At 69.8% G+C, this 53293-nt stretch carries 57 protein-coding genes and 2 pseudogenes (1 of these 59 cut by a window edge); 26 read left to right on the forward strand and 33 right to left on the reverse strand.

Annotated elements, in window-relative coordinates; translation table 11 throughout:
* Positions 1-709: 709 nt before the first annotated feature.
* The 3 genes from WDW90_RS18750 to WDW90_RS18760 form a co-directional block, all read right to left on the reverse strand.
* The gene (locus WDW90_RS18750) at positions 710-1075 is read right to left on the reverse strand and encodes a c-type cytochrome (RefSeq protein ID WP_431311071.1); all 366 of its coding nucleotides are present in this window, start codon (positions 1073-1075) and stop codon (positions 710-712) included.
* Positions 1076-1361: 286 nt separating this feature from the next.
* Positions 1362-2381, reverse strand: coding sequence for a dicarboxylate transporter/tellurite-resistance protein TehA (tehA, locus tag WDW90_RS18755; RefSeq protein ID WP_488803311.1), 1020 nt, complete (start codon positions 2379-2381; stop codon positions 1362-1364).
* A gap of 1 nt (position 2382) precedes the next feature.
* On the reverse strand, positions 2383-3774 hold the full coding sequence (locus WDW90_RS18760) for an aminotransferase-like domain-containing protein (RefSeq protein WP_336488954.1): 1392 nt from the start codon (positions 3772-3774) through the stop codon (positions 2383-2385).
* A gap of 194 nt (positions 3775-3968) precedes the next feature.
* On the opposite strand from WDW90_RS18760, the pseudogene WDW90_RS18765 reads away from it, so the two are divergent.
* A pseudogene (locus WDW90_RS18765) lies at positions 3969-4372 on the forward strand (DUF983 domain-containing protein).
* An 86-nt stretch (positions 4373-4458) separates the two neighbouring features.
* Here the strand turns inward: WDW90_RS18765 and WDW90_RS18770 are convergent.
* Positions 4459-5034, reverse strand: coding sequence for a DsbA family oxidoreductase (locus WDW90_RS18770; protein ID WP_336489013.1), 576 nt, complete (start codon positions 5032-5034; stop codon positions 4459-4461).
* An 18-nt stretch (positions 5035-5052) separates the two neighbouring features.
* Between WDW90_RS18770 and WDW90_RS18775 the strand changes: the two genes are divergently transcribed.
* The 4 genes and pseudogenes from WDW90_RS18775 to WDW90_RS18790 all read left to right on the forward strand — a co-directional run bounded on the left by WDW90_RS18775 (position 5053) and on the right by WDW90_RS18790 (position 7189).
* Complete coding sequence (locus WDW90_RS18775; protein WP_336488955.1) at positions 5053-5913, forward strand: chromate resistance protein ChrB domain-containing protein; 861 nt, start codon at positions 5053-5055, stop codon at positions 5911-5913.
* Between the two features lie 2 nt (positions 5914-5915).
* Positions 5916-6468 (forward strand): annotated as a pseudogene (locus WDW90_RS18780) (chromate transporter); the annotation flags it as partial.
* A 19-nt stretch (positions 6469-6487) separates the two neighbouring features.
* A complete protein-coding gene (locus WDW90_RS18785) occupies positions 6488-6844 on the forward strand; it encodes a hypothetical protein (protein ID WP_336488956.1) in 357 nt (118 codons plus the stop codon).
* Between the two features lie 30 nt (positions 6845-6874).
* Complete coding sequence (locus tag WDW90_RS18790) at positions 6875-7189, forward strand: DUF1259 domain-containing protein (RefSeq protein WP_431311072.1); 315 nt, start codon at positions 6875-6877, stop codon at positions 7187-7189.
* Positions 7190-7473: 284 nt separating this feature from the next.
* Here WDW90_RS18790 and WDW90_RS18795 read toward each other — a convergent pair whose 3' ends face one another.
* Complete coding sequence (locus WDW90_RS18795) at positions 7474-11214, reverse strand: vitamin B12-dependent ribonucleotide reductase (protein ID WP_336488957.1); 3741 nt, start codon at positions 11212-11214, stop codon at positions 7474-7476.
* A 535-nt stretch (positions 11215-11749) separates the two neighbouring features.
* Here WDW90_RS18795 and WDW90_RS18800 point away from each other — a divergent pair.
* Both WDW90_RS18800 and WDW90_RS18805 read left to right on the forward strand, forming a co-directional pair.
* Positions 11750-12166 (forward strand): NADH:ubiquinone oxidoreductase subunit NDUFA12, encoded by a 417-nt coding sequence (locus WDW90_RS18800; RefSeq protein WP_336488958.1) that lies wholly within the window; start codon positions 11750-11752, stop codon positions 12164-12166.
* A 109-nt stretch (positions 12167-12275) separates the two neighbouring features.
* The gene (locus WDW90_RS18805) at positions 12276-12935 is read left to right on the forward strand and encodes a DUF2155 domain-containing protein (RefSeq protein WP_336488959.1); all 660 of its coding nucleotides are present in this window, start codon (positions 12276-12278) and stop codon (positions 12933-12935) included.
* Positions 12936-12959: 24 nt separating this feature from the next.
* On the opposite strand, the gene aat is transcribed toward WDW90_RS18805, so the two are convergent.
* The 7 genes from aat to WDW90_RS18840 all read right to left on the reverse strand — a co-directional run bounded on the left by aat (position 12960) and on the right by WDW90_RS18840 (position 17830).
* Entirely contained in the window at positions 12960-13625 is a 666-nt protein-coding gene (aat, locus tag WDW90_RS18810; protein ID WP_336488960.1) for a leucyl/phenylalanyl-tRNA--protein transferase, read from the reverse strand.
* Positions 13626-13729: 104 nt separating this feature from the next.
* The gene (locus tag WDW90_RS18815; RefSeq protein WP_336488961.1) at positions 13730-13984 is read right to left on the reverse strand and encodes a hypothetical protein; all 255 of its coding nucleotides are present in this window, start codon (positions 13982-13984) and stop codon (positions 13730-13732) included.
* A 378-nt stretch (positions 13985-14362) separates the two neighbouring features.
* Complete coding sequence (locus WDW90_RS18820) at positions 14363-14524, reverse strand: hypothetical protein (RefSeq protein WP_336488962.1); 162 nt, start codon at positions 14522-14524, stop codon at positions 14363-14365.
* 82 nt (positions 14525-14606) lie between these two features.
* Positions 14607-15959 carry an acetyl-CoA carboxylase biotin carboxylase subunit gene (gene accC / locus WDW90_RS18825; protein ID WP_336488963.1) on the reverse strand — a complete coding sequence of 451 codons (1353 nt, stop codon included), beginning with the start codon at positions 15957-15959 and terminating at the stop codon, positions 14607-14609.
* Between the two features lie 10 nt (positions 15960-15969).
* Positions 15970-16446, reverse strand: a complete 477-nt coding sequence (gene accB / locus WDW90_RS18830; RefSeq protein WP_336488964.1) for an acetyl-CoA carboxylase biotin carboxyl carrier protein — start codon at positions 16444-16446, stop codon at positions 15970-15972.
* A 5-nt stretch (positions 16447-16451) separates the two neighbouring features.
* The gene (gene aroQ / locus WDW90_RS18835; RefSeq protein ID WP_336488965.1) at positions 16452-16916 is read right to left on the reverse strand and encodes a type II 3-dehydroquinate dehydratase; all 465 of its coding nucleotides are present in this window, start codon (positions 16914-16916) and stop codon (positions 16452-16454) included.
* Positions 16917-17041: 125 nt separating this feature from the next.
* The gene (locus tag WDW90_RS18840; RefSeq protein ID WP_336488966.1) at positions 17042-17830 is read right to left on the reverse strand and encodes a DsbA family protein; all 789 of its coding nucleotides are present in this window, start codon (positions 17828-17830) and stop codon (positions 17042-17044) included.
* Between the two features lie 224 nt (positions 17831-18054).
* Between WDW90_RS18840 and WDW90_RS18845 the strand changes: the two genes are divergently transcribed.
* Positions 18055-19215: a pyridoxal phosphate-dependent aminotransferase gene (locus WDW90_RS18845; protein ID WP_336488967.1), complete on the forward strand. Its 1161-nt coding sequence runs from the start codon at positions 18055-18057 to the stop codon at positions 19213-19215.
* 10 nt (positions 19216-19225) lie between these two features.
* On the opposite strand, the gene WDW90_RS18850 is transcribed toward WDW90_RS18845, so the two are convergent.
* From WDW90_RS18850 to WDW90_RS18860, 3 genes are all read right to left on the reverse strand, one after another.
* Positions 19226-20482, reverse strand: a complete 1257-nt coding sequence (locus WDW90_RS18850) for a methyl-accepting chemotaxis protein (RefSeq protein WP_336488968.1) — start codon at positions 20480-20482, stop codon at positions 19226-19228.
* A gap of 264 nt (positions 20483-20746) precedes the next feature.
* Positions 20747-23614 (reverse strand): Rne/Rng family ribonuclease, encoded by a 2868-nt coding sequence (locus WDW90_RS18855; protein WP_336488969.1) that lies wholly within the window; start codon positions 23612-23614, stop codon positions 20747-20749.
* A 694-nt stretch (positions 23615-24308) separates the two neighbouring features.
* Positions 24309-24575 (reverse strand): hypothetical protein, encoded by a 267-nt coding sequence (locus WDW90_RS18860; protein ID WP_336488970.1) that lies wholly within the window; start codon positions 24573-24575, stop codon positions 24309-24311.
* A 402-nt stretch (positions 24576-24977) separates the two neighbouring features.
* Here WDW90_RS18860 and WDW90_RS18865 point away from each other — a divergent pair, with 402 nt between their 5' ends.
* The 5 genes from WDW90_RS18865 (at position 24978) to WDW90_RS18885 (ending at position 28633) form a co-directional block, all read left to right on the forward strand.
* A complete protein-coding gene (locus WDW90_RS18865) occupies positions 24978-25121 on the forward strand; it encodes a hypothetical protein (protein ID WP_336488972.1) in 144 nt (47 codons plus the stop codon).
* A 119-nt stretch (positions 25122-25240) separates the two neighbouring features.
* The gene (locus tag WDW90_RS18870) at positions 25241-25537 is read left to right on the forward strand and encodes a hypothetical protein (protein ID WP_336488974.1); all 297 of its coding nucleotides are present in this window, start codon (positions 25241-25243) and stop codon (positions 25535-25537) included.
* 406 nt (positions 25538-25943) lie between these two features.
* Positions 25944-27194, forward strand: a complete 1251-nt coding sequence (locus WDW90_RS18875) for a Zn-dependent hydrolase (RefSeq protein WP_336488975.1) — start codon at positions 25944-25946, stop codon at positions 27192-27194.
* A 143-nt stretch (positions 27195-27337) separates the two neighbouring features.
* Positions 27338-27970 (forward strand): LysE family translocator, encoded by a 633-nt coding sequence (locus WDW90_RS18880; RefSeq protein WP_336488976.1) that lies wholly within the window; start codon positions 27338-27340, stop codon positions 27968-27970.
* Positions 27971-28102: 132 nt separating this feature from the next.
* On the forward strand, positions 28103-28633 hold the full coding sequence (locus tag WDW90_RS18885; protein WP_336488978.1) for a DUF2243 domain-containing protein: 531 nt from the start codon (positions 28103-28105) through the stop codon (positions 28631-28633).
* Between the two features lie 67 nt (positions 28634-28700).
* On the opposite strand, the gene WDW90_RS18890 is transcribed toward WDW90_RS18885, so the two are convergent.
* The 10 genes from WDW90_RS18890 to WDW90_RS18935 all read right to left on the reverse strand — a co-directional run bounded on the left by WDW90_RS18890 (position 28701) and on the right by WDW90_RS18935 (position 38245).
* The gene (locus tag WDW90_RS18890; RefSeq protein WP_336489015.1) at positions 28701-29879 is read right to left on the reverse strand and encodes a TAXI family TRAP transporter solute-binding subunit; all 1179 of its coding nucleotides are present in this window, start codon (positions 29877-29879) and stop codon (positions 28701-28703) included.
* Positions 29880-29944: 65 nt separating this feature from the next.
* A complete protein-coding gene (locus WDW90_RS18895; protein ID WP_336488979.1) occupies positions 29945-31153 on the reverse strand; it encodes an SEL1-like repeat protein in 1209 nt (402 codons plus the stop codon).
* A gap of 193 nt (positions 31154-31346) precedes the next feature.
* Entirely contained in the window at positions 31347-31802 is a 456-nt protein-coding gene (locus tag WDW90_RS18900) for an MEKHLA domain-containing protein (RefSeq protein ID WP_336489016.1), read from the reverse strand.
* A gap of 2 nt (positions 31803-31804) precedes the next feature.
* On the reverse strand, positions 31805-32782 hold the full coding sequence (locus tag WDW90_RS18905) for a phosphoribosylaminoimidazolesuccinocarboxamide synthase (RefSeq protein ID WP_336488980.1): 978 nt from the start codon (positions 32780-32782) through the stop codon (positions 31805-31807).
* 80 nt (positions 32783-32862) lie between these two features.
* Complete coding sequence (locus WDW90_RS18910) at positions 32863-33207, reverse strand: cytochrome C oxidase subunit IV family protein (protein WP_336489017.1); 345 nt, start codon at positions 33205-33207, stop codon at positions 32863-32865.
* 47 nt (positions 33208-33254) lie between these two features.
* The gene (locus WDW90_RS18915; protein WP_336488981.1) at positions 33255-33977 is read right to left on the reverse strand and encodes a heme-copper oxidase subunit III family protein; all 723 of its coding nucleotides are present in this window, start codon (positions 33975-33977) and stop codon (positions 33255-33257) included.
* Positions 33978-33992: 15 nt separating this feature from the next.
* Positions 33993-34691, reverse strand: coding sequence for a cytochrome c oxidase subunit 3 (locus tag WDW90_RS18920; RefSeq protein ID WP_336488982.1), 699 nt, complete (start codon positions 34689-34691; stop codon positions 33993-33995).
* Positions 34688-36478 carry a cytochrome c oxidase subunit I gene (ctaD, locus tag WDW90_RS18925; protein WP_336488983.1) on the reverse strand — a complete coding sequence of 597 codons (1791 nt, stop codon included), beginning with the start codon at positions 36476-36478 and terminating at the stop codon, positions 34688-34690. Before ctaD ends, WDW90_RS18920 begins: the two co-directional genes overlap by 4 nt.
* A gap of 13 nt (positions 36479-36491) precedes the next feature.
* Positions 36492-37325 (reverse strand): cytochrome c oxidase subunit II, encoded by an 834-nt coding sequence (locus WDW90_RS18930; RefSeq protein WP_336488984.1) that lies wholly within the window; start codon positions 37323-37325, stop codon positions 36492-36494.
* 128 nt (positions 37326-37453) lie between these two features.
* Positions 37454-38245, reverse strand: coding sequence for a DUF2189 domain-containing protein (locus tag WDW90_RS18935; protein WP_336488985.1), 792 nt, complete (start codon positions 38243-38245; stop codon positions 37454-37456).
* Positions 38246-38562: 317 nt separating this feature from the next.
* Here WDW90_RS18935 and WDW90_RS18940 point away from each other — a divergent pair, with 317 nt between their 5' ends.
* On the forward strand, positions 38563-38883 hold the full coding sequence (locus WDW90_RS18940; protein WP_336488986.1) for a GYD domain-containing protein: 321 nt from the start codon (positions 38563-38565) through the stop codon (positions 38881-38883).
* A 28-nt stretch (positions 38884-38911) separates the two neighbouring features.
* Here WDW90_RS18940 and WDW90_RS18945 read toward each other — a convergent pair whose 3' ends face one another.
* From WDW90_RS18945 to WDW90_RS18955, 3 genes are all read right to left on the reverse strand, one after another.
* Positions 38912-39088, reverse strand: coding sequence for a hypothetical protein (locus WDW90_RS18945; protein ID WP_336488987.1), 177 nt, complete (start codon positions 39086-39088; stop codon positions 38912-38914).
* 165 nt (positions 39089-39253) lie between these two features.
* On the reverse strand, positions 39254-39496 hold the full coding sequence (locus tag WDW90_RS18950; protein ID WP_336488988.1) for a hypothetical protein: 243 nt from the start codon (positions 39494-39496) through the stop codon (positions 39254-39256).
* Positions 39497-40114: 618 nt separating this feature from the next.
* Positions 40115-41038 carry a LysR family transcriptional regulator gene (locus tag WDW90_RS18955; protein WP_336488989.1) on the reverse strand — a complete coding sequence of 308 codons (924 nt, stop codon included), beginning with the start codon at positions 41036-41038 and terminating at the stop codon, positions 40115-40117.
* 157 nt (positions 41039-41195) lie between these two features.
* Here WDW90_RS18955 and leuC point away from each other — a divergent pair, with 157 nt between their 5' ends.
* The 3 genes from leuC to WDW90_RS18970 are packed head-to-tail and all read left to right on the forward strand — an operon-like array spanning position 41196 to position 44174.
* Positions 41196-42626 carry a 3-isopropylmalate dehydratase large subunit gene (leuC, locus tag WDW90_RS18960; protein ID WP_336489018.1) on the forward strand — a complete coding sequence of 477 codons (1431 nt, stop codon included), beginning with the start codon at positions 41196-41198 and terminating at the stop codon, positions 42624-42626.
* A gap of 2 nt (positions 42627-42628) precedes the next feature.
* Entirely contained in the window at positions 42629-43237 is a 609-nt protein-coding gene (gene leuD / locus WDW90_RS18965) for a 3-isopropylmalate dehydratase small subunit (RefSeq protein ID WP_336488990.1), read from the forward strand.
* Between the two features lie 13 nt (positions 43238-43250).
* A complete protein-coding gene (locus WDW90_RS18970) occupies positions 43251-44174 on the forward strand; it encodes an alpha/beta hydrolase (RefSeq protein WP_336488991.1) in 924 nt (307 codons plus the stop codon).
* 43 nt (positions 44175-44217) lie between these two features.
* On the opposite strand, the gene WDW90_RS18975 is transcribed toward WDW90_RS18970, so the two are convergent.
* The 3 genes from WDW90_RS18975 to WDW90_RS18985 form a co-directional block, all read right to left on the reverse strand.
* Positions 44218-44541, reverse strand: coding sequence for a hypothetical protein (locus WDW90_RS18975; protein WP_336488992.1), 324 nt, complete (start codon positions 44539-44541; stop codon positions 44218-44220).
* Positions 44542-44671: 130 nt separating this feature from the next.
* Positions 44672-45229 (reverse strand): c-type cytochrome, encoded by a 558-nt coding sequence (locus tag WDW90_RS18980; RefSeq protein ID WP_336488994.1) that lies wholly within the window; start codon positions 45227-45229, stop codon positions 44672-44674.
* A gap of 75 nt (positions 45230-45304) precedes the next feature.
* Positions 45305-46570, reverse strand: a complete 1266-nt coding sequence (locus tag WDW90_RS18985) for a PQQ-dependent sugar dehydrogenase (protein WP_431311073.1) — start codon at positions 46568-46570, stop codon at positions 45305-45307.
* Positions 46571-46845: 275 nt separating this feature from the next.
* On the opposite strand from WDW90_RS18985, the gene WDW90_RS18990 reads away from it, so the two are divergent.
* The 3 genes from WDW90_RS18990 to WDW90_RS19000 all read left to right on the forward strand — a co-directional run bounded on the left by WDW90_RS18990 (position 46846) and on the right by WDW90_RS19000 (position 48343).
* Positions 46846-47325 (forward strand): hypothetical protein, encoded by a 480-nt coding sequence (locus WDW90_RS18990; protein WP_336488996.1) that lies wholly within the window; start codon positions 46846-46848, stop codon positions 47323-47325.
* A gap of 189 nt (positions 47326-47514) precedes the next feature.
* Positions 47515-47997 (forward strand): DUF2721 domain-containing protein, encoded by a 483-nt coding sequence (locus WDW90_RS18995; RefSeq protein ID WP_336488997.1) that lies wholly within the window; start codon positions 47515-47517, stop codon positions 47995-47997.
* Positions 47998-48067: 70 nt separating this feature from the next.
* Positions 48068-48343: a hypothetical protein gene (locus WDW90_RS19000; protein WP_336488998.1), complete on the forward strand. Its 276-nt coding sequence runs from the start codon at positions 48068-48070 to the stop codon at positions 48341-48343.
* A 96-nt stretch (positions 48344-48439) separates the two neighbouring features.
* On the opposite strand, the gene WDW90_RS19005 is transcribed toward WDW90_RS19000, so the two are convergent.
* Positions 48440-48769: a helix-turn-helix domain-containing protein gene (locus WDW90_RS19005; protein ID WP_336488999.1), complete on the reverse strand. Its 330-nt coding sequence runs from the start codon at positions 48767-48769 to the stop codon at positions 48440-48442.
* Positions 48770-49197: 428 nt separating this feature from the next.
* Between WDW90_RS19005 and WDW90_RS19010 the strand changes: the two genes are divergently transcribed.
* The 3 genes from WDW90_RS19010 to pqqA all read left to right on the forward strand — a co-directional run bounded on the left by WDW90_RS19010 (position 49198) and on the right by pqqA (position 49970).
* Positions 49198-49443, forward strand: a complete 246-nt coding sequence (locus tag WDW90_RS19010; RefSeq protein ID WP_336489000.1) for a hypothetical protein — start codon at positions 49198-49200, stop codon at positions 49441-49443.
* A gap of 131 nt (positions 49444-49574) precedes the next feature.
* Positions 49575-49727 (forward strand): hypothetical protein, encoded by a 153-nt coding sequence (locus tag WDW90_RS19015; protein WP_336489002.1) that lies wholly within the window; start codon positions 49575-49577, stop codon positions 49725-49727.
* Positions 49728-49880: 153 nt separating this feature from the next.
* Positions 49881-49970: a pyrroloquinoline quinone precursor peptide PqqA gene (gene pqqA, locus WDW90_RS19020; RefSeq protein ID WP_336488052.1), complete on the forward strand. Its 90-nt coding sequence runs from the start codon at positions 49881-49883 to the stop codon at positions 49968-49970.
* Positions 49971-50023: 53 nt separating this feature from the next.
* Here pqqA and WDW90_RS40755 read toward each other — a convergent pair whose 3' ends face one another.
* A complete protein-coding gene (locus WDW90_RS40755) occupies positions 50024-50842 on the reverse strand; it encodes a LysR family transcriptional regulator (RefSeq protein WP_431311074.1) in 819 nt (272 codons plus the stop codon).
* 244 nt (positions 50843-51086) lie between these two features.
* Here WDW90_RS40755 and WDW90_RS19030 point away from each other — a divergent pair, with 244 nt between their 5' ends.
* The 3 genes from WDW90_RS19030 to WDW90_RS19040 form a co-directional block, all read left to right on the forward strand.
* Complete coding sequence (locus tag WDW90_RS19030; RefSeq protein WP_336489004.1) at positions 51087-52400, forward strand: dicarboxylate/amino acid:cation symporter; 1314 nt, start codon at positions 51087-51089, stop codon at positions 52398-52400.
* Between the two features lie 24 nt (positions 52401-52424).
* Entirely contained in the window at positions 52425-52790 is a 366-nt protein-coding gene (locus WDW90_RS19035) for a hypothetical protein (protein WP_336489006.1), read from the forward strand.
* A gap of 117 nt (positions 52791-52907) precedes the next feature.
* Positions 52908-53293, forward strand: the beginning of a protein-coding gene (locus WDW90_RS19040) for an NCS1 family nucleobase:cation symporter-1 (RefSeq protein WP_336489007.1). It continues 1081 nt past the right edge of the window; the window shows 386 of its 1467 coding nt (coding positions 1-386); its start codon is at positions 52908-52910; its stop codon lies beyond the right edge, outside the window.

A 53293-nucleotide genomic window follows, 5' to 3' on the forward strand; every position in this document is an offset into this window, starting at 1 on the left:
GGGGTCGACGTGCGGGTCCTGGTCCGGGTCGGCGGCCGCGTCACGGCCGCGGTCACGGCCTCGCTCGTCGTGCTCATCGCCATCAGCCTCGCGCTGATCCGGCTCCTGGGAGTCGCCTGAGGCGAGCGAGCGAATTGGCCAGGCAAATAGGTACGTCGACCCTGCCATCAGACGCAGTCGCGACCAACCGAGGCAGCGCAGGCGCCTGATGCCAAACACCCTCGGAAAGGCGTCGCTCTCTCGCCTCGATGGTCTGCGGCTCCGTTTCGCGGATATTGACCTGCTATCGCTTCAACAAGCGCCGCCTGCGAATGTCCGCTTCGAAGACGCGGTTTGGACCGGCTGGATGGCGGGCAATGGGCGCAAGGCGGAACGTCCGCTTGCGGGCGGCGAGCCAATCTCCGCAAACCACCCCATCCGGACCTTGGGCGGCACCGACTCAAAAGTCCGCTTGGGGTCGGGAGGTCGTGCGCCGTTGGACGGCTCTGCGCCACTTCCGGACTTTCGGTCAACGCCAACGGAAGGGCCGCTCGTGTCCCGAGAGCTGCCGTTGGTAGGGAATAGTCGGGCCTGGTGGCCGGCACCATCCTAGGGTGGCCCATTAAGCGCGAGAGGGTGCCCTCTGGAAGATGCCTGGCACTCAGCGTTCGCAAGTGAGGGTGCCTTCAGGCGCCGAGGAGCCCTTCTGCTCACGACCTCACTCGGGCCTTCAGCCTTTAGACGCTCCATCTCTTGGCTGCGATGGAAGCACCCTGGCGCCGCCTTCATCGACGGACTGCGTCCGCAGGTAAGCGATGATATCCGCCCGGTCGAGCGCGTCCGGAACCCCGCGGAACCCCATGCTCGTGCCTGGCGCCATCTTCGCCGGGGCGGCCAGCCAGGCGTCCATCCTGTCCGGTGTCCAAACGCCGCCTATCGACCGGAGCGACCCGGTGTAGCCGAAGCGCTTGCTGTTGCTGGCGACAGGCTTGCCAAGCACGTCACAGAAACCCGGACCGTTGCGGTCGCCGGCCCCCATCCTGACCGTGTGACAGGCGGCGCACTGGCCGAACAAGCGGTCAACCCCGTTCGGCATCGGCCACTCGCATGAAGTCGTCGAAGCTCGGGTTTTCACCCAGGGAACGCCGCCGCTCCTGGCCATCATCCGAGCAGCCCGTGAGAAGGAAGGCGAGCGTCAGCAGGGAGAGGCGCCGGCCAGGCGGGTGTTGACGAACGAGCCTCGCTACGTGTTCGGACATGTACGCGTGCACCGTGGCGATTGCGGGCGGTGATTGTAGGGCCAGCCCGGTGTCGATGCTTCGACGCGTCGCGTCCGAGGGGGGATCAACGACCAGACCGTAAATCAGCCGCCACGGAAGCGGTCAGGGATGGCGGACGGGCAACAGCTTGCCGCGCAGCAACAGGCCCGACGTCCTGAGCGCGATCCAGCCGATGATGAGGTTGGCTGCGGCGAACAGCGGTACGGCGAGTGACGCACTCGGTCCTTCCAGTCCACGTTCCGTCAGGCGCAGCGCGGCGAGCGGAAGTGCCGAGACGCCGAACGTGTAAGCCCAGGCCGCCGGCGAGAACGGTTGCTTGCGCAGCCAAGGCACCAGCCGCGCCATGACCAGGGCATGCAGCAGGGCGTAGCCGAAGAGGATCTGGGCCAGCCGGTCGGGAGGCCCGTCCGTGACCGCCAGGTAGGCGACGCAGGCCACCGCGGGCGGAGCCAGGTGCAGTCCGAGCGAGGCGCGCAGCGGCACGGGAAGGGTCTGCAGGATCAGCCTGTGAATGATGACAGATTCCAGCGTCAGCCACGACAGGAGACCGGCGCCGAAGAAGAGTAGACCGAGCTCCTTCATGCCGAAGGCGGCGCAGGTGATGGCCGCCACGAAGCCACCGCCGACCGTTGGCATGTAGAGGATCGGCGTCGTCGCCTCGAAGGCGCGGTCGCCCATCCAGAGACCTCCCACGCCCCAGACGGCGAAGAGGGTCACTCCGACAAGCCCTGCCACGGCCGTCACCCATGCGGCACCCGGCCAGTGCGGTGCGAGGCCGACGCTGGCGATCATGGTGGCCACCGGCGCCAACGAGACGAAAAACGAGGACGTCGGGTCGCGCGCCTCGAAAAGAACCGTGTCCCGGTCGTTCAGCCATCGGGCGGCGTAGAGGGCCAGCCACGCCGCCCAGACCGCTACGCCGATGAGGGAGAGCGCCTCGCCGATCCAGGGAGGCGCCAGCCCGAGGCGCGCGGCGGCGCGCCAGCCGTTGCCGAGGCCGCAAAGCCCCAGGACCATTCCGAAGAAGGTTGCCGGAACCCGTGTTCGTGGCAGCCAGGCGAACGGGCGCCGAGGTCTGGCCGGACGTTCCCGGTTGCCGGATGCGCTCGCCCAGTGAGCCACGTCAGACGACCGTGGAGATCGCGCCGGGAGGATGCGCCAGGAGCGTCGCGAGCAGGCTCAGACCGTAACGCAAGGTCTCGGCGTCGGGAGCCGCACCCAAGGAAACGCGGATGGCCTCCGGCGCCGGCCCCACCGCGAAGGCATCGCTCAGGATGACCGACAGCCCGAGCTGACGTGCATGCGCCCCGAACTCGCCGCGGCGCCAGGGCTTCGGAAGCCGGAGCCAGAGGTGGTGCCCGCAGGAATGCGCGCGGACGTCGAGACCCTGTAAGGTCTCGCGCGCGACCGCCTGCCGGAGACCGTTCTCCTGCCGAATGGCCGCGACGACCGCGTCGAGCTCGCCTTCCGCGGCCCACTGCGAGGCGAGCGCGGCCGTCAGCGGCGAGGCCATCATGTTGATCGCCCGCAGCTCCGCGGCGAGCCGGACCGCCTCGTTGGTCCCCGGGACCGCGACATAGGCGATGCGCAGGCCCGGGCTGACGCACTTGGATAGGGTCGCGATGTGCCAGGTGATGTCCCCGGCAAGAGAAGCGATGGGAGCGGGAGGATCGGGCGGCAGCGCGCCGTAGGCGTCGTCCTCGATTATCGCGACCCCGTGCGAGCGGGCGACCTCGGCGATGCGCTCACGACGCGCCCTCGGCAGCGTCGCCGTCGTGGGATTGTCGAGCGTCGGTACCACGTACAGGGCGCGCGGGCGCTCGGCCTTGCAGCTTTCCACGAACGCATCCGGGTCGAGCCCGTCCTCGTCGAGGGCGACCGGAACGAGGCGAACGCTGCGGCGCTCGGCGGCCATGCGCAGACCGGGATAGGTCAGGGCCGGGACGCAGAGCGCGTCGCCCGGCTTGAGGAGGGCGGCGAGCACGGCGGCGAGCACCACCTGGGCGCCGCCCGCCACGAGGACGCGCTGCACCGGAAGCGGCCCGAGCCGCTGGCCGAGCCACTGCGCCGCCGCCGTCCGGTCAGCCATGTTCCCGGCGCTGTCCTGGTACTGCATCCGGTCGAGGAAGCCCGGCGAACCGGCAAGCCGCGACAGGCCTGCCTCCATACGCTCTGCCAGACGCGCCGCGACCGGTTGGGGCGGCATGTTCATGCTGAAGTCGACGCTTCCGGACGGGTCCGGCCTTCGCACGTCCGCGGCAGGTGCCGCGGAGCCGCGAACGAAGCTGCCCCTGCCGGCGGCGGCATCGATCAAGCCAGTCCTGCGCGCCTCGTTGAAGGCACGCGTGACCGTGGTGAGGTCGACGTTGAGGTGCTTGGCCAGGGCGCGCTGCGGCGGCAGACGCACGCCCGGCGGCAGTCGTCCGGCGCGGATGTCCTCGGCCAGCGCCTTGACGATGGCCAGGTACTTCGGACCTGCGTCGCCTGCGATTGTCGGGCTCCAGGATTCCATCATTGACCCCTGTTCTCGCATTGGTGTATGCATACAACCATCATGCAGGCAAGGCGAGACGCGGCTTTGTCTGAGCAAGTGCCTTCGAAGAAGTCAGCTTCGCCCACGAATGTATGGATATCTATGCCATACATTCGGAGCGCGCAAGGCGTACCTCCATGCCGCCGGACACGGCGAGCGGTTCAGGAACGTGGACGATGCAAAGGACGGCCGATCAATCCCTGATGTCGGTGGGCCTGCGGTGCCGCTGCCCGCGCTGCGGCGAGGGACACTTGTTCGACGGGTTCATCGCGCTGAAGCCGCGCTGCGAGGCGTGCGGCCTCGACTACGGCTTCGCCGACCCCGCGGACGGGCCCGCCTTCTTCATCATGATGACGATGGCCTTCCCGGTGACCGCCTTCGGGATCTGGCTGGAGCTCGCCTACGACCCGCCGCTTTGGATCCACGCGGTCGTGACGCTGCCGCTGCTCCTCCTGGCCTGCGTGCCGATCATCCGGCCGATGAAGGGCTCTTCATCGCCAGCCAGTACATCCACAAGGCCGAGGAGGGCCGCTTCGCGGTCCCTAAGGCGCCTGGCGTCCGCTCCGCGACCAGGGATTGACCGCGCTTCTGACCGGCGCGGGTCCAGACGGATGCGCCCCTGCGGCATGACCCGCCCCCGGCCTGCCCTTGACGGGAAACGTTTGGCTAGGCGGCTTGCCGCAGGATCTCGGCTCGAAGTGCTTCGGGCCGCGGGGTACCCGAGAACGGCCGGTTGCCAACGGCGACTGCGGGAACGGCGCGGATGCCCATCTCTCGCGCCTCGCGCAGCGCCGCATCGTGGCGCTCCCCGTGGAGCGGCGATGCCAGCACTCCATCAAGGCCGGAGGGGTCAAGACCAAGATCTTGCAGGATCGCCTTGAGCACCTCGGTGTCGCCGATGTCGCTGTCCTGCTGGAAGAAAGCACGTAGGACCGCAACGACGTAAGCATCGGCCTGGCCGTGCTCGGCGGCGTACTGAAGCCCGAGGAACGCCTTGCGGGTGTATGGTTGCGGCGAGATGGTCGGCAGGCGGATGGCGATGCCCATCCGCTCGGCGGCTGGGTAGACGCCCTGCTTCCACGCCGTAGGCAGATACTCGTCCTCTGGCCGCAGCGTCGGAGTTGGGTAGGGACGCAACTCGAACGGCATCCAGACAACGTCAACCTCGAGCCCCTCGGTAGCGGCTCGGATGACCTGCTCCCCCGACGAGGCTACGGCTGAAGAATCGCGTCCAATCTGCACGTGATGCAAGGACGCGCCATGCCTACGCCGAACTCCATCTCTGTCGAGAAGCTCGTTCGTCTGGTCGGTACCGCCGGCTGCCCCGTCGTTGTCGACGTCCGAGCGGACAACGCCTTCCGCGACGACCGGCGGCTGGTCCCCGGCAGCGTCCGACGCGCCGTCGCCGACATCGGGCGCTGGTCCGCGGACCTCATCGGCCGCAGCGCGGTCCTCGTCTGCCGTCACGGGCATGACCTCAGCTACGGCGCCGCCGCCTACCTGCGCCAGGCCGGTGTGTCGGCCGAGACCCTGGAAGGCGGCTTCGACGCCTGGGAGGCCGCCGGCCTGCCATTAGTGCCGGCTGACAAGCCGCGCATCCGCGACGAGCAGGGCCGCACCGTCTGGGTGACACGCGGCCGGCCTGAGGTTGATTGCAGCGCCTGCCCTTGGCTGATCCGCCGCTTCGTCGATCCCAACGCCGTCTTCCTGTTCGTGCCGTCCACTGAGATCTTGGGAGTGGCTGAGCGCTTCCATGCGGTCCCTTTCGACATCGACGTGACCGGCGTGTTCTGGAGCGACTGCGAGGAACTCTGCACCTTCTGGAGCCATCGGGGCGAACTCTGCACCTTCGACGTCATGATCGAGGAGCTCGGCCTCGCCACGCCGCCCCTGCTGCACCTCGCGACCCTGGTACGCGGGGCCGACACCGCGCGGCCGGACCTAGCGCCGGAGGTGGCCGGACTACTCGCGGCCTCGCTGGGCCTGTCGCGCATCTACGCGGACGACCTCGCCCAGCTCGACGCCGGGATGCTCCTCTACGATGCCTTCTACCGCTGGTGCCGGGACGCCACGGAGGAGACCCACAATTGGCCGACCAACAAGCGCAAGGAGAGAGCCTGACCATGGCCGCGACCGCACGCATCCAGACCGTGCCTGAGCCCGGTGTGGTTGCTCCGGAAGCGCCGCTGCCCGTAACCCTGGCCGAGGTCGTGCCGGTCAGGGCGCGCATCGCGGCGCTCTCGTTCGGCGGCCCTGCGGGTCAGATCGCGGTGATGCATCGCATCTTGGTCGAGGAGAAGCGCTGGATCTCCGAGAACCGCTTCCTGCATGCTCTGAACTTCTGCACCCTGTTGCCGGGCCCGGAGGCGCCGCAGCTCGCGACCTATGTCGGCTGGCTGATGCACGGCACCCGCGGCGGGCTCGTCGCGGGTGGCCTGTTCGTCCTGCCGGGCGTCGTCGCCATCATGGCGCTGAGCTGGATCTACGCGCTCTACGGCAACGTCGGCTACGTCGCCGGCCTGTTCTTCGGGCTGAAAGGCGGCGGTGCTCGCCATCGTGCTCCAGGCGGTGATCCGCATCGGCAAGCGGGCGCTCAAGGGCCCCGTCATGCTCGCACTCGCGGCGGCCTCCTTCGCGGGCATCTTCTTCCTCGCCGTGCCCTTCCCGCTGATCGTGCCCTGGCGGGGCTGGTGTGATGGGCGCCGGGCGCCTCCCCGCGGTGGTCGCACTCCTCACCGTGGCGGCGGGTTCGGCGCTGGCCGGTGAGGCGTTCCGCCACCTGACCGCCGCCGAGATCCGGGCGCGCCTCGTCGGAAAGGAGGTCACCGACGACGTGCACTGGGCCTACCGCTTCGAGCCGGGCGGCCGCCTGCATGTCGTGTCGCTCGGGCGGGCCCGCACCGCGAAATGGCGGCTCGACGGGGACGGGCTCTGCCTGGAGGTCGACACCTGCGTCCAGGTCTGGATGGCCGGCAACCGCGTCGAGTTTCGGCGCGGCGACAGCACCCTGCCCGACGAGGGCGTGCTTCAGGCGCCGGCACGACGGCCCTGAGGACCACGAAACCGTGAGGAGGAGACGACCATGCGCCGCTTGCTTCCATCTATCGCCGCACTGGGCGCCCTCGCGACCGGCTCGTCGGCCGCGGAGCCCTGGCAGGACGCCATCGCCACGGGGCTTGGAAAGCCCGGCATGGCGATGCCGGGTGGGGTCTACCGCGTCGGCCTGCCCCGGACCGACCTGAGGGTCACCCTCGACGGGGTGCAGCTGAAGCCGTCCCTCGCCTTGGGCTCCTCTCCGGCCATGAGCCATCTCCCACCAGATCTCCCGTTGAGGGATGATCTGCGCGCTTTATTCTTGAGCCAATTAAGCCCCCATCGCGAGGGCCTGCCGCTATAGTGAAGGGGCAGGCGCCGATCCGGTAGTCGGGTGTGAACTTTTTTCGGAACGCGACTCGATTGTGATCCCAGCGAGGAGGTCACCGCTGAGGGTGAGACCCAGCTCTTCCGCGGACACGCAAGCTGGGCTGTAGATTCATGGTTTGTTCGAGAAGGGGGGTGGGCGGCCTAGAACGGGCCGCCCTGTCTTGGTTTGGGTGCGGGCAAGCCGGGTTGCGAAAGGCGAGATCCGGTCGCCGACGAACCTCGCCCGCCGTTACAGCGACACTTCACGCGCTGACGTCCTCAGGAGCACCCGGTCGTCGATCCGCAGGTGTCGCACTTGAGGCAAGTCCCGTTGCGCACGAGCGTGAAGTTCGCGCATTCCGGGCAGGCCTCGCCGACATAGCCCTTCATCTTGGCCTCGGCGCGCCGGTCGGCGACGCTGCGCTCCGGCTTCGCCTCGGGCTTGGCGAAGGGCAGCGTGTCGACGAGCGTCTCCGTGCGTCCCGCCTCGCTCGGCTCCGCCTTCAGCGCGGTCGCGCCGCGCATCGCGTGGACCACGCTGCCCGCCGGCGCCGTCTGGCCGGACTGGCCGCCGCCGACTCCGAGGGTGGCGCCGGCCGGGCCGCCCTGGATCAGGGTGAGCCGGTCGGCCGAGCCGCGCAGCAGGCCGCGGGAGACGACGCTCGCGGCGACCGGCCCGGGCTTGTCGTCGCGCCGGTCCTGGCCGACGCCGCCGCCGAGCACGGTGTTGCCGATCTCGGACGGGTCGACATGGGCGAGGTCCATGCGGGCGAGATAGGAGATCGCGAGCTCGCGGAACACGTAGTCGAGGATCGAGGTCGCGTTCTTGATCGCGTCGTTGCCCTGCACGAAGCCCGCCGGCTCGAAACGCGTGAAGGTGAAGGCCTCGACGTACTCCTCCAGCGGCACGCCGTATTGGAGGCCGAGCGAGATCGCGATGGCGAAGTTGTTCATCAGGCTGCGGAAGGCGGCGCCCTCCTTGTGCATGTCGATGAAGATCTCGCCGAGGCGCCCATCGTCGTACTCGCCGGTGCGCAGGTAGACCTTGTGGCCGCCGACGACCGCCTTCTGGGTGTAGCCCTTGCGGCGGTGGGGCAGCTTCTCGCGGGAGCGGATGCGCTCGACGCGCTCGATCACCCGCTCGACGATCTTCTCCGCCACCTGCGCCGCCTTGGCGGCGGCCGGCGCCTGCATGATCGCCTCGACCGCCTCCTCCGCCTCGTCGCCCTCCTCGGCGATGAGCGCCGCGTTCAGGGGCTGCGAGAGCTTCGAGCCGTCGCGGTAGAGGGCGTTGGCCTTGAGCGCCAGCGTCCAGGAGAGCTTGTAGGCCTCCTTGCAATCCTCGACAGTGGCGTCGTTCGGCATGTTGATCGTCTTGGAGATCGCCCCCGAGATGAAGGGCTGCGCCGCCGCCATCATGCGGATGTGGCTCTCGACCGAGAGGTAGCGCTTGCCGATGCGCCCGCAGGGATTGGCGCAGTCGAACACCGCGTAGTGCTTGGCAGCGAGATGCGGCGCGCCCTCGAGCGTCATGGCCCCGCAGACATGGGTGTTGGCGGCCTCGATGTCCTTCTTCGAGAAGCCGAGGAAGGGCAGCAGCTCGAAGGTCGGGTCGGCGAGCCTCTCCGCCGGCACCTTCAGGGCATCGCGCAGGAAGTCGTCCCCGAGCGTCCAGCGGTTGAACACGAACTTGATGTCGAAGGCCGACTTCAGGCCCGCCTCGACCGCGGCGATCTTCTCGTCCGAGAAGCCCCTGGCGCGGAGCGAGCCGGGGTTGATGGCGGGTGCCTGGCCCATCGAGCCGTGGCCGACCGCGTAGGCCTCGATCTCGCCGATCTCGGATTCGCGGTAGCCGAGCGCGCGCAGCGCGTCGGGCACGGCCCGGTTGATGATCTTGAAGTAGCCGCCGCCCGCGAGCTTCTTGAACTTCACCAGCGCGAAGTCGGGCTCGATTCCGGTCGTGTCGCAATCCATCACGAGGCCGATCGTGCCGGTCGGCGCGATCACGGTCGCCTGCGCGTTGCGGTAGCCGTGCTCCTCGCCGAGTTCGAGCGCCCGGTCCCACACGGCCTTGGCGCGCTCCGCGATGTCGGCTTGCGGCACGTTGGCGTGGTCGAGCGGCACGGGATCGATGCTGAGGAACTCGTAGCCCTCGGCCTCACCGTGCGCGGCGCGGCGATGGTTGCGGATCACCCGCAGCATCGCGTCCGCGTTCTCGCCATATTCCGGGAAGGTGCCGAGCTCCGCCGCCATCTCGGCGGAGGTCGCGTAGGCCGTGCCCGTCATGATCGCGCTGAGCGCGCCGGCGAGCGCGCGGCCCTCCGCCGAATCGTAGGGCAGGCCCATGGTCATCAGGAGGCCGCCGATATTGGCGTAGCCGAGGCCGAGCGTCCGGTAGCGGTAGGACAGCTCGGCGATCTCCTTCGAGGGGAACTGCGCCATCATCACCGAGATCTCGAGCACCACCGTCCAGAGGCGGTTCAGGTGCTCGAAGGCGGCGACGTCGAAGTGCTTGGCCTCACGGTCGTACATCGTCAGCAGGTTCGCCGAGGCGAGATTGCAGGCGGTGTCGTCGAGGAACATGTACTCGGAGCACGGGTTCGAGGCCCGGATCCGCCCGCCCGCCGGGCAGGTGTGCCAGTCGTTCATCGTGGTGTTGAAGTGGAGTCCCGGGTCGGCCGAGGCCCAGGCCGCCTCGCCGATCCGCTCCCAGAGGTCGCGGGCCTTGAGCGTCTTCGTCACCTTGCCGGTGGTGCGGGCGGTGAGATTCCAGTCGCCGTCGGATTCCACGGCGCGCAGGAAGTCGTCGGTCAGCGAGACCGAGTTGTTCGAGTTCTGGCCCGAGACCGTGAGGTAGGCCTCCGAGTCCCAGTCGGTGTCGTAGATCGGGAACTCGATCCTGGTGAAGCCCTGCCGGGCGAACTGCATGACGCGCTTGATGTAGGCATCCGGCACCATCGCCCTGCGGGCGGCCTTCACCTCGCGCTTGAGAGCCGGGTTGCGCTCGGGGTCGAAGCAGGCATCCCCTTCCGCCTCGCACTGGGTGCAGGCCCGCATCACGGCCTGCAGGTGCTTCGAGACCACTTTGGAGCCCGTCACCAGCGCGGCGACCTTCTGCTCCTCCTTCACCTTCCAGTCGATGTACTGCTCGATATCGGGGTGGTCGATGTCGACGATCACCATCTTGGCCGCGCGCCGCGTCGTGCCGCCGGACTTGATGGCGCCGGCCGCGCGGTCGCCGATGCGCAGGAAGCTCATCAGGCCCGAGGACTTGCCGCCGCCGCCGAGCTTCTCGTTCTCGCCGCGCAGCATCGAGAAGTTCGAGCCGGTGCCCGAGCCGTACTTGAACAGGCGCGCCTCGCGGACCCACAGGTCCATGATGCCGCCCTCGTTGACGAGGTCGTCCTGCACCGACTGGATGAAGCAGGCATGCGGCTGCGGATGCTCGTAGGCGCTCGACGACCGCGTCAGCTCGCCCGTCCTCCAGTCGCAGTAATAGTGGCCCTGGCCCGGCCCATCGATGCCGTAGGCCCAGTGCAGGCCGGTGTTGAACCATTGCGGGGAGTTCGGCGCCACCATCTGCTGGGCCAGCATGAAGCGCAGCTCGTCGAGGAAGGCGCTCGCGTCCTCCTCGGACGAGAAGTAGCCGCCCTTCCAGCCCCAGTAGGTCCAGCAGCCGGCGAGGCGGTCGAAGACCTGGGTCGCCGAGATCTCGGAGCCGGTGCGCTCGTCCTCGGGCATCTCAGCGAGGGCCGCCTCGTCGGCCACCGAGCGCCACAGGAAGCTCGGGACGTCGTTCTCCTCGACCGTCCTGAGGCGCGCCGGCACGCCGGCCTTGCGGAAGTACTTCTGCGCCAGCACGTCGGCGGCGACCTGGCTCCAGCTCTCGGGCACGCTGATGCCCTCCAGCCGGAACACCACCGAGCCGTCGGGGTTGCGGATCTCGCTCAGGGCCTTGCGGAAGGGGATCGCCGCGTAGGGCGACTGGCCGGCCGTGGTGTAGCGCCGCTCGAACCGCATGAAACACACCTCTCCCGACGAGACGCGAGGTCTCGGCCTGCGACGCCGCGCAGGACGTATGCCCGATCACTGGGTGCCGACTCCGGCCGCATCATCGATGCGCTCCAGGCCGCAGAACATGACGATGACGCTTTCGACAGGGGCCCGAACCGCAGGGGCGGCCGCTCTCGAACCGTGACTCGAACATTAATGCCCGGTCCGTCGTCACGTCAATAACTGGTGTCCGGCGCGGGCGTTCCGCGCTAGATGTTGTGTTGGCGAACCAAAAGTTGTGGATATGTCCGGCACGCCGCTAAGTGCGCATGGGGCCGACGGGAATCCGCGCGGAAAATTTTTGCATCCACAGCGCGAGGCAGGGGGGCGCCGCCCCGGCCGGCCGCGAGGCCGCGAAACCGGGCCGGCGTGCCGGAAAAGCGACACCTGCGGTCGCCCCGCGACCCCAGATCCGGCTGGACTTGCCGGCATCGCGTCATCATAAACGCTCGCGCGCCGGGACCCGGATACGGCCTCGCGCGGACGAGACGAGAGGAAGCCGATGGCTCTCAAGGACACGCTGCTGCGTATCTTCACGTGGTGGAACGGGCAGACGATGTCGCTCGCCGTCTACACCGCGCGCAGCGGCCAGTTCGTCGGCAGCGACGAGTTCGGCAACAAGTACTACCGGGCGCAGGGGCCGCTGATCGATGCCTCCGTGGGGCCTGAGCGGCGCTGGGTGATCTACAACGGCTACGCCGACGCATCGAAGGTGCCGCCCGGCTGGCGCGGCTGGCTGTGCCACGCCGCCAACCTCGCCCCGAGCGAGGAGAGCTACACGCCGCGCGAGTGGCAGAAGCCCCATGTCGAGAACCTGACGGGCACCGAGGCCGCCTACCGGCCGAAGGGCTCGCAGCTCTCCTGGGGGCAGCGGCCGGCCGCGACCGGCGACTACGTGCCCTGGACGCCGGGGGAGTGAGGCGGGGCTGGCGCAAGCGTCGCCGCTCGCCCTTTTTCCACCACCGTTCGGGTATTGAAGGCCGGATGCGCCCGTTGCCCGCGCGCCGTCCATTCGAGAGGGGCGAGCCTTGAGCCGCATCACCGCACGAGTCTCGCGCGCCGCGCTCGGCCTTGCCGCGCTGAGCCTGTGCGCGCTTCCGGCCGCCGCCGACAAGATCAAGAACCCGACCGCCGTCTTCTCCGGCCTCGACAAGATCACCGGCCGCATCGTCTCCTTCGAGGTGTCGGTGGACGAGACCGTGCAGTTCGGCGCCCTGCAGCTCACCCCGCGCGTCTGCTACACCCGCCCGCCCACCGAGAGCGCCAAGACCACCGCCTTCCTCGAGGTCGACGAGGTGACGCTCGACAACAAGTACCGGCGCATCTTCACGGGCTGGATGTTCGCCGCGAGCCCCGGGTTGCACGCCATCGAGCACCCGATCTACGACGTCTGGCTCGTCGATTGTAAGGGCGGCACCGACATCACGGTGGAGGCCAAGGAGCAGGAGGACGTGCCCGCCATGGCCTCCAAGTCCGAGAAGCCGAAGCGCGGCGGGCGCGACCGCGACGCGACCCGCACCGCCCAGCAGGTGAACTCGGCGGGCCAGGTCGATGTCGAGGCGCCGCGCGGCGTCCCCGTCCAGCCCCGGCAGAAGCCCTCGCGGAAATTCTTCCCGTCGAATGAGGGACCGGCGCCGGCCCCTGCGCCGCAGCAGCCGCAATCGATCTTCGACGCGATCTTCCGGTAGGGCAGCCTCCGCCCGGGCGGAACGTCAGGCGCCGAGCGCCGCCAGGGCCTCAGCTCCGCTCAGGGAAGGGGGCGAGGCGTCCCACTCGGCGTGCCCCGCGAGCGCCTCTGCGAGGCGCCGCTTGTAGACGTGCCTCGGCAATTCCTCGGCCCCGAACTGCGACAGGTGCTCGGTGACGAACTGCGTGTCGGCAAGCCGGTAGCCGCCTCGGCGCAGGCGGGCCATGAGGTGAACGAGCGCGACCTTCGAGGCGTCGCGCACCTCGTGGAACATGCTCTCCCCGAAGAACGCGGACCCGAGCGAGACGCCGTAGAGCCCGCCTACGAGGCGGCGCGAGCCTCCCGCATAGACCTCGATCGTGTGGACGTAGCCCCGGTCGAACAGGGCGCCGTAGAGCTCGCGGATGCGCGCGTTGATCCAGGTGCGCTCGCTGTCGCGGCGCGGGGCGGCGCAGCCCGAGATGATGCCGTCGAAATCGGTGTCGGTTCGGATCTCGAACGCGTCAGAGCGAACGGTGCGGGCGAGCCGCCTCGGCACCCGGAAGCCGTCGAGGGGCAGCACGCCGCGGGCGCGCGGCTCGACCCAGTACAGGGTCGGATCGCTCGCATCCTCCGCCATCGGGAAGATGCCCGCGGCATAGGCCTTCAGCAGGATCTCGGGGGTGATCTCTACGCGGGTGCCGTCGTGCATGACGGAAAGTCTGGCGCGGCGGACGCCGGAAGACCAGTGCCCTGCGCGCAGGAAAACGGCGGGACCGAAGTCCCGCCGTCGACGGACGCGGTCGGAGGAGAGGCTCAGAAAAGGGCCGGCCCGCCGGTGGTATTGCCGAGGTTCGGCACTGAGCGCTGCGTCTGCTCGGCATTGCCGCCCTTGGCCGAGCTCTCGAACACGGCCTCGCGGTTCGGCGCGTAGGCCGGAGCGCCGATCAAGCGGGCATCGTAGGAGACGACCGGCGTGCCGAGATAGCCATCGAAGCGCTGCAGCGGCTGGGCGAGGGCTGCGCCGGCGCCGAGCGTGGTGGCGAGGAGGGCGATGGTCAGAATGCGCATGATGGGCTTTCGGTCCTGTCTCGAGAGTCGACCGGGCGTCGGCGGAATGGACTGCGCCGTCCGCCCGAGTTGAGAGGAGAAGCTTTTTGCACTGCACCCGTTCCGGCCCTCACTGAGCCGGCAATCTGTCGCGTTCGGCGCCCTTGCAATCCTGCGCAGCTGACAGGCCGCGTGCGATCGGGCCGGATCGCCGGAACACGACAACCTACGAGCGAACATTCGGTCCGATTGCCGTTGAGAGGCTCAGATGCCAGCCCGAAATCAGGTGAGGATCGCGTGTGGCATCGCACGCAGCGCGGTCGTCGTGGCGGACCTGGAACGAAGAAGGCCGGCTCCGTGGGGAGCCGGCCTTCTGAGCAGGGGACCGGTGGGTCGAGGTCAGCGAGCGGTGCCGCCCGCGGTCATGCCGGTCTGCGGCACGGCTCGGGAGGGCCGGCCGACATCGTCGGCATCCTGAGCGAGCGCAGAAGAGGCGGCCGGCAGGCCGCCGGCGAGGATGAGCGTCACGGCGCGTAGGATAAATATCCTAGTCTCGTTCACGCTGCGGCGGCGACGGGCAAGCTCGGCGGCGGTTCCCTTGCGCCCCGTTCTCCCGCGGCCAGCGGGCCGGCGCGAGGCCGCTTCAGGCCTCCAGGCCTCCCTCGGCCAGGAAGCCCTCGAGCCAGTGGATGTCGTAGAGGCCGTTCTGGACGTCGGCATTGCGCACCAGCGTGCGGAACAGCGGCAGGGTCGTGTCGACCCCGTCGACGACGAACTCGTCCAGCGCCCGGCGCAGGCGCATCAGGCACTCGTTGCGGGTGCGGCCGTGCACGATCAGCTTGCCGATCAGCGAGTCGTAGTTCGGCGGGATGCGATAGCCCTGGAAGGCCGCGGAATCGACCCGCACGCCCAATCCCCCCGGCGGATGATAATAGGTGATGAGCCCGGGGGAGGGACGGAAGGTGGCGGGGTGCTCGGCATTGATCCGGCACTCGATGGCGTGGCCCTCGACCCGGATATCGTCCTGCGCCACCGAGAGCGGCCCGCCCGCGGCGACCCGGATCTGCTCGTTCACGAGGTCGATCCCGGTGATCATCTCGGTGACCGGATGTTCCACCTGGATGCGGGTGTTCATCTCGATGAAGTAGAACTGCCCGTCCTCGTACAGGAACTCGATCGTGCCGGCGCCGAGATAGCCGAGCTCCTGCATGGCCTTGGCACAGGTGCCGCCGATCGCGGCGCGCATCTCGGCGTTGAGCGCGGGCGAGCCGCCTTCCTCCCAGACCTTCTGATGGCGGCGCTGCAGCGAGCAGTCGCGCTCGGCGAGGTGCACCGCGCCGCCGCGCCCGTCGCCGAGGACCTGCACCTCGATGTGGCGCGGCTTCTCCAAGTATTTCTCGAGATAGACCGCGTCGTCCCCGAAGGCGGCCTTCGCCTCGGAGCGCGCCATGCCGATGGCCTGCTCCAGATCGGCCTCGGTGCGGGCAACCTTCATCCCGCGCCCGCCGCCACCGGACGCCGCCTTCACGAGCACGGGATAGCCAATCTCGGCCGCCACGCGCTTGGCCGCGTCCGCGTCCTCGACGCCGCCCTCGGAGCCCGGCACGCAGGGGATGCCGAGGCGCTTGGCGGTGCGCTTCGCCTCGATCTTGTCGCCCATCACCCGGATATGCTCGGCCTTCGGGCCGATGAACCCGATGTCGTGGTGGGCGAGCACCTCGGCGAAGCGCGCATTCTCCGAGAGGAAGCCGTAGCCGGGATGGACGGCATCCGCGCCCGTGATCTCGCAGGCCGCGATGATCGACGGGATGTTGAGGTAGCTGTCGCGGGCCGCGGGCGGACCGATGCAGACGCTCTCGTCGGCGAGCCGCACGTGCATGGCGTCGGCGTCGGCGGTCGAGTGCACCGCCACCGTGGCGATCCCGAGTTCCTTGGCAGCCCGCAGGATGCGCAGCGCGATCTCGCCGCGGTTGGCGATCAGGATCTTGTCGAACATGGCCGGCCGCCTACTCGATCACCAGCAGGGGCTCGCCGAACTCCACCGGCTGGCCGTCCTCTATGAAGATGGCGGTCACCGTTCCAGCGCGGGGGGCGACGATCTCGTTGAAGGTCTTCATGGCCTCGACGAGGAGCAGCTTCTCGCCGGCCGCCACCTGCGAGCCGATCTCGACGAACACCTTGGCCTCGGGGGAGGGGCGGCGATAGGCGGTGCCGACCATCGGCGAGAGCACGGCGCCGGGGTGGCTCGCGCCGGTCTTGCCCCGCTCGGCCCCCGGGCCGGGCGACGCGGCCGCGGCGGCCGGAGCCGCCACGGCCGTCGCCGGCGGGGGCGCGGCGACCTGCAGGCTCACCGGCTCCAGGCGGCGCACGACGCGGATGCGCAGGTCGCCCTTCTCGACCTCGATCTCGGTCAGGCCGGTCTCGGTGACGAGGTTGGCGAGTTCGCGCACGAGCTCGGGATCGATGGAATCGTGCTTGGGCATCGGCTCTAGTCTTCGGAGGCGGAGATCGGGGTGCGGGAGGCCATCAGATGCGCCAGCGCATCGAGGCCGAGGCGGTAGCTCCGCGGGCCGAATCCGGAGATGACGCCCGCGCAGACCGGGGCGATCAGGGATACGTGCCGGAAGGCTTCGCGGGCATGGACGTTCGACAGGTGCACCTCGACGGCGAGCGCGCCGCTGCCGCTGATCGCGTCGCGGAGCGCGACCGAGGTGTGGGTGTAGGCGGCCGCGTTGATCAGGATGCCGGCGCCGGCCAGTCCCGCCTCTTGGACGAAGCCCACGAGCTCGCCCTCGTGATTCGTCTGCCGGAATGTCAGGGCGACGTCGAGCGCCTCCGCCTGCACCCGCAGGTCGCATTCGATGGCGGCGAGCGTCGCAGTGCCGTAGATTCCGGGCTCGCGCCGACCCAGGAGGTTCAGGTTCGGCCCGTTGAGGACGTGGATCGGGATCATGGAACCGCGGGGTCAGGCGCCCGCGGCGGACGCGGGCACGGCAGGGGCCGGTCTTAGAGCATTTTCGCTCGAGGTTGCACCGGCTCAGCCCAAGAAAATGCGCGGCGGCCCCGGAAGCGCGGCGCTCAGCAACTCGCGTGGCCGCACTGGCGCACGTCCGAGATCGTCTTGCGGATCGGCTCGACGCCGACGGCGCCCGGGATGATCTCGTCGCCGATGATGAAGGCCGGCGTGCCCGACAGGCCGAGCTTGTCGCCGAGACCCCGGTTCTCGGCGAGCGCCGCCTTCACCTCGGGGCCCTGCGCGTCCTTCTGGAGCTTGGCGGTGTCGAGGCCCATGTCCTTGGCGACCTGGATCGCCTTGGCGCCGTTCACGCGGCCCTTGGATTCGAGCAGCTTCTGGTGAAACTCGAACAGCCTGTCACCCTTGACCTGCTGCTTGACGGCCAGGGCGATCTGGCTGGCTTCCAGCGATTCCGGGCCGAGGACGGGGAAGTCCTTGATGACGACGCGCAGCTTCGAATCGCCCTTGATGAGCGCCTGGACATCGCCGAGCGCCTTGCGGCAATAGCCGCAATTGTAGTCGAAGAACTCGACCATCGTGACGTCGCCGTTCGGGTTGCCGGCCACGACGTCGTGCGGGCTGCTGAGGAGCGCCTCGCGGGACTCCTTGAGGGCGGCGGCCTGGGCGAGACGCTGCGTCTCCAATTGGCGCTTCTCGCCCTCGGCGATGGCCTCCTGCAGCACCTCCGGATTCCTGATCAGGTAATCCTTGATGATCGCCTCGATCCCCTGACGCTGCGCATCCGTGAAGGGCGCGGCTGCCGGCGCCGCTGGCGCCGTCTGCGCGAGGGCGGCCCCGCTGCCGAGCGCAAGGGCGAGGGCCAGGATCGAGATGGTACGGGAGAGGGGCATACGTCCTCGCGGATCGCGGCGGCCGGGAGCGGCCGCTGCGCTTGAAGGGTCGGTAGCCGCCGGGTTAGGCGTTTTCGCGGCGCCCGGTCAAATCGCGCGCGATCGCGTGAGTCCGTGCCGGCCCGAGTTGAGACCCGAGGGGGCAGGGGTTAACAGGGGCGCCTCGATCCGTCCCATCCGATCCCGCCGCTGCCGCGCGCCCGCGGCCGACCCGCGAAGCCCCGATGCCGATCGCCGTATCACGCCGTGCCGAAGCCGTCGCGCCCTTCCTGGCCATGGACGTGATGACGGCGGCCGCCGCCCGCGAGCGGAGCGGTGCGGGCGTGGTGCACATGGAGGTCGGTCAGCCTTCGGCGTCCGCGCCGCGCGTCGTGATCGAGGCGGCGCGCCGGGCCCTCGACGCCGGACGCGTCCCCTACACGGAGGCGCTGGGCCTGCCCGCCTTGCGCGAGCGCATCGCGCGCCATTACCGCGACCGCTACGGCGTTTCCCTGCCGCCGGAGCGGGTCGTGGTGACGACCGGCTCCTCGGCCGGCTTCATCCTGGCCTTCATGAGCCTGTTCGATGCGGGCGCCCGCGTCGCGGTGCCACAGCCCGGCTATCCGGCCTACCGCAGCATCCTGGCGGCGCTCGACCTCGTGCCGGCCCCGATGGTCCTGCGCGACGAGGATCGCTACGCACCGACCGCGCGATCCCTGCGCGCGGCGCACGCCGCGCAGCCGCTCTCCGGCGTGCTGGTGATGAGCCCGGCCAACCCCTCGGGCACCGTGATCACGCCGGATCGCCTCGCCGGCCTCTGCGCGGCCGCCAGCGGCCTCGGCCTGCCGTTCGTCTCGGACGAGATCTATCACGGGCTCGCCTACGGCGTGCCGACCGCGACCGCGCTCCAGTTCGACCCGGACGCGATCGTGATCAACTCGTTCTCGAAGTACCATTGCATGACGGGCTGGCGCATCGGCTGGATGGTGGTGCCGGGGAACCTCGTCCGCGCGATCGAGCGGCTTGCCCAGAACCTCTACATCTCGGCGCCGTACCTCTCGCAGGTGGCGGCGCTGGCGGCCTTCGAGGCCGGTGAGGAACTCGATGCCGTCCGCGACGGCTACGCGCGCAACCGCGCCATCCTGCTCGACGCCTTCCCGGGCCTCGGCCTCGGCCGCGTGCACCCGGCCGACGGCGCCTTCTACCTCTACGCGGACGTCGCCGGTCTCACGAACGACGCCGCCGCCTTCTGCCGCCGCATGCTCGACGAGGCGGGCGTCGCCGCGACGCCCGGCCTCGACTTCGACCCGCAGGAGGGCGGACACCATGTCCGCTTCTCCTTCGCCGGGTCGGAGGCCGATTGCCTGGAGGCCGTGGCGCGCCTGCGCGGCTGGCTGAGGCGGTAGCGCCGTCTCGTCAGGCCGCCCGGGCCGCCGCCCGCGCCGCTTCGGCGGCGACAGCGGCCTCGGCGAGCTTCGCCTCGAACTCCCGGAAGTTCTGCGCCGCGGAATCCCAGTTGGCGGCGCGCACGTCTGCGGTCATCCCGCCGGCGTGACCGCGGGCGGCGTCGAGGGCGCGCTGCACGGCAGGCGGCAGGGGCATGTCCTGACCGATGCAGGTTGCCGCTGTCTCGTCCGCGGGCTTCAGCCCGACTAGGACCGAGGCGAGGCGGCGCCGCCAGGCCGCGCAATCGGCCGGAAGCCGGGCGAGGCGCACGCCCACGTCGTCCTGGCTATCACCGCTCAGCATGCGCCGGCTCATGTCCTCGAGATCGACGAGGCGGCCGATCGCGTCCGCGATCTCGCCGCGCGACTTCTCGGTCCCGGTCGCGATGCGGGTGACGTTCGAGGAGATCTCGCTGGTGGCGAGGATCTGCTGCTCCATCACCTCGGCCATGGCGCGCATCTCGGCGGCGGCGGAAGCCACCGAGGCGCTCTCGGCCTCCACCCGCGCATTGGCGCGGGCCATCACGTCGGAGCCCGCCGCGACCGCGGCGCGGCTCTGATCGACCGCCGACTGCATGGCGGAGAGCTCGTTCTGAAGCGTGGACAGGCGCGCGCGGATCTCCTCGGTCGCCTTGGCGGTCTGCGCCGAGAGCGCCTTCACCTCGCCCGCAACCACCGCGAAGCCGCGCCCCGCCTCTCCGGCCCGAGCAGCCTCGATGGTCGCATTCAGCGCCAGAAGGTTGGTCTGCGCCGAGATCGCCGCGATAGCGGTCGCCATCTCCTCGATCCGGCGCGCGGCGGAGGCGAAACCGTCGAGGCAACCGCCGATCTCGGCCGTGCGGGCCTCGATGAGCTGCATCCGCTCGCCCGCCTGGCGCATGTCATGGGCGCACTCGACGATGCCGGCGCGCGCGCGCTCGGCCGTCTCGGCGGAGGTCTGGGAGCGGGCCGCGATCTCGGTCGTCGAGGCGGCGACCTCCTCGCTCGCGGCCGCGATCAGGCGCGCCTGATCGGCAACCTGGGCGGCGTCGTGGGTGATCCAGCCGATCGAGGTCCCGGCTTCGGACGCTGCGGCGGACAGGTCCGCTTGGCGGCGAAGCGCGTCGAGATCGATGGCGGGAGCGGAGGATGCCGGCTCGACCAACGCAACGGCGGGGGCGGATGCCGCGGGCGCCAGATCCGGTGCGGCCTGTTCCGCGGGGTCGGATCTGCGGAAGAAAGTCAGCATCGGGGAAGGCATCCTCAGAATCGAATGCCGTATATTGGCCCGCGAATGTTCAAGTGACGGTTAATTACGCGGACAACGATGTGCGCGGGACGCGTCACGCCGGGTCAGAGTCCGGCGCTCAAAGGCTTTCGCAATCAGTGTGTTGCAGCGGATGCTGGCGCCCTGGCGAAACGTCAATGTTTCGCCAGGGTCAGCACGTCGCGATCGAGAATGAGCAGTTCTGCGCCATTCCTGCCGATCGTCGAGCCCGGAACCGTCCGGACCTCAGTCGCCCGTGAGGGCGGCCTTGGTGCGCGACCACCAGCCGGCGCGCTTCGGACGATCGGGATCGGAGGGCGGCGTGAGCACGACAGCCACCGGCTCGGCGGGCGGTGCCGCCGGTTCGGCGACCGGACCATCGCTGCCCGGAGTCGCTGCCGGCTCGCCGGCGTTCCCGGCAACCGGCAGATCCACCGCGGTCTCGGCGGGGCTCTCGCCGGCAGCATCGGCGTGCGGGGCCTCCTCGATTGTCGCGAGCGTCTCGGCGCTCACGGGCTCCTCGGCCGGCAGACTTGCGGCGCTCACGGCTTCGTCGGTCCTGTCCGCCGTCTCGGCGGCATCCCGATCCTCGCGAGCGCGACCCTCGGAGCGGCCGCGGCCACCGCGGCGCCCGCGACGGCGGCGGCGCCCGCCCTCGTCCTCGGAGGCGGGCGGCGCCTCGGCAGCCGCCTCGCCGACGCTCTCGTCGCCGGATGCCTCGTTCGGGATCGCGGCCTCAGCCTCGCCCTCGCCCTCGTCCTCCTGGGTCTCGGCGTCGACGGAATGCTCGTCCTCGCCGCCCTCGGAGCGGCCGCCACGACGGCGGCGGCGGCGACGGCGGCGGCGCTGGCCGTCACCTTCCTCGCGCGCTTCCGCGCGGGCCTCGCCCTCCTCGGGCTCGCCCTCCTCGGCGCCACCCTCGGCAGCGCCCTCGGCGAGTTCCTCCTCCTCGATCTCGTCCTCGACCTCCATCGCGGGCGAGATCGCCACGGCGCGGATGCCCGTCACGGGCCCCTCGGCGCGCTGGGCCGGCTCTCCGCGATCGAGCTGGAAGGCCGTGGTGGCGGCAAGCCGCTCGTCCGCCGCGATCGTCACGCTGACGCCGAAGCGCACCTCGAGCTCGCGCAGGTGCGCTCGCTTCTGGTTGAGGATGTACAGGGCGACCTCGGTCCGGGTGCGCAGCACGAGGTTGTGGGTCGCCGCCTTGAGCAACGCCTCCTCGATCGAGCGCAGGATATGCAGCGCCACCGACGAGGTCGCGCGCACGAAGCCCGAGCCGCCGCAATGGACGCAGGGGATCGACGAGGATTCGAGCACGCCCGTGCGGATGCGCTGGCGGCTCATTTCGAGGAGCCCGAAGGGCGAGATCCGGCCGACCTGGATCCGGGCGCGGTCGTTCTTCAGGCACTCGTTGAGCTTCTTCTCGACGGCGCGGTTGTTGCGCTTCTCCTCCATGTCGATGAAGTCGATCACGATCAGGCCGGCGAGATCCCGCAGGCGAAGCTGGCGCGAGACCTCCTCAGCGGCCTCCAGGTTCGTCTTCAGCGCCGTGTCCTCGATGTCGTGCTCGCGGGTGGCCCGTCCCGAGTTCACATCGATCGAGACCAAGGCCTCGGTCGGGTTGATCACGAGGTAGCCGCCCGACTTCAGCGAGACGTGGGTCGAGAACATCGCGTCGAGCTGCTGCTCGACGCCGTAGCGGGCGAAGATCGGTGTCGGGTCCCGGTAGGGCTTCACGACCTTGGACTGCGTCGGCATCAGCATCCGCATGAAGTCCTTGGCCTCGCGGTAGGCGTCCTCGCCCGAGACCAGAACCTCCTCGAGGTCCTTGTTGTAGAGGTCGCGGATGGCGCGCTTGATCAGCGAGCCCTCCTCGTAGACCAGGGACGGCGCGGTCGAGGACAGGGTCAGCTCGCGCACGCTCTCCCAGAGACGCATGAGATACTCGAAGTCGCGCTTGATCTCGGGCTTGGTGCGGGACGCTCCGGCCGTGCGCAGGATGACGCCCATCCCATCCGGCACCTCGAGGTCCTGCGCCACTTCCTTGAGGCGCTTGCGGTCGGCCGCGCTGGTGATCTTGCGCGAGATGCCGCCGCCGCGGCCGGTGTTCGGCATCAGCACCGAGTAGCGGCCGGCGAGCGACAGGTAGGTGGTGAGCGCCGCGCCCTTGGTGCCGCGCTCTTCCTTGACGACCTGCACGAGGATGATCTGGCGGCGCTTGATCACCTCCTGGATCTTGTAGTGGCGGCGGTAGGTGCGGGGCCGCTCGGGGATCTCGGCCAGGGCATCGCCGTTGCCGCCGACCTGGGCGATCTTCGGCTCCGCGTCGGGATCGTCGCCATCCTCGGAATCCTCGTCCTCGTCGTCGGAATCGTCCTCGTCTTCGTCCGGGTCCTCGTCGTCTTCGGGGGCTTCGACGTCGGGCGGCAGGTCTCGCGCCTCGACGGCAGCCTCTGAGGCGCTCGCCTCGCCGGACGGCCCCTCGGAGGATGCGGCGGGTTCGGCAGCCGGTTCGGGATGCTCCTCGGCGTCGGCCTCGGGCGAGCCCGCGCTCCGCGCCTCGGCAGCCTCTCCGGCCACGGGCATCTCGGGGACCGCTTCCGCGGAACCGGCCTCGAGCGCGGATTCCGGCAGGTCGGCGGAGGCGTCGCCGCCCGGCACGACCGCGAATTCCGCATCCCCATCCGGCGCGCCGGTCTCGGAGCCCTCGGAATCTTCCGTGCTCACGGTCTCGGCGTTGCGGGCCGATGCCGCCTCGGCACGGCGGCCGCGCGAGCGGCGGGACGTGCGGCGGCGCTCCTCGCGCTCGCGGTGCTCCTCGGCGTCGCGCGCCTCGTCCTCGAGCAGCGCCTGCCGGTCGGCGAGGGGGATCTGGTAATAGTCGGGATGGATCTCGTTAAAGGCGAGGAAGCCGTGGCGGTTGCCGCCGTACTCGACGAAGGCCGCCTGGAGCGAGGGCTCCACGCGGGTGACCTTGGCGAGATAGATGTTGCCGCGAAGCTGGCGCCGGTTGGCGGCCTCGAAGTCGAATTCCTCGACCCTAGACCCGTGGACCGTGACGACCCGGGTCTCCTCCGGGTGCATCGCATCGATGAGCATCTTGTTGTTGGCCATGACGAACTTTCGACATGGCGGCCGACGTCGCACACCTCGGGCCTAGCCGTCCCGGCGGAGCCTTTCCCGGCCCGCGGGCCATCCTGGGAAACGCTCTTGGCGGCCTCGTCACCGGGGCCGTGGGGGCTGTTGGGAAGGGATTGCCGTCAACCGCCGCTTGGCGCCGAAGATCGGCGCGCCTGGGGTTGAACCTGGCCAGGGGGAAGGACGAACCGGCGCGACGCGGACCGCGCGCGCTTGCGGCACGAGCAACGGCAACCGATGCTGTGCGTCCGCCCATCCCTTTCCTGACCTCACGAAGACATCTCGACCGGACGGGCCGGCCGCGAATTCCAAAACGGGTGTGGCGAGGACTGTTCCGCCACGCTTTCCGACACCTGCCCGGCCTTGAGAGGCATCCGACGATCGCTGCTGAGAACCGACTGCGACGGCACGCCAGAGATTGAGGGCTCCGGCGCGCCCGCGGGCCGCGAAGTGGACCGACGGGACCGGGAAGGGGTCGCTATCATTACAGATCGTCGCAGGGATTTGGCAAGGGCGACGATCGTGACAGGGCGACGATCGTGACAGGGCGCCTTTCGTGGCGACGATGGCGGTCGCGCCTCCGGGCGCGAGCGAACCCCGCGGCGACGCGGACCGGACAGGCGTGGGGGCCGGGCCCGCGGATTCGGTTCGAACGGGAGGGCCCTGCGGCTCAATCTGCCAACGCGTTCGTGACCGCTCCGCGAGGCGGGATGGGGCGACGCGGCTCCGGCGCGCCGCCGCGGCCGCTCCGTTCCATCGCGCGCCGGCCGATCGAGCCCGTCGTGTCGACGTCGTAGAGGCCCGGCGAAGCCGTGTAGCCGAGGGAGGCTGCGGCACCGCCGGCGCCGCCGAGATCGTGCCGGACCTGCGCCTCGGCCGAGGTGGCCGCGAAGCTCAGGGCGAGTAGAGCCATAGTCGATGTAAGGCGAGTGTTCATGACCAGATCCGTTCGTCCGTGCGCGGTCTCCGTTCGTCTTGCGGGGGCCATGTAGCTCGGGGTCGTGGCTGATCTAGGCAGCGGCGCCAGACGTCGGCGTGCGTTTCGTCACCGGTCCGGATCAAGGTTGGGCCGGCGGGTTGCTTGGCGTCAACTGCCGCCCCGTCCATGCCGGCCTGGGCGGCGAAGGTCGTGATGGCCATCCGATCCTGCCGCGGGTACGGATTCACGCCTCTGCACTGGTACGGAGCCGACATAGGATCTTTCGGCCTCATTAATGCCCTCAAAGGCGGTGCAGCCCTGCGCTCAGGCGTATTGTCGGCGGTCCGCCCGTCAGGCTTGCGGGCCGATTGCCCGCATCCACCCTGACGGCGCGGACCGCCCTGTCCGGCAGTCTCGACCATGAACGCACTCGCCCATGTCCTGGTCTGGTCCGGCGTGCTCGGCTTCATCGGCATGGTCGGCTACGCGTCGAAGGGCGGAGCCGCCTGGATGGTGATCGCGCTGGTCCTGGCCGGGATCGCGCTCCTGATCCGCTGGCGATGATCCGCGGGCCGCAGGATCATGTGCACGAGAGCGTTGTGAGGGGCTTTCGGGCTCGGACCGTCGAGACGGGATATTAATCATTCTCCGGCAAGACTGTCGTGCCTGATCGGGGTTTATTCATGCTCTTGCGCTTTTCCGCGACGAAAACACAGAAGACGCCCCAGCCGATCAATGGTATCGAAGATCTTGTCCTGCGCATCAGGCAGCTGATCCGCCATCGCGGCTACGACCGCGACAAGATCGTCAGCGCGATGCTCAAGCGCTACCTGCCCAGTTCGGGCGGGCCGGGATGGACGGGCGAGACGGCCTTGCGCCAGAGCCTGACCAAGGCGCAGCTCGACCAGAAGTCGATTGATCACCTCGTCGCGAATGTCTCGGGCGAGATCCAGATGGCGCACGAGCGGCTCGCCGGCTGAGACGGCCGGCTCGCTGGTCTCAAGCCTCGATCGGGCTCGATGAGCCCCACGATCAGGCCGAACACGGTCGTCTCGCCGCAGCCGCTCGGGCCGATGATGCCGGCGAAGCCGCGCACGCCGAGGCCGGACCGGCCTTCCCGAGGAATGGCTCGCGGATGGCGCGGACCGGGTCGGACCTCTGGCGCCGTCGCGTGGCCGCCGATGGCGGACGGACCCTGGCAAGCTGCGGACCAAACTGCGTACAAGACACCGCCCGGCCATGCCCGCACAGGCCGGCGGTCCCGAGGCCGTTCCGGCATTTCAGTGGCCACGTGAGTCCGCGGTTAGGCTCTTGCCACATGCCTCTTGCCGAGGCGGCCGGCACGGCACGCGCATCGTGCCGGGACGCGAGGATGAAAGGACGGCGATGAACACCACGACGCACAACCTGCGAGTGGACGGCTCCAGGCTCTGGTCGACGATCATGGAGACGGCGGCGTTCGGGGCGACGCCGGCGGGCGGCCTCAACCGTCTGACTCTCTCGGCGGAGGATGGGCGGGTGCGCGACTGGTTCCGCGACGCCTGCGAGGCGGCCGGTCTCGAGGTCGGCGTCGACGCGCTCGGAACGCAATTCGCGCTGCGCAAGGGACGCGACACGAGCCGGGCGCCGGTTGCCTGCGGCTCGCACCTCGACACGCAGCCGACCGGCGGGCGCTTCGACGGAATCCTCGGCACGCTCGCCGGCCTCGAGGTGATGCGCGCCCTGAACGATGCCGGCATCGAGACTGAGGCACCGCTCCTCCTCGTCAACTGGACGAACGAGGAGGGCTCCCGCTTCGCTCCCGCCATGATGGCCTCGGCGGCCTATGCGGGCGAGTTCACCGCCGAGGACATCCTGTCCCGCCGCGACGCCGCCGGGATCAGCGTGGCGGAGGCCCTCGACGCCATCGGCTATCGGGGGGACGAGCCGGTGGGCACGCGCAGGATCGGCCGCTTCGTCGAGCTTCACATCGAGCAGGGCCCGATCCTGGAGGCGGAGAACACGACGATCGGCGTCGTCGAGGGCGGGCAGGGGATCGCGTGGTTCGACGGCACGATCACGGGCTTCGAGAGCCACGCCGGCACCACCCCGATGCCGCGCCGGCGCGACGCGCTGCTCGGGCTCGCCGAGATCGCGCTCGGCGCCGAGGCGATCGCCAGGGCGTACTGGCCGAGCGCCGTCGCGACGGTCGGCGAGGCGGTGATCGGCGCGCCCTCGCGCAATGTGGTGCCCGGGCAGGTTCGCTTCACCCTCGATCTGCGCGATCCGAAATCCGAGACCCTCGACGCGGCCGAGGCCGCGTTGCGGGAGCGGATCGCCGAGATCGCGGCACGCCGCAACCTCGCGGTCGAGCTGACGCGGATCTGGCGCAAGGAGCCGGTACCCTTCGATCCCGCGATCGTCGCGTCCGTGCAGGGCGCTGCGGAGGCGCTCGGCCTGTCGCACCGACGCATGGTCTCGGGCGCGGGGCACGATGCCTGCAACCTCGCGGCCCGGGTGCCCACCGCCATGATCTTCGTGCCCTGCCGCGACGGCGTCAGCCACAACGAGTCGGAATCGGCGACCCAGGGCGACTGCACGGCGGGCGCGAACGTCCTGCTGCATACTCTGCTGGCGCTCGCGAACGCGCCGGCCTAACCTCGGGCAGCGCCCGTCCGCGGGACCGCCGGCCGCTCGGGCCGACCCCGCGGAGACCCGCACCCGGCCGCGCCGATCTCGGCGTCGGCACACGCAAAGGATGCATCAACTCCGGGCACCCCTGCCCGAGCGAGGCCCAACGGATGCCGACCCCCGCCAGCCTGATCGCCTTCGCGCTGATCTCCCTCGGCATGGTGCTGACGCCCGGCCCGAACATGATCTATCTCGTCTCACGCTCGATCGCGCAGGGGCGGATGGCGGGGCTGATCTCGCTCGGCGGCGTGGCGCTCGGCTTCGTGTTCTACATGCTGTGCGCGGCCTTCGGCATCACGGCGCTGCTGCTCGCCGTTCCCTTCGCCTACGACGCCCTGCGCTTCGGGGGCGCGCTCTACCTGCTCTACCTGGCCTGGCAGGCCGTGCGGCCCGGCGGGCGCACGCCGTTCCAGGTCCGGGACTTGGCCCCCGACGGCCCGCGCCGGCTCTTCGCGATGGGGTTCGTGACAAACCTCCTCAACCCCAAGATCGCCGTCATGTACCTGTCCCTGCTGCCGCAATTCATCAGCCCGGACCGGGGCAGCGTGCTCGGCCAGTCCCTGCTGCTCGGCGCGACGCAGATCCTGATCAGCGTCAGCGTCAACGCCGTCCTGGCGATCCTGGCGGGCTCGATCGCGGCGTTCCTCGCCGGGCGCCCGTCCTGGCTGGTGCTGCAGCGCTGGCTGATGGGCACGGTGCTCGCCGGCCTCGCACTCCGCATGGCGACCGAGGCGCGGCGCTAGGGCGGCCGAACCGACCGGGCGCAGCGGCATCGGCCGGGCGATCCCGACGCAGGTTAATGCGGTAGCCGGGCGCGCTTCCGATACTCGCGGCCCCGCCGGCCCGGCATCCGGTCGCATCAGGGTGCCAGGACGATGCCGGACGTTTCCTGCGACGCGGCCGCGTTCCCCCTCGCGGCCGGCATCCTGTTCGGCCTCGGCCTTGGCGGGTTCTTCGACGGCATCGTGCTGCATCAGGTCCTACAATGGCACCACATGGTGAGCAGCTGGGAGGTGCCGGACACCGTCGAGGCTCTGCGCGTCAACACGCTCTGGGACGGGCTCTTCCACGCCTCGACCTACCTGTTCGTGGTCGCCGGCCTCGTGCTGTTATGGCGGGCCACCCACCGCGGCCACCTGCGCTGGTCGGGCCGCCGGATGATCGGCGCGCTTCTCGTCGGCTGGGGCCTGTTCAACCTCGTCGAGGGCGTCGTCGACCACGAGATCCTCGGCGTGCATCACGTCAACGAGCGGGCACCCCGGGACGATTGGGTCTACTGGGATCTCGGCTTCCTTGCCTGGGGCGCCGTCATGGTGCTCGGCGGGCTGTGGCTGCTGCGCAGGACCCGCGGCGGGTCGCCTCTCCCGTCCGGGAAAGGTCGAGTCCGCGGAACGCGGACCGGGTGAGGCGGCGTCACCCGGGAATGCGACCGGCCGTCCCGGGCAGTCCCGGGACGGGCTCGGGACGATCCGTCTAGGGGCGTGCCGCGCTCAGTGCGCCCGGCCGGTTGGCCCGCGCCTGACGCCACTTCAGGTAGGCCTGATAGACGCGCTCCTTGTCGGCGGCGCCGCCCGGAGGCTGCTCGTCGAGGAAGCGTTCCAGCTCGGCGGCCGAGGCCACGTCCTGGCCGCGGTTCGCGTCGAGCCAGTCCTGGGCGGGGCGGAAGCGGGTCCAGCCTGGCACCGTCGCCGCGAGATTGACCTCCCGCCATTTCGGGTGGCGCTGGGGCGCCAGGAACTTGTCGTACTGGGTGAAGAAGGCCTCCACGAAGCGGGCGAGCTTGTTGTAGCGCTCCGATCCCTTCGGATGGTTGTAGACGCCGAGGATCGTGCCGACCGCCAGCGTCTCGATCGGCTCGCTCCCCTTCACGAGCTTCGGGTAGTCGGTGCTCGTCAGGGTCGCGGGCACGTAGGCCTCACTGAGCGTATCCGGGTAGGGCGTCTTCACGAGGTGGAAGCGGTCGCCCGGATCGAACCCGGCGACGACCGAGACGGGCTTGGCCGCCACCGAGACCACTGCTTCGACCTCGCCCTTGCGCAGCATCTCGAAGGCGGTCGGCTGGTCGACGTTGACGGCCTCGACGGCGATGCCGAGCCCCCGGAACATCGCTCGCCCGCTGTAATCCGTGCCGCTCCCCTTCACGTCGAAGGTGACGCGCTTGCCGGCGAGCTGGCGCACGTCGTCGATCGACTTCGGCCCGATCACGTGAAGCTCGTCGTTGAACAGCTTGGCGACGTAGTGGATGCGCTGCTCGACATCCTTCAGGCGCTTGTCCTGGCGGAGCTGATCGAGGGTGTCCGTGCGCACGAAGCCGAGGTCCACGCCCTTGAGGAACCGGATGTCGTAGGCGTTCTCGCCGGCCCCCTTGCCGAGGATGGGCAGGATGCGCAGCTTGTCGCCGTCGTCGAGGACGAAGGCGAGGTCGGCCCCGATCCGGAAGTAGGTGCCTCCGGGCGTGCCGGTGATCACCGAGACCGTGTTGGCGTTCATGCGCTCGCTCAGCGCCGATTCCGTTCCCGCGGGCTCCGGTTCGGGTGGCTTGACGCGGGCGGGCGGCGTCGGTTCGCGGGCGGCTTCCCGGGCCATGGCGCCTGCGCCTCCGAAGAGGACCAGCAGGCCGGCCAGGGCGGGGATCGTGGCGCGCTTCAGCATCATCCGGGTCCTCCGTGTTCTCATGGCATCGCGTCGTCGTGGGAGCGCCTCTCGTGACATCCCGTTCAGCGCACGGCCTCGGCCAGCGCCCGCGCATCGCGGAAACCGTCCTGCGCCGCCTTCGCGTAGAGGGCGCGGGCGCGATCCGGGTCCGGCTTCAGGCCCTGGACGTTCCAGCTGCGCAGCATCCGCGGATCGCAGGTCTGCGCGAGCAGGAAGGTCGCCTGCGGATTGCCGCGGCTCGCCGCGCGCTCGAGAATGAGCCGCGCGCCGCTGATGTCGCCGAGCTTGATCAGGCGCTCCGCCCGCGCGACGAGGGCCTTGGCGTCGGGCTCCGGGGCGCTCGGCGCGGCCGCCGCCTCGGCGGGAGGCGGAGCCGCGGGGGTCGGCGCGGGCGGCGGTGCCGCGGCCGGCTTGACGGGAGCGGCGGGCTTCGCTGCCGGAGCGGGTCCCCGCGCGGTCTCGGGCACGCGCTCCTGCACCGGTATCGCCGGGGGCTGCGCAATGAAGACCTCGGTGACCGGCGAGGCGGCATCCGGCCGGGCCGGGGCGATCTGCGCGGTCTCGATCGGCTTCACCGGGGCCTGCGCAACGGGGACCGGCGCCGGGGCGTCGCGCTCCGCGCCGCGCCGGGCCCGGGCTTCCGCGGGACCGCCGGACCGGATCGATGCGGGTGCGGGCTCCGGCGCTGCGGGCGCATCGGGTCTTGGAGCGGACTTCGCCCCCCGCTTCGGCGCGGGCTTGGCTGCCGCTTCGGCAACGGCCGGGTCCACTTGGGCCGCGTTGAGGACGAAGGTCGAGCGCGTCAGGTGCAGCGGGTCGCCGTTGTCCGGCCGGGACACGGCAACGACCGCCAGCGTGTAGGTGCCGGCCTCCTCCGTCGGCAGCGTGATCGAGAGCTCGGGCAGGTTCCAGTTCGTGACATCGACGACGGACTTCTCGTCCCCCACCATCACCTCGTGGGATGCATCGGCGAGGCGGGCGCCCTTGGGGATGCCGAGGAGGTAGGTGGTCGGGGCGGGCTTGCCGGGGACGTTCTGCACGGCAACCGCCAGAGGAATGGCGGCGCCCGGGAGACCTGAGACGTCCTGCGCGGTGACGAGGGAGGATTGCGGGGGGGCTGCCTCGTCCGCATCGGCGCTCGCCAGGCGCGTCGCGTGCCCGGCAGCCAGGACGCCCGTCGGCAGCGGCGCGAGGATGGCGAGGCACCCGGCGAGGATCGGGAGCGAGGCGCGAAGGCCCCGGAGGTGTTCAGTGCGGCTGAAACACGGCATCGGCGCTCCTCCGGACATGGCAGGGAGCACGACCGACTCCCGAACGGTCCTGCTCCCTCAGTCGGGGAATGGGCGCGATCGGGCCTTTGCATTGAGCAGGTTCGCCTTCCTCATCGGGATTAGCCGGTTCGGAAATTTCGGCTTAGCGCGGGGCGCGGCGGTCCCGGGGCGCCGCTGCGCGCAACCGGTGCGTTCAGGCGTCCCGCCACGCCGAGAAGCTCGCGGCCTGACCCCTGACGATGCCGGCGCGATCGACCAGTTGCCAGACGACGCCGTCCTCGATCCAGAAGCGGCGGCCGGACTTCGCCACCCGCAGGCCCCGGTAACCCGTCGCGAACCCCTCGCGCGCGACCGCGTCGAGGAGCGCCTGCCGCCCGGCCCGGTCCGGAGCCTCCGCCGAGAGGCGCGAGGGCAGGCCGATGAGCTCCGCCCGGTCGTACTCGAAGCGGGCCTGTGCCGTGCGGTTGGCGTAGATGAAGCGGGGGTCGGCCGCGGCATCGTGGGCGAGCACCGCGAAGGGCGCTTGCCCGTAGAGCCAGGCCGCGTCGCGCCCTGGCGGGACGAGGCGGCGTCCCACCAGCCGTTCGTGGCTCTCCGTGAGGAGCGCGAAGAAGTCCGGGTCGGTCGAGAGGTCCGCGGCGCCCGGCATGGTCACGCGGCGAGATAGGCTTTCAGGTTGCGGCGGATGCGCTCGAGCGGCGCCTCGTCTCCCGCGGGCCAGGCGAAGGGCTCTCCCGTGATCGTCTCGAAGGCCCGGATGTAGACGGAGGCGGTCTCGGTCACGACCTCGGGCGGGATCTCGGGGATCGGGTCCCGGTAGGGGTCGCAGCGCGCGGCCACCCAGTTGCGCACGAAGTCCTTGTCGAAGCTCTCCGGTGCCGCTCCTTGCGCGAAGCGGGACTCGTAGCTCCCGGCAAACCAGTAGCGGCTGCTGTCCGGTGTGTGGATCTCGTCCGCGAGCACGATCCGCCCCGCCGGGTCGGTGCCGAACTCGTATTTGGTGTCGGCGAGAATGAGGCCCCGCTCGGCCGCGCGCTGCTGGCCGCGGGCGAACAGGGCGAGCGCCGTTCGGGAGACCTCCCGCCACTGCTCGGGCGTGAGCAGGCCCTGCGCCAGGATCGCGTCGGCGGTCAGCGGCTCGTCGTGGCCGCCCTCGGCCGCCTTGGTGGTGGGCGTGATGATGGGCTCACCCAGCCGCTCGTTCGGGCGAAGGCCCTCGGGCAGGCGATGGCCGTACATCACGCGGGCGCCGGCCTTGTACTGCGTCAGGATCGAGGTCGCGGTGGTGCCGGCGAGGTAGCCGCGCACCACGATCTCGACCGGCAGGATGCTGAGCCGCTGGCCGACCACGACGTTCGGGTCCGGATAGGCGATGACGTGGTTCGGGCAGATGTCGCGCGTCTCCTCGAACCAGTAGCGAGCGGTCTGGGTCAGCACCTGCCCCTTGAAGGGGATCACCGCGAGGATCCGGTCGAAGGCACTCAGCCGGTCGCTGCTGATGAGGATGCGGCGGCCGTCGGGCAGGTCGTAATTGTCCCGGACCTTGCCGCGGTAATGGTTCGGCAGCTCGGGCAGAGTCGCCTCCCGCAGCACCAGATGGGCGTAGGGGGTCAGGTCTGCCGTATCCATCGGGACGCTCCGTCGGGCCGCTGCCGGCTCCCCTATGCGCGATCCGGCCAGGGAGTGCGAGAGGAGATCGCGCCGCCCGCTCAGCTTCCTCCGAAGAAGGCGATCCGCGTCAGCAGGGTGTAGCTCGCCTCGAACGTCATGATCGCCACGAAGACGAGGAGCGCGGCCGGCGGCACCAGGATCGCGTAGATCAGCGCCAGCCGCTCCCAGGCCATGTGCATGAACACGCCGACGATGAGCCCCGCCTTGACCATCATGAACAGCAGGATCAGGGACCAGCGCAATCCGCCCTGCAGATGGAAGTAATCGACGAGGTAGGAGCACGCGCTCAGAACGAACAGCCAGCCCCAGACGAGGAGATAGAGACGGATCGAATGCGCCTGGGCTCCGTCGTGGCTCGCCCGCCCGGCGCCTGCCTGCGCCATTCCTGCCTGTGCGCGCATCTCTGCCCGTGCAGCCATGGACCCGCTCCCTACCAGAGATAGAACAGGGCGAAGATGAAGACCCAGACCAGATCGACGAAGTGCCAGTACAGGCCCGCGATCTCGACGTTCTCGTAGCGGCCCTTCTGGCTGGTGAAGAAGCCGCGCCGCCCGACGTCGAAGTCGCCCCGCCAGACCTTCCGGGCGATGACGAGGAGCGCGATCACCCCGATCGTGACGTGGGTGCCGTGGAAGCCCGTGATCATGAAGAAGGTCGAGCCGAACTGGTCGGCTCCCCACGGATTGCCCCAGGGGCGCACACCCTCGTGGATGAGCTTCGACCACTCGAAGGCTTGCATGCCGACGAAGGTGGCGCCGAGGATCGCGGTGGCGATCATCAGGAGCGCGGTCGTCACGCGGTCGCGGCGGTAGCCGAAATTGACCGCCATCGCCATCGTGCCGCTGCTCGAGATCAGGACGAAGGTCATGATGGCGATCAGGATGAGCGGCAGCTGCCGGCCGCCGATCTCGAGGGCGAAGACCTCGCTCGGGTTCGGCCAGGGCACGGTCGTCGACATCCGCACCGTCATGTAGGACAGCAGGAAGCAGCCGAACACGAAGGTGTCGCTGAGGAGGAAGATCCACATCATGGCCTTGCGCCAGGAGGCGCCCGCGAAGGCCTGGCGGTCGGCGGACCATTCGTCGGAGAGCCGGCGCCAACGGCCCGGCCGGGACTCGGCGGGAGCGAGCGAGCGGAAGGCGAAGCCGGTCATGGTCACCTCATTCGGTCAACCGGGGCTGCACAGCGCGTAGACCAACCCCGACCAGGGCGTCCGGAACAGGAGCCCGAACAGAACGAGCCAGATCGCCAGGAGGGCGTCCCAGTAGATCGCGCAGAGCTCCGTCGGCAGGCGCAACGCCTCTGTGCCGGTCGCCCGCAGGGCCTGCGCCGTGAGGGCCGCGAGGGCGAGGAGGCCCGCGCCGAGATGCAGGCCGTGCAACGCCGTGATCAGGTAGAAGAAGGCGCCGGCCGCGTCTCCGGAGCCCGTGCCCGCTTCGAGGAGCTGGCGCCAGGCGAGAGCCTGCCCGCCGAGGAAGCCGAGGGTCGCGGCGATCGCCGCCGCGAGGCTGAGGACGACGGCGTCCCGCTCGCGGCGGATCGCTGCCGCCCGGCCCGCATGGAGCGCGAGGCTCGCCAGCGCGAGGAGCGCGCTCGTGAACCAGAGGACGCGCGGGTCGGGCAGCGACTGCCGGGAATCGGGCGGCACACGCATCGCGTAGGCCGCGACCAGGAGCGCGAAGAGCAGGCCGATCGCTGCGAGCAGCACGATGAGGCCGATCTTCGCGGCCGGCACCGCGGGCTGCGCCGGCTGAAGCGCCAGTCCCGGCCCCGCCTCCAGCCAGGGCTTCGAGGCAAGGCGCTGGCGCGACAGCCACCAGGCCGCGACGCTCCCGAGGATCACGAGGTAGACGAGCACGATGCTCACGCCGCGCCCCCGAGGGCGGTCTCGGGGGGCGCGGCGCGCACGAGGCCGGGCTGGTTCTGCGGGATGAAGTCCTGGTCGGCGCCCGGCACGCTGTAATCGTAGGCCCATCGGTACACGACCGGCGGCGTCCGGCCCCAGTTGCCGTGCGGCGGCGGCGTCTCGGGCGTCTGCCATTCGAGGGTGGTCGCCCGCCAGGGGTTGCCGCCGGCCGGAGCGCCGTGTCGGAGGCTGTGCACGAGGTTGACCAGGAACGCGATCTGGGCGGCCCCGACCATGAAGGCCACGACGCTGATGAAGGCGTTCAAGGTCGCGACCGAGGGCGTCACGAAGCTCAAGCCCTCGATGTCGAAATAGCGGCGCGGCACGCCCATCAGGCCGAGATAGTGCATCGGGAAGAAGATCGCGTAGGCGCCGAGGAACGTCGCCCAGAAGTGCAATCGGCCGAGGCGCTCGTCGAGCATGCGCCCGGTCACCTTCGGGTACCAGTGATAGATCCCGCCGAAGATCACGAGGATCGGGGCGACGCCCATGACCATGTGGAAATGGGCGACCACGAACATCGTGTCGGAGAGCGGCACGTCGACGACGACGTTGCCGAGGAAGAGCCCTGTCAGGCCGCCGTTCAGGAAGGTGACGATGAAGGCGATGGCGAAGAGCATCGGCAGGGTGAGATGGATGTCGCCCCGCCACAGGGTCAGCACCCAGTTGTAGACCTTGATCGCGGTCGGGATCGCGATCACGAGCGTCGTCGTGGCGAAGAAGAACCCGAAATAGGGATTCATGCCGCTGACGTACATGTGGTGGGCCCACACCACGAAGCTCAGGGCCCCGATGGCGATGATCGCCCAGACCATCATCCGATAGCCGAAGATGTTCTTGCGGGCGTGGGTGCTGATCAGGTCCGAGACGATGCCGAAGGCCGGCAGGGCGACGATGTAGACTTCGGGATGGCCGAAGAACCAGAACAGGTGCTGGAACAGGATCGGGCTGCCGCCGCTGTATTTCAGGCGCTGGCCCGCCTCGACGATCGCCGGCATGAAGAAGCTCGTGCCGAGCAGCCGGTCGAGGAGCATCATCACGGCACCCACGAACAGCGCCGGGAAGGCGAGGAGCGCCAGCACGGTCGCGGTGAAGATGCCCCAGATGGTGAGCGGCATCCGCATCAGGGTCATGCCGGGGGCGCGCGCCTGCAGCACCGTGACGACGTAGTTCACCCCGCCCATGGTGAAGCCGATGATGAACAGGATCAGCGAGGCGAGCATCAGGACGATGCCCCATTCCTGCCCGGGCGTGCCCGAGAGGATCGCCTGCGGCGGGTAGAGCGTCCAGCCGGCCCCGGTCGGGCCGCCCGGCGCGAAGAAGCTCGCCACCAGCACCAGCACGGCGAGGAGATAGACCCAGTAGCTCAGCATGTTGACGTAGGGGAACACCATGTCCCGGGCGCCGAGCATCAGGGGGATCAGGTAATTGCCGAACCCGCCGAGGAAGAGCGCGGTCAGCAGGTAGATGACCATGATCATCCCGTGCATGGTGATGAACTGGTAGTATTCCTTCGGCCCGAAGAAGGCGGCCACGCTCGGGAAGCCGAGCTGCAGGCGGATCATCCACGAGAGCACCAGCGCCACGAGGCCGATCGCCAGCGCCGTGCTCGAGTATTGGACGGCGATGATCTTGGCGTCCTGGCTGAAGACGTACTTCGTCAGCCAGCTGTGCGGATGGTAGAGCTCGACATCGTCGATTTCCGCCCTCGGCAGAGGGCCGGCCGTTCCGAACTGCGCGTCGGCCATCGCTGCAGCCTCCTCACCTGTCCTGCCTGTCGCTGAGTTGCGCGTTCCTGCCGCCGCGCGGTCCGGCGGCGAAGTGCGAGAACGTCTTCTGCTGGTCGAGCCAGGAGCGGTACTCGGGCTCGGCATCGACGACGACCCGGCCCCGCATGGCGTAGTGGTTGACGCCGCAGACCTCGTTGCAGAGCGCGTCGAACGCGCCGGTCCGCGTCGGCGTGAACCAGAAATACGTGATCATGCCGGGGATCATGTCCATCTTGGCACGGAATTCCGGCACATAGAAATTGTGCACCACGTCGATCGAGCGGAGCAGAACCTTCACCGGCCGGCCCACGGGCAGGTGCAGGTCGTCCCCATCGATGACGATGTCGTCGCGGGCGCTCGCATCCTGCGGATCGAGGCCGAGTGGATTCTCGTCGGTGATATGGCGGATCTCGGCGGCGCCGAGACGCCCGTCCGCGCCGGGCAGGCGGTAGCTCCAGCGCCATTGCTGGGCCACGATCTCGACCTCGGAGGCGTGGTCCGGCACCCGAACGAACTGGGCCCAGACGATCAGGCCCGGCGCCAGCATCGCGGCGACGCCGAGGGCCGTGAGCCCCGTCAGCCAGCCCTCGAGCCGGCGGTTCTCGGGCTCGTAGGCCGCCCGCCGGCCGGGCCGGTGACGGAAGCGGAACAGGCAATAGGCGACGAACAGCACCACCGCCGCGAAGACGAACCCCGTGATCCAGAAGGTGATGATCAGGGTCTGGTCGATATAGCCCCAGTTCGACGCGATCGGTGTCCACCACCACGGGCTGACGAGGTGGAAGGCGATCGAACCGAGGGCGATCAGGACGAGGATGAGCGCCATAGAAGCCGCCTTGCGCGCCGCCTCTCCCCGACGGGGTGTCGATGTCCGTCCGGGAGGGGTGAAGCGCGTCCGTTACTCCATCACGATCTGTGCGTTGCGTTGCGCCCGCCGGGCGGCGCCTTTCGGTCTCAGGAGGCGACCGTGCGGCGGTAGAGGTGCCAGGTGGCGTGTCCGAGGATCGGCATGACGAGGGCAAGCCCCACGAAGAGCGGCAGCATGCCCATCACCAGCAGGCCCGCGACGATGAAGCCCCAGGTCACCATCGTGCGCGGGTTCATCCGCACGGCCGACAGCGAGGTCTCGATGGCCGTCAGCGCGTCGACCTCCCGGTCGACGAGCATCGGCAGCGATACCACGCTGACAGCGAGCGCGATGAGCGAGAAGGCGAAGCCCACGAGGTTGCCGAGCACGATCATGATCCAGCCGCGCTGCGTCGTCAGGACCTCCTCGGCGAAGGCGAAGACGGATTCGTGCCGCTCGGTGCCGTAGAGCGCCCAGTACAGGCCCATCGCGATCACCAGCCAGGCGAAGAAGATCGTCATCAGCACGAAGCCGACCGCGAAGATGGCGCCGGCCGAGCGCGCCTTGAGCGGCTCGTAGGCATGATTCCAGCTCGTATCGAGCCCGGCCTCGCGCCGCCGGCTGAGCTCGTACAGGCCGATCCCCGCGAAGGGGCCGACCAGCGCGAAGCCGGAGGCCAGCGGGAACAGCAGCGGAACGAGGTCCTGCTCGAAGGCCAGCGTCGCGATGATCACGCCCGCAACCGGGTAGATCACGATCACGAACAGAACGTGCGTCGGCATCGCCAGGAAATCCTCGACGCCCTTCGACAGCGCGTATCGGAGATCGGACAGCCCGATCCGGCGCACGTCCGGGCGCGCCATCGGCGGATGGGGGGAGGCGGCATCGAGCATCGTCATCGCGGCGCCCTCCTCGAGGAAGACAGAATCGCGACGGCCGGGCCGCGCGGGACCGGGCCACGTCCGCCGCTGAATCGCCAAGCGCGACAGGGCGCGACTATAGCTTATCTCTTAGTTCCTGTCTCAGGATTTTGGATGTTTTGCTCTAAGGACGGCGAGTTCTCGCGGGCCGCCACGCAGCATTTGCGACCGCCAGCTTGGCAATGATGCGCGTCTGTCGGAAAGAGTACTGACACTCAACTTGCCGCGATGGCTGGCTCAGAGCGCGGCGGCATGCGATGATGCGTGCCGGCCATTCCTCGTCACGGAGGCCCGCGATGACAACGTACATCATGCTGGCGAACTGGACCGACCAAGGCGCGCGCACGGCAACGGATTCGCCGACCCGGCTCGATGCGGCGAAGAAGCTGCTCGCGGAGATGGGCGGCGCCTTTCGGCACTTCTACCTGACGATGGGTCCGTACGATATCGTCATCGTCTACGAGGCGCCCGACGACGCGGTCGCGGCGCGCTTCAACCTGCAGCTCGGCATGCTGGGCAACGTCCGCACCCAGACCCTGAAAGCCTTTCCGGAGGCGGCCTACCGGCAGATCGTCAACTCGCTCAGCTACGAGGCGCCGCCGCGCTGGCGGACGTGACGCCTCGTCGTCCCGGAGGCGTCGTGCCTCAATCCCGCGTCGGGCGATTGCGGCTGCGCGCACGCACGGGGATCGCCGCGCGTCGCGCCGCCCGCAGGTCGCCGAGCATCTCCGTGAGGGCGTGCTGGAGGGACACCAGCGAGAAGGCGACGATACCGAAGACCAGGAGAGCGGATACGAGGGTCTTCGCTGTCAACGGGTCCATGGTCGTCAGTCCTGTCAGAGTTCGTTCGGGGCCTGGTCGGGATGTGGCCCTCGCCCGGGCGGCGCACCACCGACTTTGACGGAGATCAGCCATGCAACCGACCGGTTCGACCGCGTGCGCGGGCGCACGGCCGGCCGACGCGACCGGTGAGAACGGATGCGAGGCTCAGGGAAGTGCGGCTCGCCGCTCCTGATTGCCCGGCTCGGCCAGTCTGCGTCGCTCGCAGACGGTCTTGGCGTAGTGCCCCTGCAACAGCTCGGGGTCCCGCGCCGGAGTGACCTGCCCCGTCATCATGCAGTTGAACGGGCTTGAGACGGGTGTGGCCTGCACGTCAAGGGCGGTCTCGCGCGAGCAGTCGGCGGGCGCCGTCGTGGCCGTGCAGATCAGGATGACGGCCAAGAGGTTCATGGGTGGTCTCCGTCGTCGTGCTCGGCAGCGTCCGTGCGGCGCGCTCTGCCGTCAGATCGACTTTCGGCGCGTCGCAGAAGCGCGACCATGACGGAGGTCACAGAGGCGGGCCGGGGTCATCGGGCGGATCACGCGCGATGCATGGGGCGGCCAGCGTTCGGCGCGGTTCCGGGGGGCGCCGGGAGAGGTGCGATCGGCGGCCGATTGCGGGGCAGCGCTCATGATCGGCCGGCATGGCCGAGCTTCGCCCCGGGGCGTGGAACCGCGCGGCCGGGCCCGCCGAGGGTCGTCTCGGCATCGGGCCGTGGAACATTTCGCACATTCGCAACGCGGGGTTGCGGATCGGTCATGAATGGTTAAGCTTGGCTCACGCCGCCCCGTCGGCGCTCACCGCAGGATCTCATGGCCTCGATCAAAATCAAACCGACCCATGATGGCACGTATACGATCTATCGTAACGGTGGTGCCGTCAGTACCGGCTTGACGCGCGCGCAGGCTGATCAGCTTGCCTCTGTTCTCAGATCTCTCGAGAACAAGATCTAACTTACATTTCATGCATGCAGCGTGGCGATCGATGAGTGTGTCGGCCGCCACGCCGCTCGATCGAATGCTGAGCGTTCAGGGAATGTCCTGTTCGGACGGGCGCAGGATGGCGGCCCAGAGACGCTCCGCCGGCGGGCTCTGTCGGGCCCGCGGCCGGTAGAGCCTGATCTCGATGGGCACGTCCCCGTCGGCGCTCGCCGCCCTGACGAGAGACCCGCGCTCCAGATCCTGCGCCACGAGGCTCATGGGTGCCCAGGCGACCCCTCTCGCCTCGCGTGCCATCGCCACGAGGACCGAGGCGAGGTGCGAGGTGAAGGCCGGCTTCAGCCATGACCCGCTCGCCTCGATCGCCCGCGCCCCGGTCAGGATCCGCCCCATCCCGGATTCGCCGCTGAAGGCGAGGAGAGGCAGCGGCGCCTCCGCGCTTCCCGGCAGGGCGTAGAGGGGGCGGGTCCCGCCCGGCTCGGGCGCGCTCACGGGCAGGAGCGCGTCGGCTCCGAGAGGAACCGACCGGAACTGCTCGCTCATCAGGAGGTGCGTCGCCTGCGGATGGTGATGGCAGAGAAGGAACTGCGCCTCGCCGCGCAGCATCATCTGCTCGCAGGCCGTCATGTGGGCGGCCGTCAGGTGGATCGTTGCCTCGAGCGGTGCCCAGCGCTCGACCGCGCGAAGCCAATTCGGGAAGAAGGTCAGGGACAAGGCCTGCGTCGAGGCGAATCGCAGAGTCGCCACCGCCATCCGCCCGGCTTCGCGGGCGGCTTCCCGTCCCTGATAGAGGCGCCGCAAGGTCTCCTCGGCGACCGGCCGGAAGCGCTCGCCCGCGGGCGTCAGGGCGATCGGCTGCAGATCGCGGTCGAAGAGCGGGCTGCCGATCCAGGCCTCGAGCGCGCGCACGCGGCGGCTGAAGGCCGGCTGCGTGATGCCGCGCTGCTCTGCCGCGCGCGAGAAATGCCCGCAATCGATCAGGGCGAGAAAGTCTTCGAGCCAGGCCGCGTCCATCGCGGCCAGGATGCTGGAGACCGCCCTCAGGGGTCAACGCGCCGTGCTTGGCCGAGCGCCGGCATCGACGCATGCCGGATCGGCATTGGCCTCTCGCCGGCGAATCCGTTGAATGGGCGCGCACGATCCGCCCCGGATCGCGAGGCCCGGAATGCCGATGCAAGCCCGCACCCTCTACGACAAGATCATCGACGCCCACACGGTGCGGCGCCTCGACGACCGGAACGGCCCCGGCGCTGAGATCCTCCTCTACATCGACCGTACGGTCCTCAACGAGTACACGAGCCCGCAGGCCTTCAGCGGCCTGCGCGAGGCAGGCCGCCCGGTCTGGCGACCGCGGGCCGCGCTCGGCGTGGTCGATCACGTCAACCCGACCGCGGCGAGGCGCGTCGCCGCCATGCCGGATGCGGGCGGCGCGCGCCAGGTCGCCTATTTCTCCGAGAATTGCCGCGACTTCGGCATCGAACTCCTCGACGTGCTGCACCCGCTCCAGGGCATCGAGCACGTGGTGGCACCGGAACTCGGCTTCATCCTGCCCGGCATGGTGGTCGCGGCCGGCGACAGCCACACCACCACCTACGGCGCGCTGGGGGCGCTCGGCTTCGGCATCGGCACATCCGACATCGAGCACTACCTCGCGACGCAGACCCTGGTCTACCGCCGGATGCGCACCCTGCGGGTCGTCCTCGATGGCCTGCTGCCGCCCGGCGTCGCCGCCAAGGACGTGGTGATGGCCCTGATCCGCCGGATCGGCGCCGACGGAGCGACGGGCTTCTCGGTCGAGTTCGCGGGCGACGGCATTGCGGCCCTCGGCGTCGAGGCCCGTATGACGATCTGCAACATGGCGGTCGAGTGCGGGGCGCGCGGCGTCGTGATGGTGCCGGACGAGGCCGTTGTCGCGTATCTGCAGGGCAAGCCGCGCGTGCCGCAGGGCGCGCTGTGGCAGGCCGCCGCCGCGTGCTGGCAGACCCTTCGAAGCGACCCGGACGCCGTCTTCGACCGCGAGGTGCGCCTCGCGGCCGGGGAGATCGAGCCGATGATCACCTGGGGCACGAGCCCCGACCAGGCGGCACCGATCGGCGGCCATGTGCCGGACCCCGACGGCGAGGCCGATGCGGGACGGCGCCGGGACATGGCCCGGGCGCTGGCCTACATGGATCTCGCCCCCGGCCTCGCCCTCGAGGCGATCCCGATCCAGCGCGCCTTCATCGGGTCCTGCACCAACGCGCGCCTTTCGGACCTGCGCGAGGCCGCCGCGATCCTGCGCGGGCGCCGTATCGCCGCCGGCGTCCGCGGCATGGTGGTGCCGGGCTCCTCCAGCGTCCGCCGCGCCGCCGAGGCGGAAGGGCTCGACCGCATCTTCCGCGAAGCCGGCTTCGAATGGCGCCAATCCGGCTGCTCCCTATGCCTTGCCATGAACGACGACGTGCTGGCACCGGGCGAGCGCTGTGCATCGAGCACCAACCGCAATTTCGAGGGACGCCAGGGAACGGGCGGCCGCACCCACCTGATGAGCCCCGCCATGGTCGCGGCCGCGGCGGTGGCCGGCCATCTCACCGATGTCCGCCGCCTCGGCAGGGAGCGCTGAGCATGCAGCCCTTCACCATCGTCACCGGGCCGGCCGCGCCGCTGCCGGCCGCGCATATCGACACCGACGTGATCATGCCCAAGCAGTTCCTGAAGGGCATCGACCGGACCGGCCTGCGCGAGGGGACCTTCCACGAACTGCGCTTCTCCGCGCCGGGCGCGCCGCGGCCCGATTTCGTGCTCAACCGTCCCGAATGGGAGCGGGCGCGCTTCCTCGTCGTCGGACCCAATTTCGGCTGCGGCTCGTCGCGCGAGCACGCGGTCTGGGGGCTGCAGCAGCTCGGCATCCGCGCCATCATCGGCACGAGCTTCGCCGGCATCTTCGCCGACAACGCGGCCAATAACGGCCTTCTCCTCGTGACGCTCGACCCTGAGGCCGTGACTGCGCTCGGCCGGCTCGCCGCCGATCCGGACCGCAATGGCCTGACGGTCGATCTGCCGAGCCAGACGGTCACGGCCGCTGACGGGTCGGTCTTCGCCTTCGAGATCCCGCCGATGCGCAAGGACGCGCTGCTGCGCGGCCTCGACGCGATCGGCGCGACCCTCGATCAGGCAGCGGCGATCCGGGCGTTCGAGGCGCGCCACCTCGCCGTCCATCCCTGGCTCGCCTGATGGGAGCGGCGCCATGACATCGGGCCTTTCCGAGCGGAGCCCCTTCCTGACCGGCTTCGATCTCGCGGACATCACAGTCGGCGATCCGCCGATCCGGATCAGGGCGGCGCTCTCGCGGGCCGGCAACCGGCTCCCGGTTCTGCTGCTCCACGGACATCCGCAGACCCACGCCACCTGGCACGCGGTCGCTCCCCGCATCGCGGAAGCCGGGCATCCGGTGGTGGCGATCGACCTGCGCGGCTACGGCGACAGCGACAAGCCAGAATCCGACGGCGATCACGGGCCCTACGCGAAGCGGACGATGGCCGCCGACGCGGTCGCGGTCATGCGACGGCTCGGGTATGAGCGGTTCGCCGCCGTCGGCCACGACCGCGGCGGCCGCGTCGCGCACCGCCTGGCCCTCGACCATCCGGGTGCCGTCGCGCGGCTTGCCGTCCTCGACATCGCGCCGACGCTGACGATGTACGAGCGCACGGACCGGGCCTTCGCGACCCGCTATTTCTGGTGGTTCTTCCTGATCCAGCCGGAGCCGCTGCCCGAGCGCATGATCGGCGCCGATCCGGAGGGGTACCTGCGCCACCACCTGCGCGGCCAGAGCGCGACGCCCGGCATCCCGGCCGAGCCGTTGATCCGCGAGTACCTTCGCTGCTACCGCGGCGAGGGCGCGATCCATGCGATCTGCGAGGATTACCGCGCCGCCGCCGGCATCGATCTCGACCATGACCGGCGCGACGCCGCGGAGGGCCGACGCCTGCGCGCGCCCCTCTTGGCGCTCTGGGGCGCGAAGGGCACGGTGGGCGCCCTCTACGACGTCCTGGAGACCTGGCGCGAGAAGGCGGATGTGGTCGAGGGCTGCGCCCTGCCGTGCGGCCACCTCGTCCAGGAGGAGGCGCCCGCAGCCGTCCTCGCGCAGCTCGTGCCTTTCCTGGGCCGGTGAGCGCCGGTCGCGCTTCTCGGCCCGTGCGGGAGGGCCGCCCGGGTCAGCAGCCGCGGCAGATGCTCGTGCCGATCGAGCGGCCGGCGCCCGAATGGAGACGCTGCCCGCGCGCGCCCGAATGGTGGAAGGCGCGGCCCGGCACCGCGTAGTAATCGGGCTGCGGCTGGAACAGGACGTTTCGCTGTCCCTGCATGTTCAGGGTGTTGAAGTCGGTCGTCTGCTGCTGCTGGAAAGCCCGCATCTGGCTTTGCGCCGCCAGCGAGTTGTTGATGCTGTTGATGTTCGAGCTCGGCATGCCCTGCGCGGCGGCCGGGCCGCTGCCCAGGCCGGCGAGAAGCAGAGCGGTGGCAAGTAGCGACGCGCGCATGGCGGTCCTCGTTCGGATCTTCGAGCGCTAGGATCGGGTCTGCGGGAACGACGCGTCAACCGTTGCACCGGTTCCCGATCGACTCGGTGCAGCTGCGCACGCCGCCTCGCCCGGGATCCGGTGGCCGGGGCTATTGCCGGGCGATCGCGTAGGCGAGGTCAGCGATGTCGGTGTCGTTGAGGTCCTGGGCGGCCTCGTTCATGGCCGGATCGAAGCCGGCGCGGTCGCTGGAGCGATACCCCTTGAGCGCGGCCGCGAGATACTCCTCGCGCTGGGCGCGCAGCCGAGGGATCTGGTCCTGCCCGCCGAGATTCGGCCCGTGGCAGGACGTGCAGCGGTGCTTGCCGATGAGCTCCCGGGCGCGCGCCATGCGTGCGGGATCGCCCGCCGGTCCCTGGTAGACCGGCGCGGGCAGCTTGGCGATCTCGGTGGCGTAGGCCGTCAGGTCGTCGTCGCTCATGGGCTCGGCGAGCCCGTTCATCGGCTCGGCCCTGCGCTGCCCCTCGCGGAACATGAACAGCTGGTTCGTCACGAAGGTCGCCGGCATGCCGCCGAGCGAAGGAACGCCCGGGTTCTGCGAGGTTCCGGCCCCGTGGCAGGCGGTGCAGGCCTCGATCGCGGGCGCGGCCGCGAGCGGTGCGCCCGCGAGCGCGAGGAGAGACGTCAGGACAGCGAGACAGGCGCGCATCGTGAACCGCAACGGGCGTGAGGGGAGGCCGGCCGGGGGAGGGGTCCCGGCCGGACATGCGGATACGGCGCGGGCCTACTTCGCCACGTGCTTCGCGCTCGCATCGTAGGTGATGCGGTAGATCGCGCCGTTGAGGTCGTCCGAGACGAGGAGCGCACCGTCGCGCGTCACCTGCACGTCGACGGGGCGGCCGATCAGGGTGTTGTTCTCGAGGAAGCCCGTCAGGAACGGCTCCACGGACGTCACCTTGCCGTTCTGGTCGAGCTTGGCGAACACCACCTGCCCGCCCGACTTCCTCGTGCGGTTCCAGGAGCCGTGCTGGGCGATGAAGGCGCCGTTGCGATAGGCCTCGGGGAACTGCGTGCCGGTGTAGAAGCGCATGCCGAGCGCGGCCGTGTGCGCGCCGAGCAGGGCGACCGGCGCCGTGAACTCGTCGCAGGAGCGGCCCCAGCCGTATTCCGGGTCCGTGAAGTTGCCTTGGTGGCAGAACGGGTAGCCGAAATGCTGCTTGCCCGGCTCGCTCAGCACGTTGAGTTCGTCGTTCGGCAGATCCTCCGAGACCCAGTCGCGCCCGTTGTCGGTGAACCAGAGCTGCTTGGTCTGCGGGTTCCAGTCGAAGCCGACGGTGTTGCGCACGCCCCGGGCGACGATCTCGACGTTCCGGCCGTCGAGGTCCATCCGGCGGATCTGGGCGTGGGTGTCCGGCGGGATCAGCGAGTTGCCGGGTGCGCCGACCGGAACGTAGAGCTTGTTGTCGGGGCCGACCTTGATGAACTTCCAGCCGTGCGCCTCGTCCTTCGGCAGGTCATCGTAGACGGTGACCGGGGCGGGCGGGTTGTCCAGCCTCGCCTCGATGCCGGGATATTTCGAGATCTTGGAGATCTCCGCCACGTAGAGGTCGCCGTTGTGGAAGGCGACGCCGTTCGGCCGGTGCAGGCCCTTGGCGATGATCGTCACCGCGCGCTTCCCGTCCCGGTCGGTGACCGCGTAGACGCGGCCCGCGATCCGGGTTCCGACGAACAGGGTGCCCTGGTCGCCGAGCTGCATCGAGCGGCCGTTGGCGAGGCCGGTGGCGTAGACTTCGAGCTTGAACCCGTCCGGCAGGTGCAGCTTGTCGAGGGGAAGCTTGTCCGGCGCCGTCGCGGTGATCGGCATCGTCATGGATTTCAGCGCGAGCACGGCCTCGTCGCCGGTCTCCGGCCGGTCGACGTTGTTCGTCACCACCGGCGGCTCGCCGGGCTTCTGTTCCGGGACGGGCTTCGCCGACGCCGCGCCGACGAGGCAGGCGAGCGCGACACCGGAGATGAGCGAGCGGGCCCGAACGGTGTTTGAGATGAGCAAGGGCGTTCTCCCTGGCAGGGCTGCGGTGGCACCGACCTGTCCCGCTCGATTCGAAGCGGGCATTCGTTGGCATACCAAACCATCCGGGCCGCGGGGAGTGAACAGGTTGTGACTACAGGTTGTATGTCACCCGCCCGGTTCGCGAGGCGCGGTCGACGAGGACTGCGCAAGGCCGCGCCCGGAGACTCCCCGAGCGCCGCTTCCGGCCTAGATGCCATCAGGCGGTTCGCGATCCGACCGCGTCACGCGCGTGGCCAGCCAGGGAGCACACGACAATGCGCCATCGAACCGACCGGCTCTGCGCGGCCGCCGCCCTTGCCTCTGTCGCCCTTGCCCCTGTCGCCCTTGCCGCCGTTCTCCTGGGCTCGGCGGGCACGGCAGAGGCCGGCTGCACGCGCCATATCTACAATCGCTCGGGCCTGCTGCTCAGCGTCAGCCAGGATGGCGGCCCGGCCTACACCCTGCTGCCCGGCCGCTCGATGCCGGTGCGGCTGGCCCAGCCCGGCAGCCTCGCGCTCTCCGCCAGCTGCGGCACGGCCGGTGGGCCGGTCACGCAGATCCGGCTCGATTACGAAGCGGTGATCGACCGCTGCTACATCAAGATCGGCGACGGCTTCTTCGAACCGCAGCTCGGCCCGGGCTTCGTCGGCACGCGGGACACCCTCCCGTTCGCGGTCAACAACCCGAAGCAGGGCGACGTCGTGCTGGGGCCGGCCGCGTCCGCATCCTGCCCGGTCCTCGCCCGGCGCGGCTGATCGGACGGCGCCCTGCTTCGGACGCTGGGGCCCGCCCAGGGCCGAGACCGGCGAGCACGCGACCGGCGAACCGGGCGCGTTCCGACCCGGGTCGGCGCGGATGGATGTCGCGGCCGGTCCCCTCCCGGATCAGCCGGCCGCCGTGCCGCGCCCACCCCCACACCAAGCTGCACGGATCAAGGCGGCCCGATGTTCCCCAATTCCGCCGGCCCCCTCGACAGCACCGCCCATATCATCCAGGTGGCGCTGGCGCCTGCCTTCCTGCTCTCGGCGCTCGCGACCCTCCTCAACGTGTTCTCGACGCGCCTCGGCCGGGTCGCCGACAAAGTCGACGCGGCCGCCCGCAGCCTCGAAGGGGCGGATCCGGCCGAGGCCGCGCGGCTCTCGCGCTACCTCACCTATCTGCGCCGGCGCTCCTTCATCCTCGACGCGGCCGTCGTATTGGCCTCGCTCGGCGGCGTGATGACGGGCATCGCGGTGCTGACGCTGTTCGTGGGCGCTCTGCGCGACAACACCATCGCCACCGTGCTGTTCGGCTGCTTCGGTGCGGCGCTCGTCTGCACCGTCGGGGCGATCGGCGCCTTCCTCACCGAGATCCTTCTCGCCGGTCGCGGCGTGCGGATCGAGGTGGCGCGCCAGCAGGATCAGGCCGCCGGCCTGAAGCGCGGTTGAACCGGACGGGCCCGCCCGGCGTTTCACCGCCGCCGGCTGCGACCGGCGTTCCACGACCGGTCGACATTCGATGAGACGGACCCTCCACGCCCTGAACCTCGCCCTGCTGCTCGGAGCCGCCGGGCTCGCGCCAGCCTTCGCGCAGGAATCCAAGGGCGCCGCCGCCCCGGCGAGCCCGGGCGCCGACCGGACCGCGAAGGACGCCCTCGGCACCAGCGACGAGATCACGGGCTCGGCCAAGCCCACCGCGGACCAGCAGGCCGGGAGCCGGACGGTGCCGGGCTCCGGCATCAAGGCCGATCCGGGGGCGCGCACGCCGCAGGATCCGCCGCCGCAGGGACGCTGACGGGGCGTTCCGGGGCTTATCAGATGTCAGAACGGGCCAGCCTGGACGTGCGGCGTGGGCCGCCCGCGATCCGAGCGTCTCGAACGGGCGGCGCCCTCACGCACTGGCGCGGCGTGCGTCGGCCCGGGGCACGTCCTCGAACAGGATCTCGTGGGTGACGGGATCGTAGTAGCGCATCAGTGCCTGCACGAAGGCGCGCGGCTCCACCCCGAGCGCCTCGGCCCAGGTGCGGTACCGGTCCGGCGGGATGCGACCCCGGCCAGTCTCGATCTGCGACACGAAGGTGTAGAACTCGGCCCCGATCAGCGCCGCGAGCTGCCGCTGCGACAATCCCCGAGCCTCCCGCAGCTCCCTGAGATAGCGCCCGCCCTCACGCCGCAATTCCTGGACTTCATCCGAGGCCAGCTTCGTCTGATGGGCATACATGGGACCGCACGCTGAAGGAGGGGCGCCACCTCGGATGGCTGGTCATTTGAGTGACTCTTATACTTTGCGCGCTTGAGTGTCCAGAAAGAATACGTCCGCGCGGGGGCAGTACCGTAGTGTACCGTGCCGCGAGTCCATCATGGCACAACTTGAGGCGGTATCTGCACATCGCACGGCTGACTTGGGAACGCTCAGCTGTCCTTGCCGGCGGCGGCGCCATGCCCGCGAGCGCGTGCCGATACTGTCCTGCGCGGGCACCGCTCGCCGCGACGGGTGGTCGGGCGTTGCGATCGATCGGTGGGCGGCAGCAGGCCGGTCGTCATGGGCAATCCCGTCGCGATTGCGCGGGCTGTCGGCATGGAGCCGCAGGACATCCCACGGTACCGGTTCCTGGCGGTCGACGCACCGCGAGGCGACGAGGTGAACTCATGATCGAAGCCGTAGTCCTCGTCCTCGTCGCGGCGCCCGTCGCGCTCTGGATGACGGTCTTCGGTACGCGGGCCGTCATCCGCATGTGGCATCGCAGAAGGATGACGCCTGAGCAGCGCGAGATGGCCCGCATTCTGAGCAGCGGGCAGACGGTCGCCATCGAGCGGCCGTCACAGGCCTCGCCGGAAGCCGCCCGGAACGCTGGGACGGCGGACGGCGACCGGGCCGGCCCGACGCCCCCGTGATCGGCACGGCATCGCGCGGAACGGTCCGGCCTCGCCGGCGATGCCGATGGCCGGTCCGGCGCGCGTGAGGCGCGTTACGGTCCGCGCGGGGCCGGCGGGGCACGGTCCCGGCTCCGCAGGGACCGGGAACCATGTCGCGGCGTATCCTCTGCCTCCTGGCGCTCTTCTGCGTCGCCGACGCGATCACGGTGCACGGGCGTGGGCCGCGCCCGACCCAGATCACGCAGCCGGATCCTGCCGAGAGCGCCCGCCTGAGCCGGCAGCCGCGCCTGCTCGCCGGCTGAATCCGTCGGCCAAGCACGGCTGACGCGGCCGGCCGGGCGGTCCACGTCCATTCCAACGGTCGCGCATCTAAGAGGAATATAAGTCTCGGCCCACCTTTTCCAGCGAACGAAATGATGCCATATACGGGTCACACGGTTTCAAGGAGACATCTCATGAAGTGGTCCGCCCCCGTCGTTCAGGAAATCTGCGTCGGCATGGAAGTCACCAGCTACGAGTCGGCCGAGATCGACACCTTCCACTAAGCAAGTTCTTAAATTAAGAACTTGAACAAAGGCGGTCCGCACGGGCCGCCTTTTTATTTGCGCGCGATCGTGACCTGCGTGGGGCGGGATTCTGCTTGCCTCACTCCGTTGCGGCTCCGTGCAGCATGAGCGCCTTGAGCCGCGCCTCGCCGATCACGCGGCCGACCTCCCGCCAGGCGAAGTAGGGGACCAGCGCCACGAACAGCACCCAGGCAAGGGCGGCCAAACCGCTCGGGCCGCCCCGCGATCTCCGGCAGGGTCTCGGCGACGCTCCGCCCGCGCCAGAGGCCGACGAGCACCTCCTCCGCGACGTCCGCGAGGACGAGCACGAGGGCGAAGACCAGCGCTCGGTAGAGGATCGCGTAGGCGAGCGGCCCCGACCGCAGGCGCCGGCCGAAGGCCCGCGTGCCCACGCCCGCCGCCTCGGCGAGCAGCATGATCTTGCCGAGCACCAGCGCGTTCACGAGGCCGAGGGTGAAGAAGTGAGAGGCGGGCAGGTGGCCCGCGTCGCCGTCGAGCCGGGCATACAGGACGATGCTGAAGACGATCAGCGTCCCGAAGATCACCAGCAGATAGACAACGAAGCCGAGATAGCGCTTCGCCTCCGCGGCGGCCCTGGCTGACCGCACCTGCTCGGAGGCCTGGCCGACCTGCGCCAGGATCGCGCGGGCATGGTCGAGGAAGAGGCGGCCGGCCTCCGTCAACTCGACGCGGCGGCTCGTGCGCAGGAGCAGGGTGGTGCGCAGCTCCGCCTCGAGGTCCCGGATCTGCTGGCTCAGCGGCGGCTGCGAGACGCCGAGCGCCTCGGCCGCCGCGGTGAAGCTCAGCCGCTCGGCGACCGCCACGAAGTAGCGCAGGTGCCGCAATTCCATGCCGGGGCCGGATCGATACGAGAAACGTCTCAATCGTATCGAACAAAATATTACACGTACATATCGCATGGCAGCACTGTTCGCGGTGCGGGGCTTGCGAGCTTGATTTTCGGTTCGCCCCGACGGGTGGCGTGAGGCCGGCCCTCGGCCGGATCCCACCCTTCGTGCGAGACGGCCGATGCGCGCCCGGGGCCGGGCCGGTCGGCGATCATTGAGAGGCCCAACGCTCCGGAAGGAGGGCTCGATGACACGCTTCCTCAGGTCTCTGTTCGGTCAGGTCGTCGCCGCGCTCGTGCTCGGCGTCGCGATCGGCCTCCTCTGGCCGGACTTCGCGGTCAGCCTCAAGCCGCTCGGCGACGCTTTCATCAAGCTCATCAAGATGGCGATCGCACCCCTCGTGTTCGGCGTGGTGGTGCACGGCATCGTCAGCGCGGGCGACCTGCGCAAGGTCGGGCGCGTCGGGCTCAAATCCCTGATCTACTTCGAGGCCGTCACGACGCTCGCCCTCGCCCTCGGCATCGTGCTCGCCTACCTGTTCGAGCCCGGCCTAGGCATGAACGTCAATCCGGCAAGCCTGGATGGCGCGGCGCTCGCTGGCTACACCAGCCATGTCAAGGAGGTGACCAGCACCGTCGACTTCCTGATGAAGCTCGTACCGACGACGCTGGTCGACGCCTTCGCCAAGGGCGATATTCTGCAGGTCTTGATCATCGCGATCCTGTTCGGCTCCGGCCTCTCGCTCTTGGGTGAGCGCGGCAAGCCGCTCGCCGATAGCCTGGAGCGGATCACCGAGGTCCTGTTCAAGATCATTGGCTTCATCGTGCGGCTCGCGCCGCTGGGCGTCCTCGGCGCGGTGGCCTTCACAGTCGGCAAGTACGGCGTCGGCTCGCTGAAGCAGCTCGGCATGCTGGTCGCCCTGTTCTATGCAGGCGTCGCCTTCTTCGTCTTCGTCGTGCTCGGCACCATTCTGCGCTTTGCCGGCTTCAATATCCTCAAGTTCCTGGCCTACCTGCGCGAGGAACTGACGGTCGTGGCGGGCACGGCCTCCTCCGACAGCGTGCTGCCGCAGGTGATGCGCAAGCTGGAACGCCTCGGCATCAAGGATTCGACGGTCGGCCTCGTGATACCGACCGGCTACTCGTTCAACCTCGACGCCTTCTCGCTCTACCTGACGCTCGCGACCGTGTTCATCGCCCAGGCGACGAACACGCCGCTGAGCTTCGGGCACCTGCTGCTGATCCTCGGCATCGCGCTCCTCACCTCGAAGGGCGCGCACGGCATTCCCGGTTCGGCCATCGTGGTGCTCGCAGCCACCCTGTCGGCCGTGCCCGAGATCCCGGTGATCGGCCTCGTCCTCGTCCTGTCGATCGACTGGTTCGTCGGCATCGCCCGCGCGCTCGGCAACCTGATCGGCAATTGCGTGGCGACCGTGGTGATCGCAGCTTGGGAAGGCGACATCGACCGCCAGCGCGCCCGGCGCGTCCTCGACGGCGAGGTGGCGACGGACACCGCCGAATTGCTGGAGGCGCCGATCGCCGACGCCCCGCGGGCGGCCTGACGCTTGGCGAAGGGAGATCGCGCGATGTTCAGCCTCGACAGTCACGGCACGGGCGGCGTCGCCGGAAGCCTCGGCACCCGCGTCATGGCGCGGCTCGACGCGCTGGCCGCGTTCACGAGCGAGCCCGCTGCGCTGACCCGCCTCTATCTCACGCCGGCCCACAAGGCGGCGGCGCTCCAGGTCGCGGCCTGGATGGAGGAGGCCGGCATGGCGACGCGGTTCGACGCCGCCGGCACGGTGGTCGGACGCGTCGAGGCCGGGCGGCCCGACGCTGCTGATCGGCTCGCATATCGACACGGTCCGCAATGCGGGCCGCTACGGCCGATGCCGAGATCGCCGTGCGCGTGCTCGTCGACGTCCTGCGGACGCTCGAGCCGGCGGCGACTGTGAAGGGCATCCGGGATGCCCGCGAGGCGCGGGCCTGACCGGCGAGGCTTCGCCCCGGCCGCGAATCCGGGCGGGGCGGAGGATCCGAGAGGAACACCCGAACGGGAACAGGAGGAAACCATGGCGTCCCAGACCAGCGGCATCGTCACCCGGCCTGTGCCCGGCGCAGACCCGAAGCTCTACAACAGCGACCTCGCCCCGACCGCGCCGGAGGGGCGCACCTGGGGCACGTTCAGCATCTTCGCGATGTGGATGTCCGACGTGCACTCGGTGGGCGGCTACACCTTCGCGGCGAGCCTGTTCTTCCTCGGCCTGACGGGCTGGCAGGTGCTCGCCGCGATGCTCGTCGGCATCCTCGCGGTCTACTACCTGATGAACCTGATCGGCCTGCCATCGCAGCGCCACGGCATCCCGTTCCCCGTCATGGCCCGGGTCTCCTTCGGGGTGATGGGCGCCAACCTCGCGGCCGTGATCCGGGGCGTCGTCGGCATCGTCTGGTACGGCGT

It is taken from the genome of Methylobacterium nigriterrae (genome assembly GCF_037106235.1).
Lineage (GTDB): Bacteria > Pseudomonadota > Alphaproteobacteria > Rhizobiales > Beijerinckiaceae > Methylobacterium > Methylobacterium nigriterrae.

Excerpts from the sequence above, each read along its gene's own strand:
- WDW90_RS19000 (WP_336488998.1), top strand. The coding sequence starts at position 48,068 with ATGAGACGGACCCTCCACGCCCTGAACCTCGCCCTGCTGCTCGGAGCC.
- WDW90_RS19005 (WP_336488999.1), bottom strand. The coding sequence starts at position 48,769 with ATGTATGCCCATCAGACGAAGCTGGCCTCGGATGAAGTCCAGGAATTG.
- WDW90_RS18935 (WP_336488985.1), bottom strand. The coding sequence starts at position 38,245 with ATGACGATGCTCGATGCCGCCTCCCCCCATCCGCCGATGGCGCGCCCG.
- WDW90_RS18995 (WP_336488997.1), top strand. The coding sequence starts at position 47,515 with ATGTTCCCCAATTCCGCCGGCCCCCTCGACAGCACCGCCCATATCATC.
- WDW90_RS18775 (WP_336488955.1), top strand. The coding sequence starts at position 5,053 with ATGCCTACGCCGAACTCCATCTCTGTCGAGAAGCTCGTTCGTCTGGTC.
- WDW90_RS18970 (WP_336488991.1), top strand. The coding sequence starts at position 43,251 with ATGACATCGGGCCTTTCCGAGCGGAGCCCCTTCCTGACCGGCTTCGAT.
- accC (WP_336488963.1), bottom strand. The coding sequence starts at position 15,959 with ATGTTCGACAAGATCCTGATCGCCAACCGCGGCGAGATCGCGCTGCGC.
- WDW90_RS18910 (WP_336489017.1), bottom strand. The coding sequence starts at position 33,207 with ATGGCGCAGGCAGGCGCCGGGCGGGCGAGCCACGACGGAGCCCAGGCG.
- WDW90_RS19030 (WP_336489004.1), top strand. The coding sequence starts at position 51,087 with ATGACACGCTTCCTCAGGTCTCTGTTCGGTCAGGTCGTCGCCGCGCTC.
- aat (WP_336488960.1), bottom strand. The coding sequence starts at position 13,625 with ATGCACGACGGCACCCGCGTAGAGATCACCCCCGAGATCCTGCTGAAG.
- WDW90_RS18840 (WP_336488966.1), bottom strand. The coding sequence starts at position 17,830 with ATGCCCCTCTCCCGTACCATCTCGATCCTGGCCCTCGCCCTTGCGCTC.
- WDW90_RS18870 (WP_336488974.1), top strand. The coding sequence starts at position 25,241 with ATGCTCTTGCGCTTTTCCGCGACGAAAACACAGAAGACGCCCCAGCCG.
- WDW90_RS18785 (WP_336488956.1), top strand. The coding sequence starts at position 6,488 with ATGGGCGCCGGGCGCCTCCCCGCGGTGGTCGCACTCCTCACCGTGGCG.
- WDW90_RS18845 (WP_336488967.1), top strand. The coding sequence starts at position 18,055 with ATGCCGATCGCCGTATCACGCCGTGCCGAAGCCGTCGCGCCCTTCCTG.
- WDW90_RS18905 (WP_336488980.1), bottom strand. The coding sequence starts at position 32,782 with ATGGATACGGCAGACCTGACCCCCTACGCCCATCTGGTGCTGCGGGAG.
- WDW90_RS18915 (WP_336488981.1), bottom strand. The coding sequence starts at position 33,977 with ATGACCGGCTTCGCCTTCCGCTCGCTCGCTCCCGCCGAGTCCCGGCCG.
- WDW90_RS18850 (WP_336488968.1), bottom strand. The coding sequence starts at position 20,482 with ATGCTGACTTTCTTCCGCAGATCCGACCCCGCGGAACAGGCCGCACCG.
- WDW90_RS18950 (WP_336488988.1), bottom strand. The coding sequence starts at position 39,496 with ATGAACCTCTTGGCCGTCATCCTGATCTGCACGGCCACGACGGCGCCC.
- WDW90_RS18895 (WP_336488979.1), bottom strand. The coding sequence starts at position 31,153 with ATGCCGTGTTTCAGCCGCACTGAACACCTCCGGGGCCTTCGCGCCTCG.
- WDW90_RS18750 (WP_431311071.1), bottom strand. The coding sequence starts at position 1,075 with ATGCCGAACGGGGTTGACCGCTTGTTCGGCCAGTGCGCCGCCTGTCAC.
- WDW90_RS18760 (WP_336488954.1), bottom strand. The coding sequence starts at position 3,774 with ATGATGGAATCCTGGAGCCCGACAATCGCAGGCGACGCAGGTCCGAAG.
- WDW90_RS18990 (WP_336488996.1), top strand. The coding sequence starts at position 46,846 with ATGCGCCATCGAACCGACCGGCTCTGCGCGGCCGCCGCCCTTGCCTCT.
- WDW90_RS18945 (WP_336488987.1), bottom strand. The coding sequence starts at position 39,088 with ATGGACCCGTTGACAGCGAAGACCCTCGTATCCGCTCTCCTGGTCTTC.
- WDW90_RS18900 (WP_336489016.1), bottom strand. The coding sequence starts at position 31,802 with ATGCCGGGCGCCGCGGACCTCTCGACCGACCCGGACTTCTTCGCGCTC.
- leuC (WP_336489018.1), top strand. The coding sequence starts at position 41,196 with ATGCAAGCCCGCACCCTCTACGACAAGATCATCGACGCCCACACGGTG.
- WDW90_RS18855 (WP_336488969.1), bottom strand. The coding sequence starts at position 23,614 with ATGGCCAACAACAAGATGCTCATCGATGCGATGCACCCGGAGGAGACC.
- WDW90_RS19015 (WP_336489002.1), top strand. The coding sequence starts at position 49,575 with ATGTCGCGGCGTATCCTCTGCCTCCTGGCGCTCTTCTGCGTCGCCGAC.
- WDW90_RS18955 (WP_336488989.1), bottom strand. The coding sequence starts at position 41,038 with ATGGACGCGGCCTGGCTCGAAGACTTTCTCGCCCTGATCGATTGCGGG.
- WDW90_RS18875 (WP_336488975.1), top strand. The coding sequence starts at position 25,944 with ATGAACACCACGACGCACAACCTGCGAGTGGACGGCTCCAGGCTCTGG.
- WDW90_RS18890 (WP_336489015.1), bottom strand. The coding sequence starts at position 29,879 with ATGCTGAAGCGCGCCACGATCCCCGCCCTGGCCGGCCTGCTGGTCCTC.
- WDW90_RS18880 (WP_336488976.1), top strand. The coding sequence starts at position 27,338 with ATGCCGACCCCCGCCAGCCTGATCGCCTTCGCGCTGATCTCCCTCGGC.
- WDW90_RS18800 (WP_336488958.1), top strand. The coding sequence starts at position 11,750 with ATGGCTCTCAAGGACACGCTGCTGCGTATCTTCACGTGGTGGAACGGG.
- WDW90_RS18980 (WP_336488994.1), bottom strand. The coding sequence starts at position 45,229 with ATGCGCGCCTGTCTCGCTGTCCTGACGTCTCTCCTCGCGCTCGCGGGC.
- WDW90_RS40755 (WP_431311074.1), bottom strand. The coding sequence starts at position 50,842 with ATGGAATTGCGGCACCTGCGCTACTTCGTGGCGGTCGCCGAGCGGCTG.
- leuD (WP_336488990.1), top strand. The coding sequence starts at position 42,629 with ATGCAGCCCTTCACCATCGTCACCGGGCCGGCCGCGCCGCTGCCGGCC.
- WDW90_RS18790 (WP_431311072.1), top strand. The coding sequence starts at position 6,875 with ATGCGCCGCTTGCTTCCATCTATCGCCGCACTGGGCGCCCTCGCGACC.
- ctaD (WP_336488983.1), bottom strand. The coding sequence starts at position 36,478 with ATGGCCGACGCGCAGTTCGGAACGGCCGGCCCTCTGCCGAGGGCGGAA.
- aroQ (WP_336488965.1), bottom strand. The coding sequence starts at position 16,916 with ATGATCCCGATCCACGTCCTCAACGGGCCGAACCTGAACCTCCTGGGT.
- WDW90_RS18885 (WP_336488978.1), top strand. The coding sequence starts at position 28,103 with ATGCCGGACGTTTCCTGCGACGCGGCCGCGTTCCCCCTCGCGGCCGGC.
- WDW90_RS18860 (WP_336488970.1), bottom strand. The coding sequence starts at position 24,575 with ATGAACACTCGCCTTACATCGACTATGGCTCTACTCGCCCTGAGCTTC.
- WDW90_RS18940 (WP_336488986.1), top strand. The coding sequence starts at position 38,563 with ATGACAACGTACATCATGCTGGCGAACTGGACCGACCAAGGCGCGCGC.
- pqqA (WP_336488052.1), top strand. The coding sequence starts at position 49,881 with ATGAAGTGGTCCGCCCCCGTCGTTCAGGAAATCTGCGTCGGCATGGAA.
- WDW90_RS18930 (WP_336488984.1), bottom strand. The coding sequence starts at position 37,325 with ATGGCGCTCATCCTCGTCCTGATCGCCCTCGGTTCGATCGCCTTCCAC.
- WDW90_RS18865 (WP_336488972.1), top strand. The coding sequence starts at position 24,978 with ATGAACGCACTCGCCCATGTCCTGGTCTGGTCCGGCGTGCTCGGCTTC.
- WDW90_RS18795 (WP_336488957.1), bottom strand. The coding sequence starts at position 11,214 with ATGCGGTTCGAGCGGCGCTACACCACGGCCGGCCAGTCGCCCTACGCG.
- WDW90_RS18815 (WP_336488961.1), bottom strand. The coding sequence starts at position 13,984 with ATGCGCATTCTGACCATCGCCCTCCTCGCCACCACGCTCGGCGCCGGC.
- accB (WP_336488964.1), bottom strand. The coding sequence starts at position 16,446 with ATGCCCAAGCACGATTCCATCGATCCCGAGCTCGTGCGCGAACTCGCC.
- WDW90_RS19035 (WP_336489006.1), top strand. The coding sequence starts at position 52,425 with ATGTTCAGCCTCGACAGTCACGGCACGGGCGGCGTCGCCGGAAGCCTC.
- WDW90_RS18975 (WP_336488992.1), bottom strand. The coding sequence starts at position 44,541 with ATGCGCGCGTCGCTACTTGCCACCGCTCTGCTTCTCGCCGGCCTGGGC.
- WDW90_RS19010 (WP_336489000.1), top strand. The coding sequence starts at position 49,198 with ATGATCGAAGCCGTAGTCCTCGTCCTCGTCGCGGCGCCCGTCGCGCTC.